This is a genomic window from Sutterella wadsworthensis (genome assembly GCF_003315195.1).
Lineage (GTDB): Bacteria > Pseudomonadota > Gammaproteobacteria > Burkholderiales > Burkholderiaceae_F > Sutterella > Sutterella wadsworthensis.
The window spans coordinates 1-57,671 of the sequence record NZ_QNRV01000001.1 but is presented as its reverse complement, the minus strand read 5'-3'; the positions used below and the strand labels follow the sequence as shown (position 1 = coordinate 57,671).

Here is a 57,671-nt window from a genome sequence, read left to right as displayed (position 1 = left end):
AGAGCTGTCGAGTTTGGCGCCAATCCAAAAAACGGCAAAAACACACGAGAGAACCGGCGTGAAATAGGAGGCCGCTGCCAGCACCGTGATGTTCCCTTTGGTCATGCCCTGCGTCCATGCAGCATATGCGCCGCCCATCGCAATGCCGCCCAGGATGACGCTGATCCAGCCGTGTGCCGAAGGTTCGCCCACCATTTGGGTGCCGAAGCCGCAAAGCCACAGCACACCGTAGATGCTGGCGTTGATGCAGAAAATCAGGCAGGCCAGATTGGTTGAGCCGCCCCACGCACGAGTCATGCTGGAAAAAGCCGCCCAAGTGACGGCAGCGCCGACCGCGAGAATGTAGCTCAGCGGATGCTCAAGCAGCCGCGAAATAAAACCCTCGAGTGAAAAGCCTTGCCCGCCGGCGAGAATTTCAACAATCCCGCAGAAAGCAAGCACCATACCGGGCGCAATCCACCAGCGTGACCGCACGCCGTTAAAGACCACGGCAAAAAGGAGTGTCAGAGCGGGCCAAAGGTAGTTCACCATGGCCGCCTCCATCGTCTGCGTTCCGCCAGCAGAAAAAAAGATAGAGAGCGTGAAGCAAAGCGAGCTCGCGTTGGCTGTCGGCAGACCAAAAATGAGGTATCGCCTGTCGACGGTCCGCAGATCCGGAATGCCGATGACGAAAAAGAGGCATACCGCAGCGGTGGTGTACAGAAGCGTCTGTCCCTGGGCCAGTCCAAAGCCTTCGGCAATGCCGCGCACAAGTGAAACGCCCATCCCCCAGCAAAGCGGAGCCAAAAGTCCGATCAATGTTGCGCGCTGCGTCGTCATCGCCGAGCTCATGAAAACCTCAAGTGATTTTTATCCTGCGGCTTCAAAGACCGCTTCCGTCCGTTGAGACGGTTCGTTATCCCAGAGCATGAGAGGGATAGCGAAGCCGCCTAAAGGGTGAAAGGGAAGTTTAGCGCCGGCCATAGCGAAAAAAAGCTCCGTCCGAAGAAATACCAACCTCGGGCGGAGCAGATCATCCTCTCGGGCAGTTTTGCCGCCGGATTCGGATGGATTCTCGTTAAAGCTCAGAACGAAACGTTAGTTGTCGGTGAACGCCTTCTTCACGCTGAAGGGCCATGCCTGATAGCCCATGGTGTTGTGGAGCTGAATTTCGACGGCCGGTTCTTTTTCGCCCCAGCGGAACTCGTCAATGTACGGGTTGGGAAGACCCTTCATAGCGCCGGTGGTAAGGTCGAAGTCGGCGCCGGCCGTGGCGGAGTAGACAAAGACTGAGTTCTTGTCCGGCTGGTACTCGGTGAGCGACGTCACCGGGCTGTACCAATTGTGGCCGCGTTCTTTGCCGTATTCCCAAACCTGCTCTACGGTGCGCTTGACCTGATCGATCTTGTAGATGACAGCGCGCGAATACTTCATTTCCGGAAGCGCAGGCTGTTCCATGCCGCGGGCGTCGCCGTTGTCGAAGACCGAAACCCAAATCACGTTCTTGTCGGACTTGGAATCAATACGCCAAGCCGTGTGCTGCGTCCACGTCCAGTCGAATGCGTCGCCGCACTCAGCATCGCCGCACTTCAGGGGCTTGCCCTGGGCATCGACCGGCGTGAGCAGCGCTTCCTTCCAGGGAGAACGCCAGCCGCGCGGCGCCCCGAGAATCCACTTCACCTTCTTGTCGCGGCCGATCTTGATGATCGCGGACTGGTGACGCGAGGAAATGATGATCGAATCATCGGTCGGGTCGTAGTCAACGGAATTGACGTGCGCCCAGTTGCGGCCTGGGCCGGTGCCGGCAAAGTCGCCGAAGTTGGCCGAGGTTTCCTGCTTGGCGAGGTCTTCTGCCGTGAGCGTATGACCGGCCTTGCTCGGATCGATGTTCAGGCAGACAGCACCCTGGTCGAGCGCCTTGATGACGTTGCTGCGGTACGGATCGAGAATATCAAAGAGACGCCATTCATCGACCACACGGCCGCCGGCATCCACTTCAATAATCATGTCGCGGACCGTGCGGACGCGCTTCTGATCGAGACGGCGGAGGTCAGCCGATGCAACGCGAAGCAGATAGTGACCGTTGGGCATCGGATCGAGCGAATGCGAGAAGTCGCTGTAGCCCGCAGGCAGCCGACGGTTGAAAGCCTTGCGGCCCATGATGTCGTACTTCACATAAGTCGAACCGTAGCCCCAAGAAACAGCACCGTCGTCGTTCTGCTTGAAGCCCATCATGACGCCCTTGGTGTAGATCGATTCGGGATCCCAAATCGTCGAAGCGTCGAGGTACCAGCGAATGGCGCCCGTCGTGTCAATGATGGCAATCTTCGGAATGAAGCTCCACGTGAGAGCGCCGCCTTCCGGATTGTTCCAGACTGCGCGCGTATCAGCGCCGTGGGCATTGCCGAAGTTGTTGACAAAGTAGAGACGATCTTTAAATTCAGGATCGACCTTCTTCACCTCTACGTCAAACATCAGGTTCTTTTCGCCGGCAGCCCCTGATTCGATGCCGCGCAGCGGACCGCAATAGATCGTATAGGTGTGTTCACCCTTGACCTCTTTGCCGTCAAAGCGGTACGAATACTTGACTTCAACCTTGTTGGAATAGTCGGCATAAAGACCGAACACCGGAATGCCGGCATGCGTAAGCAGCTGCGCCTTCGAAACATCGTATGCGATTTCCTGGCCGCCGTCCTTAGGCACCACACGGACATGAGCCGTGAGCAGTTCGTAGCCGCCGTTCTTAATGACGGCTGTGAGCGGCGAAATCTTATACGGGTTGACGATCACTTCGCCGAGATCACCCTGCTTGGCAAAACCGACGACAGCGAAACCGCTCGGCGTCCCCATGGCAAAGGCTCCTCTTGCGGCGGAGACGGCAAGCGCCGCACCGGACAGAAGAAAGGCGCGCTTAGTAAGCTGCATGATGTATTCCTCTTTTGTATCGTTTCGCGGGGGAGGATGCTCTCACCCGCAGTCCTTAGGAAATACTGCGCTTAGGCTCAATTCCCCGCTATTCCTGTATTCGCGGATTCTTTCGCAAAAAATGGAAAATCATTTTCAGCGTTCGCGGCCGCATCATGATGATCCATCTCAGATATTGCGCCTAAGGAAAAACTCCCTTTGATATTGTTTAGACGCATTTGACATGCGCCGACAGAGCGAAGATGCACCGAACGCGTCCCTGAAGCATTCCCAAACCGCACTCGGCCGTGGCATGATTGAAGACAGTTCTTCGGCGGAAATATAAATTTCGCAGAGAACATGCAGCGCCTTTTCGCTGTAAACCAAATTCCCATTTGTCGGAGCATTGTCGTGTACGGCTTCACCTTCCGCCGCCATCACCACCACCATCCTTAAAGCATCCCTCGGGCGCACAAGCTGTTCGGGAGGATCGATGCATGCTTCCGGCGGCTCAGGATGAAGCTCCACAAAACAGCAAAGCCTTCGGAAGTCATCGGACTCCGGAGGCTTTTTTCATCACTGCGCCGGATCTTTGGATGTCCGATGATGGTGCGGCGCAGAAGACGACCGCTCCCCAAGCCCGTTCCCCGTCACCCCATTTCACGAAAGAAGAGAAGAAAATGACTGAAAACAACCGCCTGAGGCTTGCAATGCAAAAGTCCGGGCGACTTTCCGACGACTCGCAGGACCTTCTTGAACGCTGCGGTCTCAAGGTACGCTTCCACTCCCAGCGCCTTCTGGCCGTAGCGGAAAATATGCCCGTTGAGATCCTGCGCGTGCGCGACGACGACATTCCCGGTCTCGTCATGGACGGCGTGGTCGACCTCGGCATCATCGGCGAAAACGTGCTCGAAGAAACCGTACTCGCCCGCAGAAGTCAGGGAGAAGAACCGAAATTCCGCATGCTCAAGCGGTTTGATTTCGGCGGCTGCCGGTTGTCGGTGGCGATTCCGACGGATGAGACTTGGGGCGGTCTGAAAAGCCTCAACGGCCGCCGCATCGCGACGAGCTATCCGCAGCTCCTTAAGCGCTGCTTTGATGAACGCGGCCTCACCTTCAAGCCCTGTCTGCTGACGGGTTCGGTTGAAGTGGCTCCTCGAGCCGGCCTTGCCGACGCCATCTGTGATCTCGTCTCAACGGGTGCAACCCTTGAAGCCAACGGTCTGAAGGAAGTGGAGGTCGTGTACCGCTCCAAAGCCTGTCTCATTGCCAAGGCCGAGCCTTTTGACAATGAAAAGGCCGCCCTTGTCGAACGGCTGCTCGTACGCATGCAGGGTGTTGCCCGTGCGCGCGAATGCAAATACATCATGCTTCACGCCCCCAAAGCCAAGCTCGCGGAAATTACGAAGCTGCTGCCGGGCGCTGAACATCCGACCATTCTTCCGCTTGCCGGATCAGCCGATCATGTCGCGCTCCACATGGTGAGCCGCGAAAGTCTTTTCTGGGAAACGATGGAGGGGCTCAAAGCGCTCGGCGCAAGCTCGATCCTCGTTCTGCCGATTGAAAAAATGATGGAGTAACTCAAATGACGAATTTCAATTTCAGCGACATCATTGAATGGGATGCGCTTTCGGAAGCCGAACGCACCGACATTCTTCGCCGCCCCGCCGTCATGGCCGGCGACAAAATCACGGCCGTCGTGTCGGGCATTCTCGACGAAGTCGAGTCCCGCGGCGACGCAGCGCTGCGTGACTTCAGCGCAAAATTCGACCGCACGGAAGTGAAGAACTTCAAGGTGAGCAAGGCAGAGGTCGACGCTGCCATTTCGCGCCTTTCGCCTGAATTCATCAAAGCACTTCAAACCGCGGCCAAAAATATCGAAAAATTTCACTCCGCTGAAGTGCTCGAGACGGTCACTGTCGAAACCATGCCCGGCGTCGTTTGTCAGCAGGTTACTCGCCCGATCGGCGCCGTCGGCCTTTATATTCCGGGCGGCACGGCACCGCTCTTTTCCACAGTGCTGATGCTTGGCATTCCGGCCAAGATCGCCGGCTGCAGCCGCGTCATTCTCTGCTCGCCGCCTCCGATTGCCGATCCGATTCTCGCAACGGCTCGTCTGTGCGGCATTGATGAGATTTATCAGGTGGGCGGCGCTCAGGCGATTGCGGCCATGGCTTTCGGCACCGAAACGATCCCCTCCGTCTCGAAGATCTTCGGACCGGGCAACGCCTACGTCACCGAAGCCAAGCGCCAGGTCAGCCGCCGTCCGGACGGTGCGGCCATTGATATGCCCGCAGGTCCCTCGGAGGTTCTCGTTATTGCAGATGCTGAAGCCGATCCGCGCTTTGTTGCTGCTGATCTGCTCTCTCAGGCCGAACACGGGCCGGACAGTCAGGTCGTGCTGCTCACGCCCTCCAAGACCCTTGCCAAGGCGGTTGCTCAAGCCGCCGCTAAGGAACTCGAAACGCTTCCGCGCCGCGCCATTGCAGAAAAGTCCCTTTCTGCCAGCCGTCTGATTGTGGTGAAGGATCTCAAGGAGTGCGTCGAAGTGTCTAACCGCTACGCACCCGAACACCTCATCCTGCAGACCCGCAATGCGCGGGAGCTCGTGCCGTTCGTCCAGAATGCCGGTTCGGTATTCGTGGGGGACTGGTCACCCGAATCGGGCGGTGACTATGCCACCGGCACCAATCACGTTCTGCCCACCTACGGGTGCGCGGCAGCTTACTCCAGTCTGGGGCTCGCCGACTTCACCAAGCGCATGACTGTGCAGGAAATGACGCCGCAGGGGTTCTCGGAATTGGGCGAAGCGATTGCCATTCTTGCCCACGCCGAACAGCTCGACGCCCACCGCAACGCCGTACTCGTTCGTCTCGAAAAACTCTCTAAAAAGATCGGAGGGTAAATTGGCTGACTATTGCGCAGAAATTGCTGAAGCCCCGGAGCGTCTTGCGCGCCCCGAAGTGCAAAAACTCACGCCTTACCAGTCTGCCAGACGCATTGTCGCCGCGGCGGGCGGGCGCGGAGACATTTGGCTCAATGCCAACGAGTCGGCCGAATCTGTGCCGATGGCGCTTCAGAACGAACGCTTCAACCGCTATCCGGAGCCTCAGCCTGAAGCCGTCGTAGAGGCTTATGCGTCTTACGCCGGCGTCTCGCCCGAACAGATTCTTGTCACCCGCGGCGGCGACGAAGGCATCGAGCTTTTGGTTCGTACCTTCTGCCGTCCGGGCGAAGACGCTGTACTGCAGTTCCCGCCCACTTACGGCATGTACGCGGTATCGGCCGAAACCAACGGCGCGAAAGTGATCAATCTGATCACCGCCCCGGATCGCGGCTGGGTACCTGATGCCGCTGAGGCCTCGCATACGCTCGACACCCGTCCTGAGGTGAAGCTCGTTTTTGCCTGCTCTCCAGGCAATCCCACGGGAACACTCATCCCCATGGGAGTTCTTCGCAAGCTCGCGCAGGTTGCTGCCGGACGGGCGCTGCTCGTCATTGACGAAGCTTATATTGAGTTTTCGCCCGCCGACACGGCTGTGGATCTCCTTAAAGAATTCCCGCACGTGGTCATCATCCGTACGCTCTCGAAAGCGTTTGCACTTGCGGGACTGCGGTGCGGCTTCCTCTTGTCCTCTCCGGGCGTGATCGGAATGCTCAAGAAGGTCATCGCTCCCTACCCCATTCCGTCACCGGTCGCTGATCTGGCCGCTCAAGCGCTCACCCCCGCTGCGGTGAGCGCCATGCGCCAGCGTGCCGCGGCAGCAGTCATGCGCCGCTGCGAACTCGAGGTTGCGCTCGAAGATCTCCCCGGCGTCGAAGCGGTTTTTCCGAGTGCCTCAAATTTCCTTTTGGCGGAATTCTCCGACGGCCCTCAAGTCTTCAAGGCCATGTGGGATCGAGGGATCATTCTGCGCGACCAAAACCGCCAGCCGACGCTCGCCAACTGCATCCGCATCACTGTGGGTACGCAAGATGAGAACGATGAGCTCCTCGCCGCGCTTCGTGAAGTACTCGGCGCCTGCGCTTCACTGGGAGAAGCCAAATGAGCGAACGCATCCTCTTTGTTGACCGCGACGGCACGATTCTTGAGGAGCCTCATGATTTTCAGGTAGACAGCTTTGAAAAGATGCGTTTTGTCGAGGGCGTTTTGCCCGCACTCAAAGCGCTTCGCGAAGCAGGCTGGAAACTCGTGATGGTTTCCAATCAGGATGGGTTGGGCACGGCGTCATTTCCCACTGAAACCTTCAAGGGTCCGCATGAGCTGATGATGCAGATCCTTGAGAGTCAGGGGGCGCATTTTGACGAAGTGCTCATCTGCCCACACATGCCCGGCGAGGGCTGCTCCTGCAGGAAACCGAATACCGGTCTCGTCAAGCAGTATCTCAGGCGCGGGGTGCTCGACAAGCACAATTCCTACGTGATCGGCGACCGCGAAACGGACCTGACACTCGCTAAAAATATGGGACTCACCGGTCTGCGCGTGGGGCCCGACGGCCAATCCTGGGCTGCCATTGAAAAGCGTCTGCTCGAATCCCTTCCTGCTGCTCCCGCCCAGCCAATCCGCGATCGGCACAGCGCTGTTGAACGCGTCACCAAAGAGACGCAGATTTCGGTGGAAGTCTGGCTGGACCGTTCTGGTGAAAACGACATTTCCACGGGCATCGGCTTTTTCGACCACATGCTCGACCAGATCGCCGTGCACGGCGGTATTCGTCTGCATCTTCATGCCAAGGGAGACCTTCAGATCGACGATCACCACACGGTCGAAGACGTCGGACTCGCGCTCGGTGAAGCGCTGCGGCTGGCCTTGGGCGACAAGCGCGGCATCCGCCGCTTCGGCTTCCTGCTTCCGATGGATGAAGCGCTTGCACGTTGTGCACTCGACATTTCCGGTCGTCCGTACCTCACGTTCAAAGCCAAGTTCAAGCACCGCCATGTCGGAGACCTGTCGACTGAAATGATCGAACACTTCTTCCGTTCGCTCTCTCAGACCATGGGCATTACTTTGAATCTCAAGGCCAAGGGCGGCAATGACCATCATGTTGCCGAAAGCCTCTTCAAGGCCTTCGGCAGAACGCTTCGTGATGCAGTTCGTGTTGAGGGGACCGAGCTCCCGTCTTCCAAGGGGGTACTGTGAAAGCTGTCATTCTCGACACCGGCTGCGCCAATCTTGCTTCACTCGCCTTTGCGGTGAAACGTCTCGGAGTGGAGCCTCTGATTACACGTGAAGCTGCCGATATCCGTTCGGCCGACCGCATTTTCCTCCCGGGCGTCGGCACCGCCAAAGCGGCTATGACGGCATTGACGGAACGCGGACTTCCCGAGCTGATCCGCGAGGCCCATCAGCCGCTTTTGGGTATCTGTCTTGGAGAGCAGCTCCTTGGCCGCCGCAGTGAAGAAACGGGCGGAGTGGATCTGCTTGGCCTCATTGATGCGGATGTCCGCCAACTCAATGCGTCCGGACTGCCGCTTCCGCACATGGGGTGGAACCGAGTCTTTCCCAAGTTCGAATCCCCGCAGGCCAAACTGCTTTTTAAGAACATCGAACCTGGAGAATGGTTCTATTTTGTCCACAGCTTTGCAATGCCTGACGGCCCTGCCGCCATTGCTTCCTGCACATACGGAGAGCCGTTTGCCGCCGCCGCTGCCAGCGAAAACTTCATGGGCGTGCAGTTTCACCCAGAGCGCTCGGGCAAAGCGGGCGCTCATCTTCTCGCTAATTTTCTTGGAGCCGCCGCATGATTATTCCCGCCATTGATCTAATCGACGGCTGCGTCGTGCGTCTTCATCAGGGGGACTACGGCCTCCGCCGCGACTACGGCGAGGACCCGCTTGCCCGTCTTCAGCGTTATCAGGCGAGCGGCGCTCAGCTGCTCCACATCGTTGACCTTACCGGCGCCAAGGATCCGAAAGCGAGACAAATTCCCCTTCTGCGCGAACTGCTCGGAAGTCTCTCTATCCCTGTGCAAACGGGCGGCGGCATTCGCTCAGCTGACGATGTGCGCTCGCTCCTTAATGCCGGCGCAGCCCGCGTCGTAGTGGGCTCTGCCGCCGTGAAGCGCACGGATGAAGTGGCCGGCTGGATGAAAACTTTCGGCGCCGACAAGCTCGTTCTCGCACTTGACGTACGCATCAACCAGGCCGGAAACGCCGAGGTTGCCGTGAGCGGCTGGCAGGAAAATTCCGGGGTGTTAATGGACGACCTGATCCGAGCCTTCGAACCCGCCGGCCTCCGGTACGTACTGACTACTGATATTTCCAAGGACGGTACATTGGCCGGCCCCAACACGGCGCTCTACGCCAAACTTGCTCAAACGTTCCCGAACATCGACTTTCAGGCCTCCGGCGGCATTGGAAGTCTCGACGATATCCGCGCGGTATCGCATACGGGCGCTGCCGGCGTCATCGTCGGCCGGGCACTTCTGGAAGGTAAATTCACCCTCGAAGAGGCTATTGAATGCTGGCCAAACGAATAATTCCTTGTCTTGACGTGAAGGACGGCGTTGTCGTCAAGGGCGTTAAGTTCCGCGGGCATGAGGTGATGGGCGAAATCGTCCCGCTCGCCCGCCGATATGCCGAAGAAGGCGCCGACGAACTGGTCTTTTACGACATCACCGCATCGTCGGACGGCCGCGTAGTCGACAAGAGCTGGATTTCACGCGTCGCCGAAGCCATTGATATTCCTTTCTGCGTAGCGGGCGGCATCCGCTCTATCGAGGACGCCGGGCGGCTTCTCGCTTTCGGTGCAGACAAGATCTCCGTCAACTCTCCTGCGCTCGCGGATCCAACCCTCATTTCACGTCTTGCCGAGCGTTTCGGCGTGCAGTGCGTCGTGGTCGGCATCGACTCCTGGCATGACGAAAAGAGCGGAGAATACTGGGTCAATCAATACACTGGAGATGAAAAGAAAACGCGTGTAACTCAGTGGCGCACACTCGACTGGGTTGAAGAAGTCCAGCGCCGGGGCGCGGGGGAAATCGTCCTCAACATGATGAATCAGGACGGCGTACGTCAAGGCTACGACCTCACGCAGCTGAGCGCAGTGCGTGCTGTCTGCAAAGTCCCGCTTATTGCAAGCGGCGGCGCCGGAACAATGGAGCACTTTCTTGACGCGTTCGAGACCGCCCATGCCGATGGTGCCTTGGCAGCCTCCGTCTTTCATAAGAAAATAATCAATATCGGGGAGTTGAAAACCTATCTCCGCGAGCACAACATTGAGGTGAGAACATGCTGAAGAAAGAAGATATTAATGCCCTCAACTGGGCCAAGGCAGGTGATTTAATGCCCGCCATCGTTCAGGATGCCTGCTCAGGGCAGGTCCTCATGCTCGGCTTTATGAACCGTGAAGCCGTTGACAAGACACTCGAAAGCGGCAAAGTCACCTTCTGGTCTCGTACGAAACGCCGTCTTTGGACCAAAGGCGAAACGTCCGAACATTGGCTCCATCTGGTTGACATCGGCACAGACTGCGACCGGGATTCGCTGCTCATCCTCGCCAATCCGAACGGTCCGACTTGTCACCGCGGCACGACGAGCTGCTTCTCGCCGATCGAGCACCGCTGGAACTTCCTGCGTGAACTCGAGGTGCTCCTCGAAAGCCGCCGCGGCGCATCACCGGAAGAATCCTACACGGCCCGTCTTTATGCCGCGGGCACCAAGCGCATTGCGCAGAAAGTCGGCGAAGAAGGCGTAGAAACCGCACTTGCCGCCACAGTGCACGATAAGGAAGAGCTGAAGAATGAAGCGGCCGATCTGGTTTACCACCTCCTCGTTCTGCTCGCCGATGCGGATCTTGAACTCGCCGACGTCATCGATGTTTTGAAGGCCCGTCACAAGGATCGTCAGCGCGAACACCTGCTCAAGTGCTAAAACTCACCTCCGCCCATCTGCGCCCATCTTCTTGTTAAAGACTGAGCGTCAGCATTGACGGCTTCTCGGCGCGGCAATGCTCTTCAAGCCGAAGAGCTTCCGCGCCTTTTTGCGCGCTGTTCATCCGGAATATTCATAATGCGGGACTTTTTGTCCTCCCTCATCCTTACCCGCGAAAAAAGCTTCCCATTGAAGCCATCGCCACTGGAAGACAGAAAAAACGTCGAAACTGTCGCTGAACGGGGAATTTCACAGGCAGAGTTAGGTAGTTTCTCTTCGGTCGAAATCAAACCGATAGTGATATCTTTATCAGATGCGTCCTTGCAGAACCTTGAACCACTCAGGACCCAGCCTAAAATGAAGCAAATTAAAAAATCCTCCAAGCTTGACAACGTTCTTTACGACATCCGCGGTCCGATCATGGACAAGGCCAAGCAGATGGAAGCAGAAGGGCGCCGTCTCATCAAACTCAATATCGGCAATCTTGCCGTGTTCGGCTTTGACCCGCCCGAAGAGGTCATGCGCGACATGATCTATAACCTGCCCAACTCGGCAGGGTATTCGGACAGCAAGGGGATGTTCGCCGCCCGCAAGGCGGTCATGCACTACACGCAGGACAAGCAGATCGAAGGCGTCACACTCGAAGACATCTATCTCGGCAACGGCGCATCGGATTTAATCACGATGGCCACGAACGCTCTGCTCGATGAGGGCGACGAACTGCTGGTGCCGACACCCGACTATCCGCTTTGGACAGCCGTGACATCACTCGCAGGCGCCAAACCCGTGCATTACCTCTGCGATGAGGAAAAAGGCTGGATTCCCAATATCGACGACATCCGTGCCAAAGTGGGTCCGCGCACCAAAGGCATCGTCGTCATCAACCCAAACAACCCCACAGGCGTTCTCTATCCCAATTCCGTGCTCCTTGACATCATTCAGGTTGCACGAGAAAACGGTCTTGTGATTCTTGCCGACGAGGTCTACGACAAGATTCTCTACGACGGCATCAAGCACACCTCCATGGCGGCACTGTCGCACGATGTACTGACGCTCACTTTTAATTCACTCTCGAAAGCCTACCGTGCCTGCGGCTACCGCGCCGGCTGGATGGTCATTTCGGGCGACAAGAGCAATGCAAAAGACTTCATCGAAGGTCTCAACATGCTCGCCAATATGAAGCTCTGCGCCAACGTTCCGGGACAATACGCGATCCAGACTGCGCTCGGCGGCTACCAATCGATCAACGACCTTATTTGTGAGGGCGGGCGGCTGCGTCGTCAGCGCGACATTGCCTACGAAATGCTCTCGGCCATCCCTGGCGTTTCTGTGGTCCATCCGTGTGCGTCGCTTTATATGTTCCCGCGTTTGGATCCAGATGTTTATCCAATTGAAGATGACCGTGAATTCTTTAAAGAGCTCCTTGAAGCAACGAATGTTGTGTTAGTTCAGGGGACCGGCTTCAACTGGCCGAAACCCGATCACTTCCGCATGGTATTCCTGCCTTACGAATGGGAGCTGCGCGACGCCATCAACCGCATTGCCAAGTTCCTCGCTGACTATCGTAAGCGCCATCCTGGAAAGAAAACCTTTCCGGAAGACAGCGTGCAGCCTAAAAGCAAAGAAGAAATCGCCCGTCAAGCGGCCTTGGCGGAAGCCAAAGATCCGGCATAAGGTTTGATTTCTGCTGCAATTTGCAGCTGCGAGCGGCTCCTCTATTTTTACAGGAGCCGTTTTTTTTGGGCGGTGAAATTGTTTAAGCACTGCGCTTGGCCGCTCGTGCGGTCTTGGCAGAGAACTATGCTTTCATTACCTTCATCAGAATCGAAGCACTTTCATGCCCAATCTCTACCAGCTTTCGACACTTTCCGCACTGCTTCTCGGCGACTTTGAACCCTCGCTCTCCATCGGTGAGCTCAAGCGGCACGGCACACTCGGCATCGGCACTTTTGAAGGACTCGGCGGTGAGCTCATTATGCTCGACGGCGTCGTCTGGAACGGCACGCATACGGGCGAAGCCGTGCCGGCAGCCGACATCGAAAAAACGCCCTTTGCCTGCGTCATTGACTGGCAGCCTACCGCCTCTGCCGTCAAACTGCCCGCTGTCGGCAGTTTGGATAATCTTCGAACGGTTTTGGACGAAGCTGCAAAAGGCGCAGAAAATCGTGTGCTTGCTGTGCGGCTGCAAGTTTTTCACGCCGATGTGACCTTCCGCAGTTTTGCGCCGGCACCGAAACCGTGGAAGCCGATGAAGGACATGCTCTTTTCACAGAAAATCACCGCCGAGCGAAACATTCAGGCAGAGATCATTGGATTTCGCTTTCCCGGCTATCTCGAAAGCATCAACATGCCCGGCTGGCACCTGCACGTGTTAACCGCTCCCAACGATTCGGGAAAACGCTTCGGCGGACACCTCCTCAATATCACTGCGGATGCCGGCATCGAAGCGCAATGGATGGCGGCCGACGGTCTGGAATTAACTTTTCCCACCGGTGAAGCCGGGCGCATTTATGATGCACTGCCGCTTGACCAAGACCTCCGCGAGATCACTAAAGCCGCAGAAGGTTAAACGCGAAAGCCGCCGTGTCCATGAAGCATACGGCGGCTTTGCGCAGAGATTTTCAGTTCAGTGTCAACACACCGTCAAACTTCCGGCAACAGACGGCGAATATTCCCTCGAACCCAGCTGCCAAACGCAACATTGACGACAATGGCCGGTCCTGCCACATAAAAGAAAATGAGAGCGGCCGGAAAGTCATAGAGATATTCACCCATTCCAAAGCCGCGCAGCGCCTCGGCGGTGATGTCGGAGGTCACGGAAAAGAAAAAGGTGGAGAACCACGACACGGCAAAAGTTGAAAATACCCAGAGAACAAGGCGGGTATCTGAAAGGCTCTGCGCCTCCTGATGCTCACGCTTTCGATGAATCAAGCCGGGCAGCTGCAGCAGAACTGCCCCCAGACTCAAAAAGAGCGCAAGGAAAAGCACCAAAAGCACCAGCGAAATCGAAGTCCAGCTCTCCGCAGCAAGCATGAGAAGTTTGCCTTTGAGCACCATACCGCTGAAAAAAGCGACAAAAGCGCCGATGAGCGACGACATTTTGACAATGTCCCAAACAGCACCGGCGAAGCCGGTCCGGATGTCATCGGGATCGCCGGTCTTGATGATCTTTCTAAAGGCCATGTCTGAATGCTCCCTTTTGTATGGACGTTTGAACGTTCTTTGCATGCGCCGCCCCCTATTCAATCTTCAGAAAGGAGCGCTCGATGAATAGGGCGATATGGTAGCGGCAATCGTCCCATCATGTTTGCAGAAATATTGGCTCTCCAAGGCGGATCGAGGAGCCAAACCTTTCGCTTTGCAGCTCTATTCCAAAACGACCGAATCGAGCGTGGACAAAGGGGCGCTGGATGGAACACTGCCCGCCGCTCTGCTATCGGCATCACAAAAGAGCCGCGAGAAGTCCGAAATGGGACTAAGGAGTGCGGGCTCCGGCGTTTTCGGAGCCGGATCTGACCGCAGACTGGCTGCATCAGAAAATGACGTATAGCAGCAACGGCCGCCGCCCTGCCTTGGAGCAGTCCAAGGCGGAGCGGCAAAGCGACAGCCTGACAGAGTCAAAACCCCGTCACTTCAGTGATCGGACTGCTTAGGCTTCCAAATATGCAACAACAGCAAGGATGAAAAAGACTGCAGCCGCAATCTGGCGCATCAGCTTCATCGAAATCTTTTCGGCGAGTTTGTTGCCGATGAAAACTGCCGGGGCATCGGCAATCATGAGGCCGAGCGTCGTGCCGCAGACCACCCAGAAAGCTTCTGCCGGATAACGCGCAGCAAGCGCAACGGTGGCTACCTGCGTTTTGTCGCCGACTTCAGCGATGAAAAAGAGTATCACCGTCGTGCCGAAAACACCGAATCGCCGCAAGCGATCATCATTGCCGCCTTCATCGATCTTGTCCGGAATAAGAATCCAGATGCCCATGGCAATGAAGGAAACAATCAGAATCCAGCGCAGCAAGTCTGCACTGATAAAGTTCGCGAGCGTAGCACCCAAAGCGCCGGCAATCACATGGTTTAGGAAGGTGGCAACAAAAATCCCAAGGATGATTGTCCAGGGTTTGCGGAAGCGCGCAGCCAGAAAAACGGCAAGCAGCATCGTCTTGTCGCCGATCTCTGCAGCGGCAACGACGCCCGTGGAAAGGAGCGTGGTCTGAAAAATTTCAAACATGAGGGGGGTCTGAACGGCGTCGCGGCGGTCGGAAAAACCTGCTCGGCGCGTACCTTCCTGCCGCACGCCGTCACAACACAGACTCATGCAGAAGGTCGCGCCGCAGGTCTTGCCGATGCTCAACGGCCCGCTTGACGTTTGCCGCAATTATTTCTTGGAGGAAGCGGTCAAAACTGGCTCAAACGGTCGTTCATGCACCCCGCCGCCATGAGAAGCGGGGAAAAGCTCCTCAAGTATGTTGACGACGGGCGGAGACCGGACGACTGCCGGACTCCCTGGCTACTCCCCTGTGGGAGAGAGTTCGCATTTTAGCGTCGCAGACGTGGTTTTGCCACTCTTGGACCTATTTCACGATGCGGTGTTAAAACTGTGTTTCACAATATCAACAGCGGCATACAGCTGTACGATAAATTTGTCTTTTCTGTCGAGCCTGCGTCCATTAGGAATAAACTTAAAGACTTTTTTAGCTTTCAACGAAACAATGGCATTTTCCCTGTCGGACTGCCATTTATAGGACGCTTCCGTGTCGTCATCGAGTTCTGATACGCTTTTCCAGCTTCGCCAGTCGGCGATTCTGCTTCTTACGGCCATGATTTGGGGGGCAACCTTTGTTGCTCAGTCCCTTGGCATGGATTCCGTCGGACCCTTCACCTTCACTACAACCCGCATGCTCCTCGGGGCGTTCTTTCTGCTCCCGATAGTGCTGCTGCGGCGGAAACGCTTGGCGGCAGAAAAGCCTGCTGAAGCCGCAAGGCGCTCGGCTCCGCAATACCGCCGTACGCTGTTAATGGGCGGGATTCTCTGCGGGCTCTGTCTCTTCGGCGGGGAATCGCTGCAGCAGTTTGGCTTTGTGCACGATACGGAAGTAGGCAAGTCTGGCTTCATCACAGCGCTTTATATCGTCTTCGTCCCTATCATCAGTCTCTTCCTTGGGCGCCGCGGCAGTCCGCTCCTTTGGGCTGCTGTCGCGCTTTCACTGGTCGGCTTGTGGTTTCTCTGCATTCCGCCGGAAGGCTTCACGATTGCAGCGGGAGACCTCTTTGTACTTGCCTGTGCGGTGGTCTTTTCGCTCCACATTCTCGTCATTGGACGATACGTTTTGCTTGTCGACGCAGTCGAACTCTCAATGATGCAGTTTTTCTGCGGTTCGATCCTCGCTTTCTTCGCCATGCTGGCACTGGAGTCACCCACTTGGATCGGCTGGCAGACTGCACTTCCCGCCATGCTTTGGGCCGGCATCATGAGCAACGGCATCGCCTATACGCTGCAGATCGTTGGCCAGCGCGGCATGAACGACACCACGTCGAGCCTGATTCTGAGTCTGGAAAGTGTTTTCTCAGTCATTTCCGGCTGGCTCATCCTCAATGAAGTCCTCTCTATGCGGGAAGGTCTGGGCTGCGTGCTGATGGCCGCAGCTGTAGTACTCGCTCAACTGCCCGGCAACAAAAGGTGACACAAGAGCACGCTGCATACAAGAGCCCAGCTCCTATACTTTTCGACATCGAATGAATTTCGCTGATGGAGCCTCATCATGAATTTTCTCATCGTTAATGCCGGCTGCCGCATCAATGGTCAGGGCGGCACGCTTTCGGCCGCAATGGTTGAGCTTGCCGAGCGTACGCTCAAGCATCACGGCCACTGCGTTGTTGTCACCGATCTCAACGAACCTTATGTCGTTGCCGACGAAGTCAAGAAGATTCTGGAAGCTGATGTTTTGATCTTCCAAACGCCGGGCTGGTGGATGACCACGCCCTGGCAGCTCATCAAGTATGAAGACGATGTCTTTGTCTCACCGGAACTTTGCGGCGGAGACGGCCGTACGCGCAGCGATCCGGAGAAGAAATACGGTTCGGGCGGCTTCCTTACCAATAAACGTTATGTGCTTTCCACCACCTGGAATGCACCGTTGGAAGCCTTCACTGATCCCCAGCAGTTCTTCGAAGGCAAGGGGCTTGACGGGCTCTTCATGCCTTTCCACAAAACCATGCAGTTCCTCGGCCTCAAAGCCTATCCGAGCTTCATGGTGAATGACGTTTTTAAACACCCGACCATTGAAGCTGATTTCAAGCGCTGGGAAGCCTACCTCACCGAGCATTTCGGTCAAAACGCCTGAAATATTCAGCTTGCTTCACCCGCCGACCCGCATGCATGGACGCCAGCCCGCATGCGGGTTTCTTTTTGCATATAAGGCAATTACATAAGGCGCTCAGCGAATAGCTGCGCTAACCTCTGCCAATATGTTTTGCGGCTTTGACGCCCGTGCATTCAACCTTCATCAGCAAAATATAATATGCAATACAATTTCGACTGTATTATCGACCGCACCCAGATTGACAGCGTCAAATGGACGGCTTATCCAAAAGATGTTCTTCCGCTTTGGGTGGCAGACTCTGACTTCCAGTCACCTGAACCTGTTGTCGCTGCCGTACAGAAAATTGTCGACACGAAGGTTTTTGGCTATCCCAATGGCCACTCTGGTGTTCTCGAACGTGCCGCTGTTTCCTGGTGCCAGCGCAAGTACAACTTCACCTTCAGTGAATCCGAAATCCACTATTGCCCCTCCATGAGTTTTGGCCTTGCCATTGCCATCCGCGCCTTTACTCAGCCGGGCGGCAAGGTACTCATGCAGACCCCCATCTACCCGCCCTTCACAGAGCTCACCAAAGCCAACGGACGCGTGTGCTCAATGAATCCGCTCAAATTCGTCAACGGCCGTTATGAAGTGGATTTTGAAGACTTTAAGCGTCGCGCCGCTGATCCTGACTGTTCCCTCTTCCTGCTCTGCAGTCCGCACAACCCTACCGGCCGTGTATTTTCAGCGGATGAACTGAACCGTTTCGTTGAAATCTGTGCTGCCCATGACGTTGTGATCCTCTCCGACGAAGTCCATTCCGGTTTTGTTTTTAAGGGCGAACACGCTTTCCTGCCGGGGCTGTCGGAGACTGCCGCACGCATCTCCGTCTGGGGTTCAAGTCCTTCCAAAACCTTCAATACTGCAGGTCTGCGCGCTGCGTCTTTGGGATCCAAGAACCCGGAACTCAATGCCAAGCTCAAGGCTGAACTCACTGCGAGCCAGCCCGATCGTTCCATCTTCAGTCAAACCGCCTTTGCCGCCGCCTGGACTGAATGCGACGATTACGGTGAACAAGTCGCTGCCTATGTGAAAAAGAATCTCGAATTTGCTGTCGAATTCTTCCGCACCCGTATTCCTTCCATTAAGACCTACCTGCCTGATGCCACCTATCTCATGTGGCTTGACTGCAGCGCACTTGGTTTTAAAACCCAGACTGAACTCAGTGAATTTTTCGTCAAGGAAGCCAAAGTCGCGCTCAACCCCGGCGAAAGCTTCGGTCCGGGCGGTGAACAGCACATGCGTCTGAATACCGCCTGTCCGAGAAGCACGCTCGAAACGGCACTCCAGCGTATTGAAGCCGCCGCAGCTCGCCGCTGCGCCCTGCTCGGCTGATTCTTCTCACGCCGCCCATTAAAACGGGCAGCCTTGCGGCTGCCCGTTTATTGCTTATTCAACTGCTCCTTAATGAACAGTCAAACGCAACGTGGATTAAGGCTTATTTCAAGGCTGCCACACGCTGACCGATGATGTATCCCTGCGTGATGCAGCGCCCGAGGCCGTGCTGCGAAGAACCGCCGGCGGATTCGCCGCCGCACCAGAGACCCGCAATGGGCTTCCCAGAGAGGTCAACCACACGGCAGTCCTTATCGATGCGCAGACCCGCGTAAGAATCATGGACGGCGAAAGTAGCCCAAGCTGCATAGAAGGGCCCCGTTTCAATTGCATACTGCGGCGCGGGCTTATCGAAATCCTCGTCTTTGCCTGCCTTCACAAAGGTGTTGTAGCGAGCAACACTTTCGGCAAGCACCTTGCCGTCCATCTTCCACTTCTGCCAAGGCGACGTATTGATCTTGGCGGCCAAGGCTTCAAGCGTATCCGCTTCAAAGAAAAGTTCCGGATCACAGATTCCCGGCGTCAGCGTAATGTTTTCGCGTTCAAGCGCTTTTGCGTCGAAGATCGCCCACTGCGGACCCGCGGAGAAATCGGGTTCAGCGGAACCCTCATTGAGGGCTAGCGCAGCATCAATGTAGTTGCGCGGACGGAATGGTTTACGCGTGGTGTTGCGCCAATCGCCGTGCACATACGGTTTCCCGTCCTTAAAGAAGCCTTCATGGGAACCATTCGGATAGCCGCTCTCGAGTTCGTTGTAAAAGCGCTTGCCGACCTGGTTGACAATAATCGCATCCTGCCAGTCACGAATGTTGAGCCCTGAGTGCTTAATAAGCGGATAGAGCGGAGACTTTGGGGTCCAGCGAATATAGTTGGTGCGGACACCCACCAGCGGGCGTTTTCTGAGTGAGCCGTTGCGATCCATCGCCTGATTTGCAGTTCCCCAAAGCGATGCGCCGATGGCCATTGCCGCCAATTCGCCCGAAGCATCCTGCGGCGAATATTCTTCCGCGGCATTGGCATATTCGGCCGTCAGACGCGGATCAAAAATACGCCGGAACTCGACGTTGCCGGCATTGCCGCCCGTCGCGATGACAAGCGCTTTCTTAGCGTGAACGACGATAGTTTCAGAGGTTTCCGAAATATTCCCTTCACTCTTAAAGCTCGAGAGCGGCTTTCCGGTTTCCGGATTGACTTTAGGTGAATAATGCGCCTTCAGTCCAACCACTCGGCGGTCCCCCTCAGCCTCTCTGTAGAGTTCATCCATGTGATAGTTGAGCAGAAACTGAACTCCCTTCTTTCTTGCCGAAGCCTCAAGACTGCGCATAAGGAGTGTTCCGCCGGCGCCGGCAGGGCTTTCCGCGGACTGACCTTTGAACCAGAGCGTATGGTGCTCGCGCCGAGCGCTGAGCCCAACGGCATGTGCACCGCTGTTGTCGGGCGCTTGATCCACAAAAGGCACGCCGTTGGCAAGCAGGAATTCGAACGCCGGGGCCATATTAAAAGCGAGCGCGTGCTGCACAGCACGGTCGTTGTAGCGATAGTCCGGCATGCCGCCCGACTCAACGATCGACCAGTCTGTCAAATCCTTAAAAACCAATTCCGGCGAATCTTTAATACCGTACTTTTTCTGGAAAGAAGTGCCTCCGCCCAACGGCACATTGCCGCCAGACGTAATGGCATGACCGCCGATATCGTAATTAGCGTCAACAACGAGCACCGAAAGGCCTGCATCACGTGCGCCGATTGCAGCAGGAAGTCCTACAGCCCCCGCCCCGATGATTACAACGTCGGCTTCGTAATTCCATTTCTTCGGCATCGCAGCACTGCACGGAGCAGCCGCTGCGGAAGCGGTGCCGGACAATCCTGTCATTCCGGCAAAAGCCGTGCTAATCAATACGTTGCGGCGTGAAATATTGACCATAATGAATCCTCCTAAAAGCTCGGCGATACTCATGATCACCTTTGAGCTTGATTTCAGAATACTCCTGAAATCAGTAAAGTGGACATGCGAACGAATCCCAATATCAATCACGCAGTGAAAAAGCGCCGCAGCGATATAACCCGCTGCGGCGCGTGTGGAAAAACTTAAATGATTGTTTTCATTTGTACGTTTTAAAAAGCTTTATTCCACCCATTCCGCTTCGTAAAACTCCATCCCTGTATCGGGCAGCGCATTGAAATTTTTCAGGTGCACATTGGAGGCCGTTGTGCTGTCTTCGAAAACCAAGAACGCTACAGGCACCTCATCCCACAAGATTTCCTGAACTTCACGGTAAATAGCGTCACGCTTCTTCTGATCGGACTCGTTGACAGCCTTGTCGAAAAGTTCATCGACCTTAGGATTGTTGTAGTAGCCCTCGTTGGAAAGCTTGGGCGGCATTTCGCGAGAGTCAAAAATCGGACGCATCCCCCAATCCGGTTCTACCGTAGAGTTCGACCAGCCAATGTAATAGAGACGATTAGGCGACTCCGACGGCACCTTGTTCGCCTCTACCAGCGACACACGCTGCCCTGCCTCGAGAATACGGGTTTCCGTCTTGATGCCGACCTGTGCGAGCTGCTGCTGGATGAACTGGATCACCTTGCTGGAGGTGGAGTTGTTGTAGCCCGACCAAAGCTTCGTCGAGAAGCCGTTGGGGAACCCCGCCTCAGCCAAGAGACGCTTAGCTTCCTGCGGATCATATTTCGGCACGCCGAGGTCAACCGCAGACGGAATGGGGAGAGGCAGAACCCCCGTAGCCGGCCGAGCATAGCCTGAGAAGGCCACTTTGCAGAGTGCTTCGCGATTGATGGCCAGACTGATGGCCTTTCGCACACGCACATCGTCAAAGGGCTTATGAGCATTATTGATTGAGAGATACCTCATCATGATCGACGGGACCACATTGAGCTTGAGCTCGGGATCATTCTCAATGTCTTTGACCTGTTCGACAGGCATCGGCTGAATGAAAGCCGCCTCCTTTGTGCGCAGCATCGCAGCGCGGGAAGCGTTTTCAGCGACAGGGAGCCAAGTGATGGAATCCAGTTTAGGGAGCCCTTTTACTCGATAATTCGGATTCTTGACCACCACCAAGCGCTCACTCGGGTTGTAATCCTTGAGAAGATAAGGCCCGGTGCCGCAGGGATTAAAAGCGATCCCGCGGCCATCCATGGTTTTGATTGTGTTCGGGCAAATCATCTGTCCGGAGCCGTTGGCCAAACGCTGCAAAAATCCGGGCGTACGGCGGCTGAGGACAAACTTCACATGAAGACGATCAACAACTTCGATCCGTCCGATGAAATTAAAGAACGATCGGCGTGAAAGGTGATTGTCCGGATTGAGCACTCGCTCGAAATTGAGCTTCACCGCTTCCGCCGTAAAGTCCGTACCGTCATGAAACTTCACGCCGTCACGAAGTTTGAAAGTATAAACCAGCCCATCCTCGCTCACTTCATACGATTCGGCAAGCTGAGGAACTGGTTTGAGATTTTTGTCGAAACTATAAAGCCCTTCGTAGAACGACTTTGCGACAGTGCGCGACAACAGGTCGGTCGCTTGATAAGGATCTAGCGTCGTGAATGACGAACCAACCGCCACCGTAATGCCGCGGGCTTGACTGCCGGAAGGAAGTATGGCAGCGGCAGCGAGGGAAACGGCGCAGACGGCTGAGAGAAGACTTTTGCGCATGGCGTGCGGATTCCTTCAAGGAAAACTGGCCGCACGGCCGTTCAACCGTCCATACGGCGAGATTTGCTGCAGTTTTGACTACAGCTCCTGAGACGTACCGAACTGCATAAGGAGCGTTTGTTATAGAAACAGGAGCCGATTAAAGCCTAGCGCTCCTTATATCCGCCTCGCCTCGGCGCTATGTCTTATCCCTTTGAATCGATCCGCAAGCATTTTGGGTTGACCAATTGTCAACACGCAAACGTTCGCACTAATGCCCGTAATGTACCCGCTTCCGTCGAAGCTTTTGGAGTATTCAAGCGTCCAGAACGAGCTTTGACGCAAAAAAGAGGAACAGACTTCCCAGTGCCGTATTGCCGAGCTTTCTCAGGCTCGGTACACGTGCGAGGCTGCGAAGCAGCGCTGCTCCCAGCGTAATGAGCACCGCAAACCACATCACACTGAAGCTCTCAAGAATCATCGCGAGAATAAAGTATGAAATCCCCGGATGAGCATATGAACTGTCGATGAATTGAACGAAAAAGGAAACGTAAAAAAGAATCGACTTGGGATTGGTAAGTGACAAGCCGAGCGCTGTGCGGAAAGCACGCAGTGCTGCACCCTTGGCCGGTTTCGTCTGTTCGGAGACACTGAGCTCGGCAGCAGTTCCTGCGGGCTTTGCTCGCTTAACGAAGAAGGTGTTCCAAATCACCTTTGCCCCAATCCACGCAAGGTAAATGCCCCCGCCGATTTTCACCATTGAGAACGCGAGCGGATGGCTCTTAATCATTGCCGCTACGCCCAGATAGGCGAGGAAGATCAGAACCGCATCGCCAATCAGTACGGCAAGAAGACCCGCGCAGCCGGCACGCCGGCCATCCAAAACACTCGTCTTCAAAACATAGAGTGAATTAGGACCCGGCGCGATCACGATCATGAAAGCGCCGGCGATGTAGATCCACGGATTAATGATGCCGAACTGCTCGAACATAGCAAAGCTCAAATCTGCGCACTGACAACGGATTCGTCAGAAGCCTCAACAAAAAAGGTTCGCGATTTTAGCGCTGAATAAAGTCAGCTTCAACCCAGTCTTGAAGTGTGTATTCTTATTTAGTTCGCCTCAGCAGTCATTCCAGCTCCTTCTTCAGAGGTGGGGTATGGATGCCTCGTGAAATAAACGTTCAGCAGAATTGGAATTAAAAAAATTGTAAAAAGCGTCGATGCGGTCGTTCCAAATATGAAAGTGATGGCCAAACCGCCGAATACGGGGTCGGGAATCAAAATCACGCTTCCCAAAATAATCGCCAAAGTGGTGAGCAAAATGGGACGCAGACGAACAGCTCCGGCATCAATGAGCGCATCCTTGAGCGGCAGTCCAGCCTTCAAGTAATCAAGCACAAAATCAATGATGAGGAGCGAACTTCTTACCACAACGCCAGCCAAAGCCGTCACACCGACCAAAGAGGACGCAGAGAACTGTGTGCCGAAGAGCCAATGGCCCGGGATCAGTCCAATAAAGCAGAGCGGGACAGCCGAGAGCGCAATCAAAGCGAGCGCAAAAGAGCGGTAGTACGCGACAAAAATGAGAAAAATAGAGCCCAGCGACAGACAGAGTGACACAGCGAGATCACGGTAGCTGTCGAGCATCATGCGCATTTCGCCTTGCCACAGGAGAACGGCCGGCGACTGGGTTAGATCGGGGCGTTCATCGCTCCAGGTCAGATTGCCGGTAGCAAGTTTGCCGCCTTCGGGCAGCGCCATGCCCCTTAAACGATTATTCAGATCCAGCACGGCATAGGTCGGTGTCGTCGAGCCCATTTCGCCGCCCACCGCCGCCATACGAACGCCGTCCTTCTTTTCAATGCGTCTTGCGGCTGTCGTTTTTTCGACCTTGATGATGGACGAGAGCGGCACACGCACACCAGCAGCGCCGGCAATGGTGATGCCCGAGAGCAAAGTCGGATCGAACTCCTCAGCGTACGGAATTTCAAGACGAATGGGCTGCGGCGAACGTTCACCGTCCGCATGCGCCCAGCCGATGATGCTGCCCGACGCAAGATTTTTCAATTCAAATGCGGCGGCAGCCGGGAGCACGCCGGCGGCAGCCGCCTTCTCCCGATCAATGCTGAGCCGCCATTCGGTCTGATCCGCTTTCTGAGTATTAGTAACCTCTACCACATCATAAGTTTTCCGAAACTCTTTCTGGGTACGGTCAGCTAGCCAACGAAGTTCCTCCGGGTCATTGGCATATATTTCTGCGTAGATGGTTCCGCGAAGCGGCGGTCCCGGCGGATCTTCCACCACCTGAATCGTGCTGCCTGGATAAGCATCGGACACGCTTCGGAGTGCAGTCCGCAGTTCTCGTGCAATCTCGATGGACGAACGCCGACCGGAATTTTTATCCGTGAGATTGACTCGTACGGCGCCGATTTCACTGCCCTTGGCAGGCGTCATACGCATCATGGAATTGAAATCTGCAACTCCCGACAGTCCGGCCCAGCTTTGCCAATTGACAACTTCGGGAATTTTGGCGACTTCAGCCGCCGTATCGCGGACAGCACGATCCAGCGCCTCCACAGGGGTGCCCACGGGCAGCTCAATGGTGACGTTGAAAGTGTTTTTATTGTCCTTGGGCAGGAATCCCATCTCGACGCCCCATGCGGGCGTTGGGCTGTTCAATCCGCCGGGAATGAGACATTGCCCGAAAGGCATGATGAAAACTGCTATACAGAGAAAAGCAGTTGCACACACAAAGACAATTTCTCGTCTGGGATGACCGATCAACAAGCGTGCCGGTATGCTGTAAAGCTTGCCGAAACGACCTCCGGGAAGCGTTCGGCCGCCGGCCGATGAGCTGTCAATCGGCGGCTGCGGGATCCACCGTCTTGCCGCCCAGGGAGCGACGGTATAAGCGATCAGAAAGCTTGCCGCCAGAGCCACCGGCACAGTGAAACCCACCGGGTAAAAATACTGTTTAGGCATGCCCGTCAAAGCCGGAATCAACGAAGCAAAAACCACCATCACGGTGATCGTAGCCAACAGCGTTGCACTGCCGATTTCTCCCGCTGCTTCAATGGCCCGGTTTGAACGGTCCTGCCGTCCCGACAATTTTGAGAGCCCGTAATGACGCACAATGTTCTCAATCACCACGATCGAATCGTCAACCAAAAGGCCGAGCGCAATGATGAGTGCATAAAGTGTCAGGCGATTGATCGTGAAGCCCGAAAGGCCCACAACACCTAAAGTAATAGCCAGAATGAGCGGTACCGTGACGGCGACGATGACTGCAGCCCGCCATCCCAGAAAGACAAGCGTCACCGTCACTACGGCGATAACAGCAATTGCCAGATGCTCAATCAAAGTATTGACGGCATCGTTGGCCTTCGCGCCGTCGTCGCGTGTGACGACAACATCAACATCGGCCGGAATGACGGTGCCCTTCATTCGCTCAATACGGGCGATCGCCTCGTCGGCCACAACAACAGCGTTGGCATTTTTGCGTTTGGCAATGGCAAGCGAAACGCTTGGATGCTCGACAATGCCGCCGGCAGCAGATTCATGCTGCGATGAAGCTCGTCCCCAGCCGAAACGACTGGAGGCAGCCGCCTGCTGAGTAGCGCCGTCGCGGATTTTTGCAACATCTTCCAGATGCACCGGATTTCCTGCCGGTGAAAAACCAACCACCAAGCGCCTGAGATCAGCAGCAGACTTGATCGCATTGGCCAGGCGCACTCGGGCTTCAGTGCCCTTTGTCACCGTTGTTCCTAAAGGTCCGGCAGAGCCTGCAGCGCGCACGGCAGCGGTCACGCTCGCAAACGAAAGACCAAAACTCTCGAGCCTTGCCGGATCGATTTCAACAATCAGTTCGCGATCACGTCCGCCGATAACGTCAACGGTAGAGATGTCTTCGAGTCCCATCAGTCGATCGAGAACGTCCCAGGCAATCCGCCTCAGCCCTTCATCGCCGTATTTTTCTGAAACGAGAGAAACTGCCAAAATGGGTACATCATCGACATCGGCGCTCTTCACCCACGGCCCAAGCATATCGGCCGGCAGTTCGGCACGCCCGCCGACGATACGGTCGGCAAGCTTGACCAGAGACTCTTCTTTGTTCTCTCCGACTTTGAACTGCACCACCACGACAGCAGCAGAATCCACAGCGGTTGACCAATAGTGGTCAACGCCGGGAATCTGGTTGATGATGGCTTCCAAAGGCCTGATGACCTTAGCCTCCATCTCGTCGGGCTCTGCGCCTGGCAGCACAGCCTGCACTGCCGCCGCAGGCATGGAAATCTGCGGATTTTCCTCGCGCGGCGTCGAAAGAACCGCCCAAATACCAAAAATCAAAGCCGCAATCATCAGAACAAGCGTGAGCTTGCTCTCAATAAACCCGCCCGCCAATTGCCCAGTCAGCGTGTGCCGCGGATTCATTGCTGATCTCCAGTTTGTGCTCTTGAATCCGCCTCTGTCACACAATCGCCGTCAGTGAGCTGATGTTTCGGTCGATCAACAAAGCGAACGGGTGAATTACCAAGGTCTTCCAAACCTGCAAGTACTTCTGCAAGACCGTTTTCACGAGTGCCGAGACGCAGCCAATGAAAATAGGCGCATTGATTTTGGCCTGCGTCCGCATGGCGACAAGTTTGCAAAACAAATGCCCCCTCCAATCCGCCCAGCCGCGTAAGCGCCGATTCAGGCACAAAACGTCTTGACGCCTTACCGGCAGTGATCTCAATACGGCCGAACATGCCTGGCCGAACGGAAGCTGCTTCGCGGGATGCAAGCGCCTTAAAGCCGGCTCGAACAAAATAGGTTCGCGCCAGCGGATCCGCAGAAGCCGAAGCGTTCTCAATGACGACTTCAAGGGGTTCATTAATGCCGTCGAGCTTCACTCGGCCGATCACACCCGGTTTTGCATATTGAGCGGCACTCTGGGGTACGCGAAACTCAAATTTAGGAGCCTCCTCGGAATCGAGCACCACTATCGGCAGCCCGGGAACAGCCATGTCGCCGGCACGGCGCAGCACCCGCACAACACGGCCCTCACGGGGCGACTTCCCAATAATGTATTCAAGCTCTCCATGCGCAGCGCTGGCAAATCCTTGGGCCTGCGCTAAATCTGCCCGTGCCCCATCACGCTTAAGCGTTGCTTTGCGCCAATCGTTGTTAGACACCAGTCCCTCACGATAAAGCGCATCTATCTTCTCACGGTCAAGCTCCGCATCCTTTAGGGCTGCTTGGGCCGCCTTTAACTTGCCGTCTGCGGCGTGAATCGCAGCAAGCACATCTTTGGAGTCAAGCTTAAAAAGCACGTCGCCTTTTTGGAGTAAATCCCCTTCTTTTACCGGAATTTCTTCAATATAAGCAGCAAGGCGGCTGGCCGCTTCAATGCGCGCAGATGCCGCCACGGAGCCCGCTGCCTGAATAAGCTGAGGCTGATAGGCCGGCTCAAGGATCACTGACACCGTTATCGGTGCCTGACGCTCGTTATTGGCTGCAGACGTTGTTTGTGATTCGCTGCAGCCTGACAGAATCAAAACCGCCGCAGCTGTCCAAGCAGCAAAGACATATTCTCGCGACAAGATCTTCATCGGCCAAGCCGCAATCAATGCTGCAAGCTGCATAGTTCTTTTCCCAAAAAATCTGCATGGAACACTTCGGTTCCTGAAGCTTATGCTGATTTTTTTAATTTTAGACAATAGTTCTCATTTAAAGCTTCAAACTGCTCTGCCTACAGCTGTATTCAAAAAATCCACAGAGCAGCAGCATCCCTGCTGATGCCTCAGTCACTTTATTAACAATTTTTTACTATTATCGACTACTTTCACATGCGAATGATTCGCTTTAAAACTCCCATCCCGAATTCTCCGATATGCATTGATTTTTCTAAACATATTCTGAAGCGTCCGCGCATGCAATACGATTGATTTGCATCTCACCCCACGACAGTTCACTTAGGGGACAACCCGAATTGCGAATTATTTTTAATAATGAATATCTAAGAAATTCAAAAGCATTTTGAAGGTGTAATATTCAAGCGTCGCCGGAACACGAGTACACGGAAACGTTGAAACAGTAGCGCTCCGAGCACCCGGACTCTTGAAGCATCAAGGGGCGCGGCACAAAGACTTCCGGCGAAAGGATTGAGCCTTTCGACGCATGGTCAGAGGAATCCAATAAGATCCCTCAGGATCTAAACAAAAAAACTCAAATTGAATAAAAGAGGAACAAAAAATGGCACTCAATCAGGCTACTAAATACGGTCTTTTCTTTGTTGGCGGCATCGCTGTCGGTGCTCTCGGTATGGCGCTCGTTTCTCGCGGCAAGCTCAACATTAAGCCGCTCGCCACAGATCTCCTCGCCTCCGGCATTGACCTTCGCGACAAGGCGCTTGCTGCCGTAGACGGTGTCAAAGAAGACCTCGCCGACGTGGTTGCCGAAGCTCAGGTGAAGCAGCAGGAAAAGAAAGAAGCTCAGGAAAAGAAGGAAGCTGTTCCGGCTGCCGCCGACTGCTGATTTTCTCTGCGGCCGCACTCCACTTTGGCCTGATCGGGCTATAAATAAGTGCGGCGGCGCGGAAGCAAACATTCCGAAGCGGCCCGGAGGGAAACTCCGGGCCATCATTTTGCGGCGCACGCCGTACGGGTCTCGACCTTTTGGGAAACGTCGAAGACTCGACAAAAAGGAATAAGAGAAGAGAGGCTTTCCTCATGCATTTCTATTTGAAGCATGCCGTCGGCAACCGTGAACGCTGGAAGACAGACGACACGCTCTCGCACGCAAGTGCGGTCATCATTGCCAATGAAGTGGCTGCTATTCCAGGCGTTACCGGTCTTGTCGTCAATCCGCGTATCGGCAGCGTAACGCTGACCGTCGCCGACGCCGCTGCCAAGGCTCGAACCCTCGCCTATTTTGAAAGCCTTGCAGTCAATCCGCCGATTCTGCGCCCTGACCGTGCAGTCATTGCAGCTGAAGATCTTGAAGCCGCAAAACGGTGCGGTGAAATGGCGCTTCAGCCGCTGCGCCGGGAAGATCTGCCGCCGGGCATCGTACCGCGCACCATTTATGAAATTGAGCGCGGCTTCACAACAATGCCGTTGCTCAATGTCTTCTCACGGTTGCGGGACCTTCTCGGGAAGATTTTCCCGGGACTCTTTATGATCGGCCGCACTGCCGCCAAAGCCGCGCAGGTTGGTCAGGCAATGGGCAAAGCCGCACTCACCCGCCGTACGGGAGAGGCACCGGCGCCGATCGAAGATGATGCTGAACTCGACTTCTCGAGCCTCGCACGCTACATCTTCCTGCGTCCCTTCCTGCCGATGGTCGTGAATATCGGCAACGCAGTGCTCGATTCCATTCCCTACCTCATTGAAGGCGTGAAAAATGCCTTCCGCGGGAAACTCAACGTTTCGGTACTCGATGCCTCAGCGATCTTTGTGTCGCTCCTGCGTCTTGATTTCGGAACCGTGGGTCTGCTCACGCTGCTTCTCGGCTTGGGCGATATGCTCGAACGCTATACCCGCAAGAAGTCACTGGCGTCGCTTGCCGATCAGCTGGCTATTAAGGTTGATCAGGTCTGGGTTCGCCTTCCTGACGGCCAACTTGCGCAAAAGCAGCTCAAAGACCTTTCGAAGAAAGATCTGGTCGTCGTGCGCTCGGGCTCGGTGATCCCTGTTGACGGCGTGGTTGTTTCCGGTGATGCGGCAGTCAATCAGGCGACGATGACGGGTGAACCTCTTCCCGTACACCGTACCGTGGGCGGCAGCGTCTTTGCCGGCACTGTCGTTGAGGACGGTGAAATCGACATTCGTCCGACAGCATTGGGCGACGCCTCACGCCTTTCACAGATTGTGAGCTTCATTCAGAACAGCGAAGCGGCCAAGGCCGGCATTCAGGGCAAAGCTGAACGCCTCGCCGACGCCATCGTCCCCTACAACTTCCTGCTCGCCGGTCTCGTCTTCTTCTTTACGCGTGATCTCACCCGTACGGCTTCCGTACTGATGGTTGACTACTCGTGCGCCTTGCGTCTGGCAACGCCGCTTGCCATTCTCACTGCAATGCGAAACGGCACCGAAAAAGGTGTACTGGTGAAAGGCGGCCGTTATCTGGAAGCGCTCTCCGAAGTTGACACCGTTGTCTTCGATAAGACGGGCACACTGACGCAGTCCACTCCGGTGCTCTCCGACGTCATCCCTGTCGACGGCGTTACGAGTGAAGAAGAACTGCTGCGCTTAGCTTCCTGCCTTGAAGAACATTTCCCGCACCCGGTTTCGCGTGCGATCGTTCGTCAGGCGCAAGAACGCGGCGTCATTCACGAAAACGAAGTACACGACACCGAAGTCCGCTACATCGTTGCGCACGGCATCTGTTCTTCTGTAGCCGGCCGCAAGTGCTTCCTCGGCAGCCGCCACTTTGTGCAGGACGACGAAGGCATTGATATTTCCCCGGCCAAGGATGCGATTGCACGTCTTTCTTCCGAAGGCAAATCAATCCTCTACCTTGCTGTGGGTGATCAGCTTGCCGGTGTCCTCGGCATCGAAGATCCGCTGCGTCCGGAAGCCAAAGAAGCCATTGCTGCTCTGCGTGAACGCGGCATCACCAAGATCATGATGCTCACGGGCGACGACACTCGCACGGCCGCTCACGTAGCCGCCAAGCTCGGCCTCGACGGGTTCCATGCTCAGGTGCTCCCGCAGGACAAAGCTAAGCATGTGCTCGAACTCAAAGCACAGGGCCGTAAGGTTCTGATGGTGGGCGACGGCATTAATGACTCCCCGGCGCTCTCAGCAGCTCATGTTGGCGCAACGCTTCGCGACGGCACCGATATTGCTCAGGAAGTAGCCGATGTGGTTCTGACGCGCAACAATCTCGCGGACCTTCCGACTGCAATCGAACTGGGCCGCGCGACGATGGGCCGCATTCATGAAAACTTCGCCGTTTCAGTTTCGCTCAACACCTGCTTCCTCGCAGGCGGCTTGACGGGCATGCTCATGCCGGCAATTGGCGCGCTTTTGCATAACGCCACCACCATCGGCGTCTGCCTGAATGCTATGCGTCCGACGCTTGGCAAGTCGAAGAGCTTTACCGAAGCCGTGAGCGAAATCCAGGCGAATCTTCATGGTACGCTATCGAAGATTGAAAACAGCGCTCCGGAAAGTGAAAAGCCGATCAACCTGCCTTTCACGCAGGCCTGATGCCTAACGTATAAGAGAACAATAATGCTAGATCCCAAAGAATTCGTGCGCTCCATCTGTCACGGGCGCGCCCGTATCCGCCACGCCTCTCTGCGCGGACTTTCACCTGAAGAGGTTGAAAGTCTGACGACGATGATTGCTGGATTCGACGGCATCACTTCTGTGAAGCTCAATCCGCGTGTCGGCAGTCTTCTCGTCACATGGGATGAGACCAAGACTAATGCGGAATCGCTGCTTGCCGCTGCTCAGTTCTTCCTCCCCGACGAACCCGCAGCGGAAGAAGCCGCCGAAGTCTTTGAAGGTGCGCAAGACCAAGATGCACAGCCTGAAGCAGCAAAGACCCCCTGCTGCGCAGGCGCCTGCCTTGCCGAGCACCCCGCCAAACTCGTTCGAGAAGCCGGCAGCCTCGTCAAAAGCGGGGCTCATCGGGCGCTCGACCTTCTCGCTCCGGTCGTCGCCCCTGACGTTAAGGCGGGCGGTCGTACCCGCCGCGTTACGCAGAATCGTCTGATGGCAGCGGGCTACGCACTCTCCCTTGCGGGTCTCGCATTCCGCGGCGCTAAAGCCCATTTGCTTTTCGGTGCACTCTTCACGGTGCTCCTCGGTGTTCACCTTTATCAACACCGCCGCGTTCTTTAATTTAGGCGTTCAGTAAAAGAGCAATTTCGAAATCGCTCTTGAACGCATTAGAATGCCCTTTGAAAGCGGGCATCCGGGTTCTCTGCCTGCAGGCAGTCGCACCCGGATGCCCGTTTTTTTATTTCCCGACGTGCGGCAGCCCTTCAGCGGCCTCTATTTCACGAGCCGTACGACTTTATAACGCTCCAAAGAATCTCCTAACTGTTATGAAGCTCTGGCTCAAGATCTCGCAGGGATTGGCTGCGCTGCTTCTCTCGGCTGCCGCACTGTCGCTGCTCCTATTTGCCGGAGCACTTATCCTCGGACTGGCAGCAGCGGCCCTCATTGCGGCTGCCGGACTCTTTCTGGCGGCTCCCGACGAAGCTAAAACGGGACTGAAAAATGTCGCCGCAGCACTCGAAAAACTCGCTGACCGATTTGCCAAATCAGTCAATGACATGGGGCAGGTAGTGCTTGCCTGCTTTGGCGCCCAGCAGGCCGCCCCTAACACGCCTCATGAAAGCAGCTCCGGCGAAAACATGTCGTCGCCTGACAACACCTGTAATTCAACCCGCACAGCAACGGATGATCCGTCCGGCCCGCATGCCGCTCAGTGAGTCTACCAACATCTGTTTCAACATCGATTTTGCAGACATTCCTACTTCTGGCCGCCTTATCCAATTTGTTTTTTCCGGATATTTCATTTTGTTGTTCGCAAACTGAAACGTGATACGCATTTCATTTCGTTTGCATGCACGGAGATTTGACCATAGGCAACGTTTGTGCTTACAGCCAAGCGCAAAGATTTGAAAATAAGAAAGGTTCTCGTTACTATTCCCCCTGTCACATTTGGCTACAAGGACAAATACCTATGACAGAACCCCGACAGATCCGCACGCTCGCGACGCTCGATCTTAATGAACCGGCCACGGTCGCGCGGATGAAGCTGCCTGAGGCTGAAGTTTCACGCCTTTCCGATCTCGGCATGAGAATCGGCAGCACTGTGCGTGTTCTTCAGGCTTCCGAGGGTGAACCCCTGCTTGTTGCCGTCGGAGACGGCCGCATCGGCGTCAATTTCGCCGTTGCGCAAAAAATCTATGTCTACTAAGAGGCTCCTTAAATGTTTCTAAAAGAACTGCCCGTTGGCTCCAAGGGCAAGATCATCGGCTTTGGTAAGGAACATCCTGAATACCGCCGCCGTCTCGTGATGCTCGGAGCAACTCCCGGCACCACTTTCGAAGTGGTCCGCATCGCCCCTCTGGGCGACCCAATCGAAATCCGTGTACGCGGCAGCTTCATCAGCGTTCGACGCGACGAAGCGATGCTGATGGAAGTCGAAAAGCTATAAGTCGGCGCTGACCCTCAAGCGTCTACTACACACACAAAAAGGTTATAAACGATGAGTCAACATATCGTCTGCGTGGTCGGCAATCCGAACTGCGGCAAGACCACGTTTTTCAATGCCCTGACTGGTTCGCGCCAACGCGTGGGCAACTGGCCCGGCGTCACGGTCGACAAGAAGACCGGTAATTTCGAATACCGCAACGAAAAGATCGAGCTCGTCGACCTTCCCGGCATCTATTCGATTACGCCGGCAGCCTCCTCCGGTGAAGATGAACGCGTCGCCCGTGACTACATCCTGTCGGGTGAAGCTGAAGCGGTCATCAACATTGTTGATGCCTCGAACCTCGAGCGCAACCTCTACCTCACGGCCCAGCTGATCGAAATGCGTGTGCCGATGATCGTCGTGGTCAACATGCTCGACATCGCCAAGCAGCATCGTCTTGAAATCCGTTTGGAAAAGCTTCAGGAAGCGCTCGGCTGCCCGGTTGTCGGCATCGTTGCCAGCCGTGAAACCGGCCTCAACGACGTCAAGGATACCCTTGTCAACTTCCTCGAACATCCGACCATCCCGCCGATGGCCGTTGAATTCGACGAAAAGATCACCAAGGCGATCGCTGCGGTTTCTGAAGATCTCAAGAAGCAGGGCGTTGAACGTGCCCCCTGGTTCGCCAGCCAATTCATGGAACGCGCTCCGGGTCTTGAAGAAAAACTTCCGAACGTCAATGCCGCCAACGTCGAAAAGATCGTTGCCGACCTCGACAAGGAATACGACGGCGACCTCGATATCGCCATCGCCAACGCTCGCTACAACCTCGTGGCCAACATCGCCGAGAAAGCGATTGTCCGCGTCGGCGAAGCTTCCGCGACGCTCACCGACAAGATCGACCGCGTTGTCCTTAACCGCTGGCTCGGCCTGCCGATCTTCCTTTTCATCATGTACGTGATGTTCCTGTTCACGCAGAACTTGGGCGGCGCGTTCATTGACTTCTTCGACATTCTGGTCGGCGGCGTGATGGTCGACGGGTTCTCTGAACTCCTGACGAACATCGGCAGCCCCGAATGGCTCACGGTCTTCCTGGCCAACGGCATCGGCGGCGGCCTCCAGACGGTCTCGACCTTCATTCCGGTCGTCTTCTTCCTCTTCCTCTTCCTCGCGCTGCTTGAGGACTCGGGCTACATGGCTCGCGCGGCGTTCGTTATGGACCGCCTGATGCGCGCTCTCGGCCTTCCGGGCAAGGCTTTCGTGCCGCTGCTCGTCGGCTTCGGCTGCGGCGTTCCTGCCGTGATGGCTACCCGTACGATGGATCGTGCTTCCGACCGCATTATTACGGTCCTGATGGCTCCGTTTATGTCCTGCGGTGCTCGCCTGCCGGTCTACGTTCTGTTCGCCACGGCTTTCTGGCCTGAAAATGGTCAGAACCTCGTGTTCCTGCTCTATATCATCGGTATTCTCGCTGCCATTCTGACGGGCTTCTTGCTCAAGCATGCTGCGCTGCCTGGTGCCGCGAGCGCCTTCGTGATGGAAATTCCGCCGTACCACATCCCGACTTTCAAGGGCGTGATGCTTCGTACGTGGGACCGCGTGAAGACCTTCCTCTTCCGCGCCGGTAAGGTGATTGTTTCGATCGTTGCAGTGCTCGCCTTCTTGAACTCCCTCGGTACTGACGGCACGTTCGGCAATGAAGACTCCGATAAGTCTGTGCTTTCGGAAATCGGCCGCGACATCGTTCCGATCTTCGCTCCGATGGGTGTTCAGGAACAGAACTGGCCTGCCGCTGTGGGCGTCTTCACCGGCATCTTTGCGAAGGAAGCAGTGGTTGGTACGTTGAACTCCCTCTACGACACTATCACGCTTGCAAAGGCTGAAGAAGAAAAGGCTGCCGACGGCGCTGCTCCTGCTGAAGAAGCTGCTCCGGAAGAAGAAGAAGGCGGCTGGTCCTTCACCGACACCTTCAACGAAGCTGTTTCGACCACTTGGGAAAACCTGAAGGGTCTCGGCGACGCTCTGGCTGACCCGATGGGCATCAAGGTTGAAAGCGACCTTTCTGATACGGCTGCTGAAGCTGAAGCTCAGGAAGTTTCTGCCGGTACGTTCGACACGATTAAGATCCTCTTCGGTTCTCAGTCTGCTGCGTTCGCCTACCTGCTGATGGTTCTGCTTTACATGCCCTGCTGCGCTGCTATTGCTGCCATTTACCGTGAGGTCGGTGCTGCCTGGACGCTCTTCTCTGCCTCCTGGTGCACGGTGCTCGGCTACACCTCCGCTGTTATCTTCTACCGCGCCGTGAACTTCAGCTCTGCGCCGGTCTACGCGACTGTTGCCATCCTTCTGTCGCTTGCCGCCATCGTCGGCATGTACTTCTGGATGAAGACCTTCGCCAAGAAGGAAGACGACAATACGCCGAAGGTGATCCCGATCCATTCGGCCCATTAATCTCGTCCAAAAATCATCAGAGCCGTCCGCCGCATCCTGCGGCGGACAACCTTATATAAGCCTCGCAGGCATACTGTCTGCGAGGTCTTTTTTTTTCATACAGCTGAAGCCCGCTCTGCCGTTCCTTGCGACATAGAATTACCCGCATGCACACTGCATTTTGCGAAATGGCCTCAGTCCATGGTTCGTGAAATGCAGCATTTAAGGAGGCATGACATGTTTAAGCCAATTAAATCTTGCATTTTTGCCGGAGCACTCGCTTGCGCTCTCACGGGTACGGTGCTCGCTGCCGGTCCGTTGAAACCCGTCGACAATCCCGCTCCCATCGCGGCCAAGGGGATTGGACAGACTCAAGCACTCAATGCCGTAAAGAACGCAGCTCAATTGCGTAAATTCCGTGTTGTCAGTACGCATGGCAACGTCGTTAAGCTCGCCTATCCGAGCGGACCTCGCGCTCAGAAATTCGAAGCTCAGTTTGATGTCGTATACGAAGGCTCCAAAATTGCCGTGAAGTACGCATCGAGCCGCGGCTTAGATGCCGGCCCCTGCCAAAATGACGCCAAGCAGATCTGTCTGCACCGCAATGTGAATAAATGGATGGCCAATCTTGCCTCCGACATCACCAAAGAGCTTGGCCGCGCTCACTGACGCAGCTTCAAAAACAACCTAACTGCGGCTCAATGAGCCATATTCCCCGTCTGAAGTTCGTGCGGCTGCCATCCAGCCGCACGCAGACGGCACTGACGAGTGCTGTCTGGATCCTCTGTTTTCTCTAATAACTCACCTCCATGAATTCGATTTTTCCCTGGCTCGGCATCGCCGTACTCATTCTTTGCGGATGGGCGATTGTCAAAAAGTACCAAGTCAACATGGTGCTGCTCCTTGGCGGTCTGATTCTCAATCTGCTTGCCTTTTGGGGCGGCGCAGAGATCTTTCCGAAGAAATTCTCAGCCACCGGCATCGTTGGCTTTGACCTCATTGAACTCCTGCGTACGATCAGCGTCTCACAGGTGAGCGGCGTCGGCTTCCTGATCTTAATCTCCGGCGGTTTTGCAGCCTATATGCAGGCAATCGGCGCCTCCGACCGCTTCGTCACCGTCTGCGCTAAACCGCTTTCGCTGATCAAGAATCCCTATTTGATTCTCGCCGCCGTTTTTACCGTTGGACACTGCCTCGGTCTGGTCATCACTTCAGCGGCCGGCTTAGCCATGCTGATGGTTGTAACGGTTTATCCGCTCATCATCCGAGTCGGCTGTTCACCGCTCGCCGCGGCTGCGGTCGTTGCAAGCGTACTGGCCATCGGTTACGCACCGGCCTCCGGAACCGCCAATTTTGCTTCGGAATTGGTGCACCTGGATCCGATTGAGTACCTTGTCCGTTATCAGCTGCCAATGGCCGTTCCAACCATTCTTGCAATGGCTGCCGCCCATGTCGTCACGCAGTACTGGTTTGATAAACGCGAGGGACGAGGCATCGTTGCGGACCTTTCGGAACTTGAACAAAAACGTGAAAAGCTCGAACAAACCCCTGCTTTTTATGCCTGCCTGCCGCTCCTGCCCATCGCGCTCCTTTTGGTCTTCAATAAATTCGTCTGGGGCGTTTCGATGAATGTGGCTACGGCTATGTTCATTGCCTGGATTGCATCCTTCTTTATCGATCTCATCACACGTCGAAATATCAAGGAATCCTTTGATTTGTCATTCGCCATGTTCAAAGGAATGGGTTCCATCCTCACATCAACCGTCGGCTTGATCTTCGTTGCGGCTTTCTTTGCCAAAGGTCTGCAGAACATCGGCATCGTTGCACTTCTGATGCACGGCGCAGATTCAATTGGTCTCGGCTACACCGGCTCCAGCGTGGTGCTTTCGGCTATTGTCGGTGTCGTCACGGTTCTCACGGGCTCCGGCGTTGCCGCCTTCACCAGTTTGGGACAGCTTGTTCCGGCTGCGGCACAAAGTTTTGGCGAAAACGGCATCTCCATGATGCTGATGATGCATACCGCTTCCGAAATGCTTCGCGCCATGAGTCCAGTCGCCGGCGTCATTATTATCGTGGCCGGCTTTGCCAAAGTTAACCCGCTCACCATGGTGAAGCGCACGATTGTGCCTTGCCTCACCGGCTATGTGGTGATGCTCATCACGGTTTCAGTGCTCTTCTGAAGCACTTTGCCGTCGATGACCGACTGCTGAGCATCCTCGGCAGTCAGCCCAACGGGACGCCTCCAGCGATGGAAGGCGTCCCGGTTATTTTGACCGGCAGGCTTAAAGTTCCAAAACCCGCTCAAGAAAGCCTTCCACGGCGGACTGCGTTTGAGGAAGTGCAAAGAGCGTGTGGGGTGCTCCCGGAATGAGCACAATGGACGCGTCGGAGTGGTTCGCCAAAGTTCTGCCGGCATGGCCGAGCGCTGAAGGATTGTCCAGCCAGCTGTTGGCCTGAGAGAAGAACTTATCGGCGGCGCTCATCACATTGAGAACGGGCATGTCCTGCGGAATCGCCGTGCGGTGAGCGGCAACATGATAATTGTCCTCACAGGACCAGGAAAAGATCATGCGTGCGCATTCGGCTTGGCCCTTGGGAGCCTGAAACCGTGCGGCAGCAACACCGCCTTCGCTCGTGCCGGCTACGACATAGCGCCCGTCAAACCCGGGCACTTCGGTTAAGCGTGCTGCCGCATTGGCCAGTTCAGCCGAGCGCATGACATGAATGCGCTCATAGTCATCGCGCGAAACGGGCGAAGTGTAGGTTATGCGATCCTTGAGCACGAAGGAGTTCGGGCAGAGAAACCCGATGCCGAAGGAGGCCAGCCATCGGCCGAAGGCTTTGAGGGGCTCCCCGATGCCGGAGCTGCCGTGTGCAAACAAAACAAGCGGTTCGGCCTCCAGACGAATCTTTTTCTTTGGAAAGTCTTTTAGAGGCCCTTCATAAATATCCCACGGCGCAGTGAAATAGGCATTTTCAAAAGATTCCGCAAGCGACGACTCGGTATGCCGATCTGCATGGCCCGCCATCGAACCTGTGATTTCAATAGTCATTGCATTCCTCCAGTTTTGTTCTGCACCGCTCTCACGGATGCCGATCCGCAGTCATTATGCGTCCGCAGACGCTCTGATGAATTGCAAAGCAAAGCGGACAGAACGACACATCGTCGAACTGTCCGCTCAAAGCGTACTGCTCAGCATTTCAGACCGAAGGCTGAAATGCACCGTTCGCCATTAATGCTTTTCGAGGGCTTCTTCGTGTTCAGCCTGATCAGCGGCGTAGTACTTCGCTTTTTGACTTGGCGTGGAGAGGTACATATGCAGCGCTTCGTTCTTAACTTCGCCGCACCAGTGGCCGACCACCACGCAGGCAATGCCGTTGCCGATCATATTAGTAAGCGCTCGCGCCTCACTCATAAAACGGTCAATGCCGAGAATCAAAGCCAGCCCCGCCACCGGTACGTGGCCCACAGCGGAAAGGGTTGCTGCCAGCACAATGAAGCCGGATCCCGTCACGCCTGCCGCCCCCTTGGAGGTGAGGAGCAGCACGGCGAGCAGCGTCACCTGCTGCATGATCGTCATATTGACGTCACAGGCCTGAGCGATAAAGACAGCCGCCATCGTCAGATAAATTGCCGTTCCGTCAAGGTTGAAGGAATAGCCCGTCGGAATCACCAGCCCCACGACCGAACGCGAAACGCCGGCTCTTTCCATCTTGGTCATCATGCGGGGAAGCACCGATTCCGATGACGATGTGCCCAATACGATCAGGAGCTCCTCCTTGATGTAGGCGATGTAGCGCATGACGGAGAAACCGTGAATGCGGCAGATGGCGCCGAGCACAATGAAAATGAAGAGCAGACACGTGGCGTAAAAGGTGCCCATGAGCTTTGCAAGCGGCAGCAAAGATGCGATGCCGTACTTACCAATGGTGAACGCCATTGCGCCGAATGCACCGATCGGCGCAACGCGCATGATCATGCCGACGATCTGGAAAAGAATTTGGGAGCTCTTTTCGATGAGATCGAAGACGAGCGTACCGCGGCCGCCGAACTTATGCAGCGCAAAACCGAAAAGGATTGAGAAGAAGAGCACCTGCAGAATATCGCCCTGAGCAAAGGCGCCGACTACGGTGCTCGGAATCACGTTCATCAGAAACTGAGTCGTAGTCTGCATCTTGCCTGGTCCGGTATAGGCAGAGACAGCTGACTGGTCGAGTGTTGCCGGATCGACATGCATGCCTGAACCCGGCTCAACCACGTTGACGATCACCAGACCGATGATCAGAGCGATTGTCGAAACGACTTCAAAATAAAGAAGTGCCAGGCCGCCCGTTTTCCCGACCTTCTTCATATTCTCCATGCCGGCAATGCCTGTCACAACCGTACAGAAAATGACCGGCGCAATGATCATCTTAATTAAACGAATGAAGCCATCGCCGAAAGGCTTCATTTTCTCGCCCACTTCAGGCCAGACAGCACCTAAGACGATGCCAATTACGATAGCGCAGATGACTTGAAAGTAGAGGACTTTGTAGATCGGAGTTTTTTTATTGGTTGCGGCTTCAGACATCACTTAAGCGTCCTTGTTGGGAATGCGGCAATGGGGCTTCAATTGAGCATGCGCGGCCGCATCCCTCCGATCAGTCCGCGGCAAGTTTCTTTCAAGCCGCACACTCCCATTGGGTTTCCACCATTCTCATTTCAAGCCCCTCCGGGGACCAACAGCCTTACGGCTGTCTTTTGATCCTAAGAAGCTCTGGAACAACCAAACCGCGGTTTAGTGCATAGGCGACTACTTCCAGGTCAAAGATCTCACGATTTGTAAAGGATTTTAGGCTTCCATGCATCACGTATAAACGGGATGACACAGTCCTTTTCGCACGCAGGATAAAAAAAAGCACGCTCCCTGCTTTTCAGATGCAGGTGCGTGCTTACGCTTGCGATTAAGCAATGATCAGCCGGCGACAGCCTTCTTCAGCGCAGAGCCTGCGGTGAACTTCGGACGCTTGCCAGCCGGGATTTCGAGCACTGCGCCCGTCTGGGGATTGCGGCCGGTACGAGCCTTGTAGTCGGCCACTTCGAAGTTGCCGAAGCCGATGATCTGAACAGCCTGCCCCTTGCTGAGTTCTTCAGAGACAGTTTCGAAGAAGGCGCCGAGGACTTTGGCGGCGTCGGACTTGGACAAACCAGCCTTCTGAGCAACAGCGGCGGTCAGTTCGGTCTTATTCATGGATGCTCTCCTTGATATGGATTCCCGTGCGGGAACAATTCCCGTCGCGGCGACCTTAGGATAAATATGCCTTTCCACAGAGGCCAGAATCAACCACTGCGACAGGTGAGGCACACTATAGCCAAGAAAAAACGATTTGCGGAGGGCCCTACAGGAAAATATTCATTCGCTCGATAGCCGACAAAACGCATCATCATGCTGTTTGCTTGAATAAACCAACGGGCAAAATCGGCTGCCAGCAAACAAATGCGACAGGATTTGTCTCAAAACTCAACACGGTTTCGATTGGACGGATGTAAGAAAATCAACGAAGTAGAAGTACCCTGCTTTTTGCTCAGCCGGCCTCATTCAAACTTCGCATCAGCCGCTGTGACGGACGAAAAACAGGAGCGCCGTCGATGAAAACAATTAGATGAAAGAATGTAAAAATTCATCGTCTGCAGGTTAACGATGCCTGTTGACGGACGTTGTGCGCAGCCAACGCTTCGCCTCAGCCGCATCAGAACCCATCGGCCGCTGCGCTGCGAAAGCCCGCTGCTCGAGCCCGACGCCAAACCACTGTCACCCCCAGCCAAAGCGTCAGACCGTACACTATATCCGCCGTCCAATAGACTGCCGTCGGCGGCGTGAACAAATTCAGGACGGCGATATAGACGCCGTAAGCCGCAACCGCCGTGACCGTCATCCTGAAACTCTCCTTGGCAAAGCCGAGCGCACCAATCACAAAGAAATAAAGATAGGCGGGGGTTGTCAATGCATAAGCGAGCACCATCACATAAAAGGATGGCTTAGCATCGGAAATCACTTCTGGAAGATCGGTGAGGATACCGAGTACCAGCGAGGGGAAAAGCGCAAAACACAAAAAGAACGGCAGCAGCACTAAAGCACAAAGCCGCAGCGCCAATGACGCCATTGGACGAATCCATTCAGGCTTTCCTGCCCCGGCATAGTTAGCAGCGATCGTTCCAGCCGCGGAGCCGAATGCGTGCACAAAGAGAAAAAGAACTGCACCGAGCTGCCGCACAATATTGGAAAGCGCCAATGCGCGCTCGCCGCCGGCATTTTCCACCACAATGAAAAAATAGAGCCAAACGCCGAAGGCCATCGCTTCTTGGAGCATCAGCCAGCGGCTTAACATAAAAATTCGGTGCTGAAGGAGCCAGTCAAGGCGCCAAAGGTGCTTGCTCACCTCCAAGAGCTTCGAAGAGGCGCTGTGCCGCAGGAATTCCAGAAAATACACTGCCAGTGCCGCCAGTTCACTGACTGCAGAGGCGATCGCTGCGCCGGCGATGCCAAGTTCGGGGAAAGGACCCAGCCCAAAGATAAGCAGCGAATTTAAGCCGCAGTTGACGAGCACCATCACAATAGATGCCGACGTAATCACCCGGGTGTGCATCACGGCAACGAAGTACGCTCGCGCCAGCAGTCCGACATAAGCAAACGGCAGCCCGGCCAAACGCCAGAAAACATAATCGTCTGCTGCCTTGCGAACGGCATCAGCGGCAATGAAACGCTCGAACATCGGGCCGATCAGGAACCAGCTCGCAAGCATGATGACAAAACCGCAGGCCGTCATGAAAATCGCACTCTGGCGAAAAATCGCCCCCACCTCCTCAGCGCGGCCGGCGCCGTTTGCGCGCGACATCAGCGACTGCGAACCCACCGTATAACCTAACCCCAGCATCATCACGAGCATCACATAGATGCCCGCTACGCCGGCGGCAGCAAGCTCCGCTTCGCCGTAACGTCCGAGAAAAAGCACGTCTGTCATGCCGATCAGCTGCTCGAGCGCCAGCCCCATCATGAGCGGAAGCGCAATAGACATAAGCTGCCGCGACTCGTTTCTCTTGTTTGAATCCGCTACTGCTTCAGATATCTTCATAAATACTTTTTAATGTGCAAACTGCAGCGTGCCGTGAGGGATCTAGTCACAAATACCTAAACTCAGCCATCGTACCGGGATGCGGACCCGGAAGCAACTGCCCCAGACGATCTTGAATGGGTAATGTTCGGCAGCGTGAGAATGATGTAAGGATTAGCGCAGGCTCTCTGCCCCATCCCGTTGTCCGAATGTATTCGGCGCCTTGTGTAGAATGCCTGCGTTTGTGCCCGCAAGAACGCCCGAATAAGGCCTAAGGCCCTGCGCACGGGAGTTGCTGCAACGGAGAATGTCGTCATGCCGCGCCTGCTTTCCCTTCCGCTCTCCGAACTTTTTACGGAATCATCCGGCGCCGCCTCAGCTGAGTACTTTCCTTCTCCATGGCACGGCGCGCCTCTGCCAATTGCTTTGAAAGCCCGTCAGCTCGCCGAAGACGCAGCGCTTTTCAGCGACGCTCCCGGCCGTCGGAATGTACTGGTCTGCCGAGCAGAAAATGACGACCCGGCTCAGCAGTCAATCCTCCTCATCGCTTCTCAGTCTCCGGCCGATTTTGTATTGCCGCTCCCAAACGAAGCGCTGCCGATGGCCGACCGCATTGCCGGAAAAACATCCTGCGGCGCCTTTGAAGAAGCTGCCCGCTCTGTGGAAATCCTGACGATGGCGGGAACCCGTACCTCTCTTTTGGCGTTTGCCGAGAGCGACCGGGCCAGACGGCCGCCCAAAATCGCCCGCGGCGGCGCTGCCGGGCTCAACCTCACATTCGAACACTGGAACCGCGCGCTCCTCGATGCCGTCGAGTCGCCGTTGGCGGCCAACCTGCTCGCCGCAGCTCAGGCGCGAGCTGCCGGCAAAAAACTCACTGCGCTCGCCAGCATGGAATGGTGGCGCGGCAGCGCCCCCATATACGACGTCAAATGGGACGGCATGGCGCTCTCCCCCAAAACAACGACCAAGCCCTTGGTGGAATTCCTTTTGGAAGGCATCCCCTTTGCAAGCGATCCAAGAGTCAACTCACTCGTCACGCAGTCCCTTCGGCCGCGCATCCTGCTCGAACACCGCGACTTTATCGCGGTATTCAAACCTTCCGGGCTGCTCTCCGTTCCGGGCACCGGCGGACTTCCGAATGCCTTAACCATAGCTTCCGAAATGACGGGCACGTCCCTCACAGCCGTCCATCGTCTCGATATGGACACCTCCGGAATCCTGCTGTACGGCAAAACACCCGAAGGCATTCGATCACTGATGGCTGCCTTTCGTGAAGGGCGCGTCGAAAAACGCTATCGAGCCGTGCTGGAGGGAAGGCTTCCTGCCGAATGCGGCCTGATTGACTTTCCCATCACCACACATCCGCTCGACCGGCTGCGGCAGATTGCCGCTCTGGGCGGGCGCGAGGCGCGCACGCAGTGGCGGCGGCTGAGTGAAAAAAACGGACGTACGCTGGTCGACTTTCTGCCGCTCACAGGCCGCACGCATCAGCTTCGGCTCCATGCCGCCCATCCGACGCTCGGCCTCAATGCCCCCATTGCCGGCGATCCTTACTACAGCCGGCCGGGGCTCTTGGTCGATCGGCCGGAAACTCCGCTTTTGCTGCATGCCGCCGAAATCATCTTTCCGGATCCGCAAAACGGAAATCCCATCCGCCTGGCGGAACCTGAGCCATTCAGCCTCTGAAACTGCCGCCTCCGCTCAGCAGGGTAAAGATGCCGCCCGCCCATAATGGATGATGCGCTGCCCTTCTAAAGTATTAAGTCAGAAGCTGCTTCAAGGTTTAGCATACGAACCAATCATCACTTGGAGTCGCGAACCACCGTACTGACGTGCAGAGTTCGTACCTCCCGCATCCATTTGGACATTGTCAATGACCACCCAAGACGCAAATCCCGTCTGCCGCATGCACTTCAACGTCACCGGCATGAGCTGTGCTGCATGTCAGGCCAGAGTTGAGAAAGTCGTATCCGGGCTCGACGGTGTAGAAAATGTTGCCGTCAACCTGCTCAAAAACACCATGGAGGTGACGCCCAAAGACGCATCGCAGGCCAACGAGCTCACGCAGGCCATCGAGGCAGCCGTTTCTGAAGCCGGCTACGGCGCTCAGCGCACGGATCCAGGCGCTAAAAATGCTTCCGCTGTCCCGAGCCGTGCGGAAACAGTTGCCGCCGAGGCTGCTGAGGTGAAAACTCGCCTCATTTACTCCATTATGTTCCTCGTGCTCCTCATGTACGTCAGCATGGGCAGCATGATGGGACTGCCCATGCCGGACTGGCTCGGCAGCCATGAATCCGGGCTCCTGCGCGGCGTTTTGCAGCTCGTCCTCTCGCTGCCGCCCCTCTTTCTCAACCGCGTCTTCTTCGTGCGCGGCTTCCGTGCGCTCTGCCACCGTGCCCCGTCAATGGACTCGCTCATTGCAGTAGGCGCAGGCGCCGCCTTCATATACGGCGTCTGGGTGCTTGCTGAAGCGTCCTATTGGGCCGGAGCCGGTCAGATCGATCATGCGCTTCATCTTGCCCACGGCCTTTATTTTGAAGGCGCAGCCATGATCGTCACGCTCATCACCGTGGGCAAGTGGCTTGAAGCACGCGCCAAGGGCCGTACGACGGATGCGATTGAAAAACTTGCTGCTCTTGCCCCCAAAACAGCCGTGGTGCTTCGCGACGGCAAGGAAGTGACCGTCGCCCGCGAGGCGGTTGCGGCGGGCGACCTGGTCGTGCTCAAAACCGGCGCATCCATTCCGGTCGACGGCATCGTAACGGAAGGTACTGGTTCGGTTGACGAATCCGCCATGACGGGCGAGAGCATTCCCGTTGAAAAGAAGCCCGGCGATGCGCTCACCGGCGCCACCTTGGTTTCGAGCGGCCGATTTGTCATGAAAGCGCTCCGCGTGGGCGACGATACAGCACTCGCGCAAATCATCAAGCTCGTTGATGAAGCCACATCGTCAAAGGCCCCGATTGCACGCCTCGCTGACCGCGTGAGCGGCGTTTTCGTTCCCGTAGTGATCGGCATTGCCCTCCTCACGCTTGTCGTGTGGCTCTTCCTTGGACGCGACTTCTCCTTCGCGCTCACGTGCGCCATCTCCGTCCTCGTCATTTCCTGCCCCTGCGCGCTCGGCCTCGCCACGCCGACTGCCATCATGGTGGGCACTGGCCGCGGCGCTCGCCGAGGCATTCTCTTTAAGAGTGCTGAAGCGCTTGAACTGCTCGGCAAGATCGACTGTGCGGTCCTCGATAAAACAGGCACTGTCACGGCCGGAAAGCCTCAGGTCGTCCGTATTGCACCGGCTGCGGCCGGACTGGAGACGCCGCTCCTCATGATTGCCGCTTCGCTCGAAAGCGCTTCCGAACATCCGCTCGCCTCTGCCGTAGTAGCCGCCGCGAAAGAAAAGAACCTTCCGACGCAGCCCATCAGCGAGTTCGAGCAAACTGCCGGCCAAGGCATTGCCGCCAAAATCGGCAAGAAACTTTACTTTGCCGGCAACGCCCGAATGGTCGAGGCTTTTGGCCTGACGCCGCCGCCGGCAATCGCCGCAGCGGCACAACAGTCAGCCGAATCGGGCGAAACACCGCTTTTCATCGGACAGGCGCCGCAGGAAGATGCCCCTGGGATGCTGCTCGGTCTCCTTGGGCTGGCCGACCCCATCAAACCGGATTCAGCTGCAGCCATTGCTGCGCTGAAAAAACTCGGCATCGAAGTCACGCTTCTCACCGGCGACAATCAAACGACAGCGAATGCCGTCGCAAAGCGTGCCGGGATTGACCGCGTCATCGCCGGCGTTCTGCCTTCGGGGAAGGCCAATGAGATTGCTCGTCTGCAGGCAATGGACAAGCGCGTTCTAATGGTCGGAGACGGCGTCAACGACGCACCGGCACTGGCCCGCGCGGATGTCGGCGCAGCCATCGGCGCAGGCACTGACGTCGCTATTGCCTCGGCTGATCTGGTTCTCATGCGCAGCCGCCTCGGTGACGTGCCCGCAGCCGTTGAGCTCTCACGCGCCGTTATGCGCAATATTCGCGAAAATCTCTTCTGGGCATTCATCTACAACCTGATCGGCATCCCGATTGCCGCCGGCGTCTTTGCTTCGCAGGGCCTCACGCTCTCGCCGATGATCGCTGCGGCGGCCATGAGCCTTTCATCCTTCTCCGTTGTCTCCAATGCGCTGCGTCTGCGCTTTTTTAAGCCTAAGCTTGAAACAGATGCCGATGCGGCTCCTTTAGCAGCAGCCCAACCAGCTGAACCCTCTCACAAGGAAAAACAAATGGCTCAAAAAATCATTCATATCGAAGGCATGCACTGCGGACACTGCACTCAGTCCGTCGAAAAAGCCCTCAAGGCACTGCCCGGCATTGATGCCGTTGAAGTGAGCCTTAAAAAGCAGGAGGCCCGAGTCGACGCCGATCTTTTCGTAACCGACGACATGCTCCGAGCAACCGTTGAAGGAGCGGGCTTCAAAGTCACGGGCATTGAATAACGCCTCCCGCAGCTCAATTGAAGGGCGTGCCTATCATGCACTGCATGACAGACACGCCCTTTTGACTGCAAGAGCTCTGCCGCTCGAGAATCTCAGAGCGTTTATGGAGGAAAACCGGTCAGCAGGTCATTTCATCATGGGAACTACGCAGATGTTTTGTTTAAATGACTATCTTCGCGATCTTCAGGAAGTCGTCGATCTTGACTGCGGCAGCAGCAACTGCACCGGCGTCACTAGAGCCGCAGAAATCATGAAACGCCGCTTCGATGCGATTGGTTTTGCTGCTGAGCTTGTTGATCTTGGCAGCCAAGCCGGCCGAGGACTCTTTGCCGTCAATCAGCCCAATGCCGACCATTATGACGTTCTCTTCAATGCGCACCTCGACACGGTCTATCCGGACGGCACTGCCGCCCTGCGGCCTTTCACCGTTGACAAAGAACGCATCTCCGGCGCGGGGTGCGCTGACTGCAAGGCTGGCGTCGTTGCCATTTTTCATGCGCTCAAAAATGCCCGGCCCCAAGACCTCAATCGACTCTCTATTGCCGTGGCCTACAATCCCGATGAGGAAATAAGCTCGGTATCCTCTGGCGCTTGGCTCTCGTCGCTTGCCCAAAAGAGCCGGCTCGCCGTGGTATGCGAACCGGGGCGGCCGAACGGGGCCTTTGTGCGTTCGCGCAAAGGCCGTGCTGTTTGGGAAGTCGTCTTCCGCGGCGTCGCTGCTCATGCCGGCAATAATCCGCAGGACGGACGTTCGGCCATATTGGCCGCCGCTCGCTTCACGCTCGAAGTCAATCAGCTTCAGGATTACAGCGGCAAAGGCACCTCGGTCAATGTCGGCGTCATTCACGGCGGCACGGTATGCAACACCGTGCCGGACCTCTGTAAGCTCACGATTGACCGCCGATGCTACCGGGATGAAGACGGTCAAGCGATTGATGACGCCATCCAAGCCCTTGCACGAAGGAGCTGCGTCGACGGCATTCACGTCGAAGCCAAACGGCTGTCGCTTACACCGGCAATGCCTTATTCCGAAAAGAACCGCCCGCTCATTGAGCTCGTGAATGAAGCTGCACGTTTGGAAGGCTTTGAAGCCCAATGGGCGGACGCAGGCGGCGGTTCGGACGCCAACCGCATAGCTGCTGCCGGTACGCCGGTGATTGACGGCGCAGGTCCTGCGGGCGGGGGCTTTCACTCCGCCAATGAATACCTGCTCATCCTGACTATTGAGCCGCGCGTGCGCGTGCTTTCGCGGCTCCTCACGCTCTTGTGAGCCATTCACACCGCTTCCCAAAAAACAGTCCGGCTGCTGCGGACGCAGCAAACCGGACTGCCAGGAGCGAAGAGAGACCATCTTCACATTATTTTTCGTGGCAGCCTGCATCGCTGCACTTTTGGAAATTCTCCATATGATGGCACCCGTAGCACATCGACAGTGAGGCGGGTTCGGGTTTGAAGTCCTTGGGAACCGGAATCGGGTGAGCCTGATGGCAGCCCGTGCACTCCGGCACAACCTTTGCGCCGGCATGCGGATTAGCGGCATTAGGGTCAAGGTACTGATGGGGCTGGACAGGTGATCCAAATTCATCCTTCCAGTTCTTTGTCTGCTCTCTCAGGGCGTCAAAGCTGCCGCCGTGACACATGAGGCATTGTTCGGGCTTCATGGTCTCAGCGGCCTGAACCTCGGGCGCCGGAGAGAGCATCATGAGCACTGCAGCCGCAGCTGCGAGCGTAATGATGGAGGTCGTTCTCATGATGCTCTAGGTCTCCAGGAAGTGGGTTCGGTTTATTTACTTCTTGAGCGACGCAAAGGTATCGCCAAGCACATAGGCCTGAATAAGACCGCGAGAGAGACCGTGCATGGAGGAGCCGCCCGTCACTTCGCCCGCAGCATAGAGACCCGGGATCTTTTCGCCTTCCCAGTCAAGCACTTCACAGGCATTGTTCACATGCAGACCGCAGTAGCAGTCGTGAAGCGTGACGGAAGTCCACGCCGCATAGAACGGCCCTTTCTCAATCTTGTACTGGGGCTTGGGTTTGTCAAAGTCCGGATCCGCACCGGCGTCGACGTAGCTGTTGTACTTCGCAACGGTTTCAGCCAGGATCTTCGGATCCATCTTGTGCGACATGTACGGATTCGTGTTGATCTTCTCTGCGAGCTCTTCAATCGTATCGGCCTTGAAGAAGTATTCCGGATCAACACTCTTTTCATCCGTGCGAATACGTTCGCGCTTGATGGCTTCACTGTCGAAAATAGCCCACTGAGGACCAGCCGACCAATCCGGGGCATGCGACCCTTCATTGATCTGCAGCGCTGCGGCGATGAAGTTAATCGGGTTGTACTTCGTACGGTCGATGTTGCGCCAATTACCCTGAACGTACGGGTTCTTGTCAAGTTCCTTGAAGAAGGCGCCGTTCGTGCCGTTCATCAGGCCGCGGGTGCTGTTGGCCGTGCCGTAGCTCGTCAGTTTGCCGGAATCAGCCGTCAAGCCGGCAGACGAAGTTTCTTCAAAGAAGCGTTTGCCGACCCAGTTGACAACGATGGCGTTCTGCCAGTTGCGAAGCGCTACGCCGGAATGCTTCACGAGCGGGAAGATCGGTGATTCGGGCGCCCAGCGCAGATACGTGTCGCGCACGCCGACCACTGCACCGCGGGTAAGTGAAATCGGGCGTTCCGTATAAGCATTCGTCAGACCCCAAAGGCCAGCGCCAACCTTAATAGCGGCAAGCGTGCCGGAGCCGTCCTGCGGCGAATATTCGCAGGCAGCCGAAGCAAATTCCTTCGTGAGACGCGGGTCGATCATGCGGCGGAAGGTCACATTGTCGGTATAGCCGGCGGTGGCAAGCACGACGGCCTTCTTGGCTCCGACGACGATCTTGTCCTTCTTGGACTCCACATTGCCGTCACTGCGGAAACTCTTGAGTTCCGTACCGTCCGGGAGAACCTTCGGCGTACGATGGGCCTTCAAACCCACAACGCGGCCCTTTTCGTCGACGATTAGTTCGTCCATGTAGAAGTTAAGCAGGAACTTCACGCCGACCTTGCGGGCTGCGTCTTCGAGCGAGCGCATCAGCACGGTGCCGCTCGTGCCGGCAGGCGCTTCGAGATTGGCGCCCTTCGTCCATGAGAAGTGGAGTTCACGCGGGGCGCTGCAGCCTGCGCCGTAAGCACCGGCATTGTCAGGCTTCTTGTCGAGGAACGGAACGCCGATTTTGACGAGCCAGTCATAAGTTGGCACGGATTCTTTGGCGATCATCGCCTGCATGTCACGGTCATTGAAGCGGTAGTCGGCAAAGCCGTTCGGGAGCGTCACGGACCAGTCCGTCAGATCTTTGAAGACCGTCTCAGGGGAGTCCTTAATGCCGTACTTTTGCTGCATGGCATTGCCGCCGCCCAAAAGCGTATTGCCCTGAGAAATGATGGCGTGACCGCCGATATCGTAGTTGGCATCAACCACGAGAACCGAAAGACCCTGTTCGACTGCGCGAATAGCAGCCGGAATGCCTGCGGCGCCGGCACCGACGACAATCACGTCGGCCTTGAAGTCCCACTTCGAAGGAACTTTGGCTTCAGCGGAGCTCGATACACCCAGCATCATGCCGCCCATAGCGGCTGAACCAGCGATGAAGGAGCGACGAGATAGATTCGCAGACATGGTTTTCTCCTTTTCTTCGTGCGTACGGCATTGACCGCACACTTTTAGTTTTTTCGGAAAGCTGCGTTTGAATAACGGCCGAGGGCTGCACTCATTACGCTTTCTTCCGATGAAAACAATTTCCCAAACGAGGTACTCGAGTAGCCTGACAAGCGTCAACAAATCTATGCGTTCAGCAAAAGCGCGCAATCAGTCCTCTGCCTAGAATGGGAGAACAGAAGCACCGATCGGCAGCTCAAAAACCATGTCCGTACTTTTCCCTTCATGTATTCGCCAGCGCTCACGGCTCTTGCCGACTTTATGTCGGCGAACGGCACTGCTTCTGCTTGTCCTTGCCTTCACGCCAAGCCTTGCTGCACTGCAGAACTCAACCGGCACGGGTCAGACGCGGCTCGCCTTTCCCGTGCCCACGGCGCAGCCTGATACACCCACCAATCTGGCACATCAGGGGCACCAGGAACCGCAGCCCGCTCAAGAACCGATGAGCGCGTCCGACATATCAGAGAGCGCTCACCGAGCCGATCAGACGGATGCCCTTTCATCGGCCACCGCGCAGATTTTCCAAAATCGACCGCTTCGCGTCGGGATCATTTCACTTTGGGAACAGCCCGTTACCACCGAAGCGCTGATGAATACGCTTGAAACCATTGAGAAGGCATTTGCCCCCTATCCGGTTGAGATCTATCCCAGAATTCCTTCCCCGAAGCTTGAACATTTGATCGAAACGGGCAATATCGACGTTTTCATTGCCAGTTCGGGCTTTTCCATGCGCATGTCGCCGCACGGCGTTCTCCCTGTAGCCACGCTCATCACGGATCTGCAGCCCAATCCCAATACGGGTGTAGCCACCACTTTCCTCGTGCGTGCCGATGAAGAAAACATCAAAACCATCGCGGACCTCAAAGACAAACGCCTCTCGGCAAGCTACGCCTCAGCCTTCATGAGCTATCGCACAGGGCTCGGCGAAATTGCCGTCCGCGGATATGATCCGGAGCATTTTTTCAGCGATATCCACTTTACCGGCGACAGCGAAAACGCGGCCATCGCTTCCCGCCTCGATACACATGAAGCCGACGTTGCCATGGTTCGCGCCTGCTGGCTCGAGCACCAGCCGCCCGAAGTCCGTGCACGCTACCGCGTCCTCGAACCCCGCGAAGATCCGACACTGCACTGCATTCACACCTCGCGCACCTACCCCAACATCATGGTGTCTGTACTCGAAGGCTCCGCGCCGGGTGCGGCGCATGTGATCGCCCGCACACTCCTCTCAATCAAGGAAATTGCACCCGGTCACCATTGGGGTGTAGCCACCGACCTTCGTCCTGTTAATCGGCTCTACCGCGAACTCAAAATCGAAAACTACGCTTATCTGCGCGACATTTCCTTCAAAGATTGGCTGACGAAAAACCTCGCCTGGTGCGTATTGGCTGCAGCGATGATTCTTGGGCTTGCTTTTCACAGCTGGCGTGTCGGCTACCTTGTGCGGGTGCGCACGGCTGAACTTGAAGCCAGTATTGAAGAGGAGCGTAAATCGCAGTTTCGGCTCGAAGAAATGCGCGGGCGCATGGAACGCATGCAAAAAGCGACCATCGTGGGACAGCTCTCCAACCTGATTGCTCATGAACTTGCTCAGCCGCTCGCAGCCGTTCAGTATTACCTTGACGGCATGAAAACACTGCTTTCACGCCAGCCGGTTAATACCGCCATGCTGGAAAAAAGCCGCGTTGGCATTGAGCAGGGACTTGAACGCACCAAAGCGATCGTTGCCAAAGTCCGCGGCTATTCGCGCAACCAAACCCGCCGCGACAGAACGGTGTCCTTAAAGACCACCATTGACAATGTACTGACCGCCATTTCTCCGGATCTGCAGCGCACTGTTGCCTTCAAGTGTGAGTCCGTTGAGGGCATTGAGGGCATTGAGGTGTTGGGAGACGCGCTCGAACTCGAACTGCTCATGAGAAACCTCATCAAAAATGCTTTTGAAGCCGCCGCTTCCGCTGCTAGTGACAGCACTTCGGGCGCTCAAGAGGTTCCGACCGTATCCGTGCGTACCCAGCCCGATCCGACGGACAAAACGGATCGTTCAGTGCTCATCACCATCGAGAACACTGGCCTGCAGATGACGAATGCCGCCTTCAACGAGCTCACCACGCCTCTCATCACGACCAAAGCCGCAGGGCATGGACTTGGTGTTCCCATTGCAATTGCCATCGCCGAGGCCTCCGGCGGGCGACTGACCTTCTTTGAGCGCCCGCAGGGCGGCGTCATCGCGCAAGTTCGACTCCTGCGCGCCGGCTCGTATCCCTCGAAGAACACAGCTGGCACCGAATCCTCCTCTTCTTCGCATTACGACATTCCGCCTCAAGCATCATGACCGACCAGAAGCAAACTGACGGCTCCGGCCTCAAAACACTCGAAGATCTCCAGCGAACGGTGCTCATCCGAATCGTTGATGACGATGCCGAAGTACGCGATGCACTCTCCTTCATGCTCTCATGCCGCGGCTGGCAAACTGCAGCCTGGGGATCCGCCGAAGAATTTCTTAAAGCATGGCGCTCAACGCCTCCCGGGTGTCTGCTCCTAGACATCCGCATGCCCGGCATGTCCGGACTGGAACTCCAGGAGCGCATGAAGGCTCAGAATCTGTCGCTTCCCATCATCTTCGTCACCGGCCACGGCGATGTACCCACCGCAGTCCGAACGCTCAAACTCGGTGCTTTCGACTTCCTTGAAAAACCCGTTGATGCCGAGGCGCTCGCTGACGCTATTGAGGCGGCAAGCCGCGTGAGTGTTGAGGCGTCGCAGGGCGCACTGCCCAAACAGGCCGTCGAGCAGATTCTCGCGGAAATGAGTCCGCGAGAACACGAAATCACTGAGCTTCTTAAGCAGGGTCTTGCCAATCATGACATTGCCGAGCGTCTCGACCTTTCGGATCGTACAGTGCAGGGACACCGCAACAACATCTATAAGAAGCTCCGGGTGCACAACTTAAAGCAATTCCTAACGGTGCTCGAAGGCGGCTAAGTCACGCTGCTGAAATCACTCCTTCACGCCGCGGCTGAACGGGAGCTCGTCAGCCGAGAGCCCAAGTTCCAACGCAAGAAGATGACGCTTGGCGGCATATCCGCCGCCATAGCCCGTGATGGAGAACCATTCGCGCCGACGACGCGGTGACACGGGATGATGATGGAAAACAGATTGGCGCCCACAGCACCGCCCACCGCCCGCACAGCTTTCGGCGAGTTCACCTCCCGGGCAATTTCCCCATAGGAAATCGTCTTGCCGTATGGAATTTTGGTGAGTGCGTGCCAAACACGCGCTTGAAACTCGCTGCCAATCATCCTTAACGGGACGGAGAACACCTGTCGCCGCTAATCAAAGTACTCCGCAAGCTGCACCTGTGCGAGGTCAATAACCGATGAGGCATCTTCGACCATAGGAAGCTTGGTCAGTCGGGTCAGCCGATAGAGCGCTGCCGCTCGATGCCAGCCTTCCGCCCAGTCGCACATGACAAGCTCTTCGCCAATAGAAGCGAGGTCCAAAATGCCGCAAGGCGATGTCCAGTAATGATGAATGATCTGAGCGTTCTTCATGATGACTCCTCAAGCCGGAGCAGCGTCGGAAAGCTCTGCGAAAAGATCAGCGAGCTTCACCGCATCTGGAATTCCAAGCCGCAGGCGCTCGACAATCAGCTCCGCTTCGTTGTCCGCATAAGGTTTCATCCACTTTATGCCCGGCACCAGTACGACGCGGCCGGCTGCCGTCCAAGCTGCAAGCGAAGCAGCTTCGAGCCAGAGCGACTCGATCGTTTCATCCCTTGCTGCGTCTTGCGCCCTGTCGAGAAGACACTCTGCAGCCGTGAAAAGTCCTTCCTCAGCATCCGCCCAACGCTGTTCGGCCACAGCCATTCGAACGTGCCAGAGCGACTCGATCGTTTCATCCCTTGCTGCGTCTTGCGCCCTGTCGAGAAGACACTCTGCAGCCGTGAAAAGTCCTTCCTCAGCATCCGCCCAACGCTGTTCGGCCACAGCCATTCGAACGTGCCAGAGCAATTGGTGAAGATCATCTCCGAAATATTCCGGACATTTGATCAGCAGCGGTTTGAAAAGCCGGACATCGGCTGATTTGGGCTTCGCCCGGCGGCCCGCTTCCACAACAAGACGCAAAAAGTCCTCGGGCATCTTGAAGGGGCTGGCTTCTCGGCGCCAGAGTTCGAGGAGCTTTTCTGCGCGATATTCGCCCGGAGACAGAGGACCAACGGATTCCTGCAGGATGAAAGTCTCATCATTCATGACCGATCTTGGTGCGAAATAAAGCGCCAGCATGGCGCCTCGGCCAAGACTCACAATCGGTCCTTCGGCATCTTCGAAAAGACATCGAACAAATTCAACGCCAAGCTGCCGAGCGGCTCTCTCAAGGGCTTCCTTCATTGCGGCGGTCCCCTTCGAGGGCTTTTGCGCCGCAGCGGTTCCATTAACCGCCTTGCCGCCGGCATTCTGCCCAAGCAAATTGCTGGATAGCCGAGCGAGCACTTCCGCCTCTATCACCTTAACGACGAGCGAAAGCACCGCAGCCGTTTCTGCGTTCGACGGTACGGCAAGATGCCCCTTCAGCCGATATTGACTCTCTGCAAGCGCATCATGATCCCGCTGAGATGCTTTCGCCGCGCATCGCACATCGAGCACACGAAAGAGCAGCTCTTCAAAGAACGTCCGATCGATAAAACGCGCATAGGCCAGACGTTTTTTCAAATCCAGCACATTCCCTTCCATGAAAAGGGAACGCAGGAGCCAAAACCGATCCGCTTCTGCCCGACAGGCTTCAGCGCTCTCTGTGAGCACTTCGGCCGGATGCGGCCGGATGTCAGCCTCGGCCTTCTTTCGTGCAGGCAGCACTGCTGCGCGGCGCCTGTCCATGGCGCAAGAAAGCCAAGCCAAACAGTACGCCGGCACTTCAAAAGCCTCCCCCGCAAACACGACCGTCATCAGGGCAAGCACTTCTAAAACTTCCTCAGCCGGGCGCAAAAGCGATGTGAGCGAAATCAGTTCGTTCAACCCGTTTTCGACATCACGTTCATCTTGGGAGAAATAGAGAAACGCCGCGGCACGCCATAAGCGCTGATGAAAACTCAATGCACTGCTGCACTGCGTCATCAAGGTGCAGTTTTGGCCGACGCTCAGTATGGTTCGGCGCCATTGGGCTGCCTCCTGCGCATCCGATCCTTTGCCAGCGTTCTCTTCAGGCTGCAGAAAACTCAAAAGAGCAGAAAAAACAGCCGGCCAAGCGCGAGCAATAAGGTGCTCGGCCTTTTGAGTCTCCCCCAAGACGAAAAGCTCATCCACGAGCGTCGGCACCAGAATGTCGTCCTCCATTCCCGCCGCTGTTCGGGCATAAGCCCACTCGGCACGCAGACGGCGAACGGGACTGCTGAAATCCGCCGGCATCCGATCTGCCGAACCCGATGGGGGCAGAGCATATCCTTCGAGCTCATTGATGAGCCGCTTCGCCTCATCCCAGCGCTCAAGTCCAATGGCTGTCCGAATACACCATTCGAGACGCTCCTGGGGATCAGGAAAAAGTTCCTCACCATAAGACTTGAGCGCTTCATCCAGCAAGAAAAAGTCAAACCGGTCGCCAGCCTTCAGCACCGCATCAAAAAGTGTATGCCATGCTCGGGCTGGCCGGCCGGCCGTTCCTGCGTCCCAATCGCGCCACTTAGCAATGAAATCCGATGCCGCATAGATTCCGGGAATCGGACCATTTTCGGTGGTTGGCGTAAATATCACCTGGTCGGGCTGAAGCACATACGCAATAACAGGAAGCGACATAAAGGACAAATCAAAGAGACACCATCAGCAGAGCGGCAGCCTCGTTATAGGCCGCTGCCCCCGCTGTTAGGCAAAGTCTACCGATCCTGCAGAGCTTCATCGACGCGCTGTTCCGTGCCGCAAAATACTGCTTTGTCCGAAGAAAATCTTCGTTCTTGTTTATGAAGTTTTCGGGCTCAGCGAAACCTTCAACAGGGCCAACAAATTTCCAGCCGAATTTTAGATCCAAAGTGCTGGGAATCAACTATTAAGCCGTTCAGTCTCCTTAAGTACCTTATGCATGCCATGAATTATTTGTTGGTTTTTTCTGTTTCGAGAACCATACAAACGCGCATTGAAAATGCGTGATGATCTCGAGCATGTCTTGGGCGAGATCTTCGTCAAAGGATGCATCACTTCCTTTGTTGATAATGACCACTTCCACATTCTTGGCTTCACATACGGCAAATACAAGTTCTGCGCCGAATCTGAGCAATCGATCCTTCTGCGTAATAACGAGACGCTCCACGTCCTCGTCGACTAATATATTCAGAAGTTGAAGAAGCCCTTTTTTGTGGTAGTTCATCCCAGATCCAAGATCTGAAATCATCTCAAAGCGCCAACCGCGTCCCGTACAAAAAAGCTCCAAGATTTGCTTTTGTTTTTCCAAATCTGCTTTTTGATCACTGCTCGATACTCTGGCATAAGCAATGGTTCGGCCGTCCGTTTTTTCTTGTGAGTGTGCTCCATACAAACTTTCAACAGGACCGCCGCAGGAGTCCCCTTCCTAATGACATGGACCACCCACCTACCCAGTGCGTCACAACGAAGCGCTGCGCGATAATGGGTGTATATCAACCCAGTAGGAGGTCCATGTCATGTCAAAGAAGAATACACGCAATGCGCTGGATACGTCGCTCTCGTACGCCGTCATCGGCCTCGATCTTGCTAAGGCAGACTGCGCCGTTGCAG

46 protein-coding genes and 2 pseudogenes (1 of these 48 running past the window's edge) are annotated in these 57,671 nt (G+C 55.9%); 27 read left to right on the top strand and 21 right to left on the bottom strand.

Features of this window, described 5'->3' with window-relative positions:
* The 3 genes from yddG to DES29_RS00230 form a co-directional block, all read right to left on the bottom strand.
* A protein-coding gene (yddG, locus tag DES29_RS00240; RefSeq protein ID WP_046446014.1) for an aromatic amino acid DMT transporter YddG crosses the window boundary here: on the bottom strand, nucleotides 1-819 show its 5' portion. The gene continues 159 nt to the left of window position 1, outside the view; the window shows 819 of its 978 coding nt (coding positions 1-819); the start codon lies at nucleotides 817-819; the stop codon falls past the left edge of the window.
* A 258-nt stretch (nucleotides 820-1,077) separates the two neighbouring features.
* Nucleotides 1,078-2,904: an aryl-sulfate sulfotransferase gene (locus DES29_RS00235; RefSeq protein WP_046446013.1), complete on the bottom strand. Its 1,827-nt coding sequence runs from the start codon at nucleotides 2,902-2,904 to the stop codon at nucleotides 1,078-1,080.
* Between the two features lie 168 nt (nucleotides 2,905-3,072).
* Nucleotides 3,073-3,411, bottom strand: coding sequence for a hypothetical protein (locus DES29_RS00230; protein ID WP_147145829.1), 339 nt, complete (start codon nucleotides 3,409-3,411; stop codon nucleotides 3,073-3,075).
* 152 nt (nucleotides 3,412-3,563) lie between these two features.
* On the opposite strand from DES29_RS00230, the gene hisG reads away from it, so the two are divergent.
* The 10 genes from hisG to DES29_RS00180 all read left to right on the top strand — a co-directional run bounded on the left by hisG (nucleotide 3,564) and on the right by DES29_RS00180 (nucleotide 13,324).
* Nucleotides 3,564-4,463, top strand: a complete 900-nt coding sequence (gene hisG, locus DES29_RS00225) for an ATP phosphoribosyltransferase (protein ID WP_113854325.1) — start codon at nucleotides 3,564-3,566, stop codon at nucleotides 4,461-4,463.
* Between the two features lie 5 nt (nucleotides 4,464-4,468).
* Nucleotides 4,469-5,788, top strand: coding sequence for a histidinol dehydrogenase (gene hisD, locus DES29_RS00220; RefSeq protein WP_021995977.1), 1,320 nt, complete (start codon nucleotides 4,469-4,471; stop codon nucleotides 5,786-5,788).
* Nucleotide 5,789: 1 nt separating this feature from the next.
* A complete protein-coding gene (hisC, locus tag DES29_RS00215) occupies nucleotides 5,790-6,932 on the top strand; it encodes a histidinol-phosphate transaminase (protein ID WP_021995976.1) in 1,143 nt (380 codons plus the stop codon).
* A complete protein-coding gene (gene hisB, locus DES29_RS00210; protein WP_021995975.1) occupies nucleotides 6,929-8,023 on the top strand; it encodes a bifunctional histidinol-phosphatase/imidazoleglycerol-phosphate dehydratase HisB in 1,095 nt (364 codons plus the stop codon). The genes hisC and hisB overlap by 4 nt, the downstream gene beginning before the upstream one ends.
* Nucleotides 8,020-8,628, top strand: a complete 609-nt coding sequence (hisH, locus tag DES29_RS00205) for an imidazole glycerol phosphate synthase subunit HisH (RefSeq protein WP_021995974.1) — start codon at nucleotides 8,020-8,022, stop codon at nucleotides 8,626-8,628. The genes hisB and hisH overlap by 4 nt, the downstream gene beginning before the upstream one ends.
* Nucleotides 8,625-9,362 carry a 1-(5-phosphoribosyl)-5-[(5-phosphoribosylamino)methylideneamino]imidazole-4-carboxamide isomerase gene (gene hisA / locus DES29_RS00200; protein ID WP_021995973.1) on the top strand — a complete coding sequence of 246 codons (738 nt, stop codon included), beginning with the start codon at nucleotides 8,625-8,627 and terminating at the stop codon, nucleotides 9,360-9,362. The genes hisH and hisA overlap by 4 nt, the downstream gene beginning before the upstream one ends.
* A complete protein-coding gene (hisF, locus tag DES29_RS00195; protein WP_005430175.1) occupies nucleotides 9,344-10,120 on the top strand; it encodes an imidazole glycerol phosphate synthase subunit HisF in 777 nt (258 codons plus the stop codon). The genes hisA and hisF overlap by 19 nt, the downstream gene beginning before the upstream one ends.
* Complete coding sequence (gene hisIE, locus DES29_RS00190) at nucleotides 10,114-10,755, top strand: bifunctional phosphoribosyl-AMP cyclohydrolase/phosphoribosyl-ATP diphosphatase HisIE (protein ID WP_005430174.1); 642 nt, start codon at nucleotides 10,114-10,116, stop codon at nucleotides 10,753-10,755. Before hisF ends, hisIE begins: the two co-directional genes overlap by 7 nt.
* Nucleotides 10,756-11,112: 357 nt before the next feature.
* A complete protein-coding gene (locus tag DES29_RS00185) occupies nucleotides 11,113-12,429 on the top strand; it encodes a pyridoxal phosphate-dependent aminotransferase (RefSeq protein ID WP_005430173.1) in 1,317 nt (438 codons plus the stop codon).
* A 163-nt stretch (nucleotides 12,430-12,592) separates the two neighbouring features.
* Nucleotides 12,593-13,324, top strand: a complete 732-nt coding sequence (locus DES29_RS00180; protein WP_113854256.1) for an acetolactate decarboxylase — start codon at nucleotides 12,593-12,595, stop codon at nucleotides 13,322-13,324.
* A gap of 74 nt (nucleotides 13,325-13,398) precedes the next feature.
* On the opposite strand, the gene DES29_RS00175 is transcribed toward DES29_RS00180, so the two are convergent.
* On the bottom strand, nucleotides 13,399-13,938 hold the full coding sequence (locus DES29_RS00175) for a hypothetical protein (protein WP_021994740.1): 540 nt from the start codon (nucleotides 13,936-13,938) through the stop codon (nucleotides 13,399-13,401).
* Nucleotides 13,939-14,404: 466 nt separating this feature from the next.
* Entirely contained in the window at nucleotides 14,405-14,983 is a 579-nt protein-coding gene (locus DES29_RS00165) for a TMEM165/GDT1 family protein (RefSeq protein WP_005430168.1), read from the bottom strand.
* Nucleotides 14,984-15,506: 523 nt separating this feature from the next.
* Between DES29_RS00165 and DES29_RS00160 the strand changes: the two genes are divergently transcribed.
* From DES29_RS00160 to DES29_RS00150, 3 genes are all read left to right on the top strand, one after another.
* Nucleotides 15,507-16,436 carry a DMT family transporter gene (locus DES29_RS00160; protein WP_016474136.1) on the top strand — a complete coding sequence of 310 codons (930 nt, stop codon included), beginning with the start codon at nucleotides 15,507-15,509 and terminating at the stop codon, nucleotides 16,434-16,436.
* A gap of 78 nt (nucleotides 16,437-16,514) precedes the next feature.
* On the top strand, nucleotides 16,515-17,096 hold the full coding sequence (locus DES29_RS00155; protein ID WP_021994786.1) for an NAD(P)H-dependent oxidoreductase: 582 nt from the start codon (nucleotides 16,515-16,517) through the stop codon (nucleotides 17,094-17,096).
* A 177-nt stretch (nucleotides 17,097-17,273) separates the two neighbouring features.
* Complete coding sequence (locus DES29_RS00150; protein ID WP_113854254.1) at nucleotides 17,274-18,449, top strand: MalY/PatB family protein; 1,176 nt, start codon at nucleotides 17,274-17,276, stop codon at nucleotides 18,447-18,449.
* Nucleotides 18,450-18,552: 103 nt separating this feature from the next.
* Here the strand turns inward: DES29_RS00150 and DES29_RS00145 are convergent, their stop codons facing one another.
* The 5 genes from DES29_RS00145 to DES29_RS00125 form a co-directional block, all read right to left on the bottom strand.
* Entirely contained in the window at nucleotides 18,553-20,370 is a 1,818-nt protein-coding gene (locus tag DES29_RS00145; RefSeq protein WP_005430163.1) for an FAD-dependent oxidoreductase, read from the bottom strand.
* Between the two features lie 201 nt (nucleotides 20,371-20,571).
* Nucleotides 20,572-22,116 carry an ABC transporter substrate-binding protein gene (locus DES29_RS00140; protein ID WP_113854252.1) on the bottom strand — a complete coding sequence of 515 codons (1,545 nt, stop codon included), beginning with the start codon at nucleotides 22,114-22,116 and terminating at the stop codon, nucleotides 20,572-20,574.
* 295 nt (nucleotides 22,117-22,411) lie between these two features.
* Nucleotides 22,412-23,086, bottom strand: a complete 675-nt coding sequence (leuE, locus tag DES29_RS00135) for a leucine efflux protein LeuE (protein ID WP_016474132.1) — start codon at nucleotides 23,084-23,086, stop codon at nucleotides 22,412-22,414.
* 119 nt (nucleotides 23,087-23,205) lie between these two features.
* Nucleotides 23,206-26,526: an efflux RND transporter permease subunit gene (locus tag DES29_RS00130; RefSeq protein WP_021994784.1), complete on the bottom strand. Its 3,321-nt coding sequence runs from the start codon at nucleotides 26,524-26,526 to the stop codon at nucleotides 23,206-23,208.
* Nucleotides 26,523-27,719, bottom strand: coding sequence for an efflux RND transporter periplasmic adaptor subunit (locus DES29_RS00125; RefSeq protein ID WP_113854251.1), 1,197 nt, complete (start codon nucleotides 27,717-27,719; stop codon nucleotides 26,523-26,525). Before DES29_RS00125 ends, DES29_RS00130 begins: the two co-directional genes overlap by 4 nt.
* Before the next feature lie 610 nt (nucleotides 27,720-28,329).
* On the opposite strand from DES29_RS00125, the gene DES29_RS00120 reads away from it, so the two are divergent.
* From DES29_RS00120 to dcuC, 9 genes are all read left to right on the top strand, one after another.
* The gene (locus DES29_RS00120) at nucleotides 28,330-28,611 is read left to right on the top strand and encodes a hypothetical protein (RefSeq protein WP_005430153.1); all 282 of its coding nucleotides are present in this window, start codon (nucleotides 28,330-28,332) and stop codon (nucleotides 28,609-28,611) included.
* Between the two features lie 194 nt (nucleotides 28,612-28,805).
* A complete protein-coding gene (locus tag DES29_RS00115) occupies nucleotides 28,806-31,289 on the top strand; it encodes a heavy metal translocating P-type ATPase (RefSeq protein WP_021994648.1) in 2,484 nt (827 codons plus the stop codon).
* Between the two features lie 24 nt (nucleotides 31,290-31,313).
* Entirely contained in the window at nucleotides 31,314-31,928 is a 615-nt protein-coding gene (locus DES29_RS00110) for an HMA2 domain-containing protein (protein ID WP_016474128.1), read from the top strand.
* Nucleotides 31,929-32,134: 206 nt separating this feature from the next.
* Nucleotides 32,135-32,524, top strand: a complete 390-nt coding sequence (locus tag DES29_RS00105) for a hypothetical protein (protein ID WP_016474127.1) — start codon at nucleotides 32,135-32,137, stop codon at nucleotides 32,522-32,524.
* Nucleotides 32,525-32,778: 254 nt separating this feature from the next.
* Nucleotides 32,779-33,015 carry a FeoA family protein gene (locus tag DES29_RS00100; RefSeq protein ID WP_005430147.1) on the top strand — a complete coding sequence of 79 codons (237 nt, stop codon included), beginning with the start codon at nucleotides 32,779-32,781 and terminating at the stop codon, nucleotides 33,013-33,015.
* A gap of 12 nt (nucleotides 33,016-33,027) precedes the next feature.
* The gene (locus DES29_RS00095; protein WP_005430145.1) at nucleotides 33,028-33,255 is read left to right on the top strand and encodes a FeoA family protein; all 228 of its coding nucleotides are present in this window, start codon (nucleotides 33,028-33,030) and stop codon (nucleotides 33,253-33,255) included.
* A 51-nt stretch (nucleotides 33,256-33,306) separates the two neighbouring features.
* Nucleotides 33,307-35,685, top strand: coding sequence for a Fe(2+) transporter permease subunit FeoB (feoB, locus tag DES29_RS00090; protein ID WP_021994649.1), 2,379 nt, complete (start codon nucleotides 33,307-33,309; stop codon nucleotides 35,683-35,685).
* Nucleotides 35,686-35,901: 216 nt separating this feature from the next.
* Nucleotides 35,902-36,333 (top strand): hypothetical protein, encoded by a 432-nt coding sequence (locus DES29_RS00085; RefSeq protein ID WP_021994650.1) that lies wholly within the window; start codon nucleotides 35,902-35,904, stop codon nucleotides 36,331-36,333.
* Nucleotides 36,334-36,473: 140 nt separating this feature from the next.
* Nucleotides 36,474-37,844: a C4-dicarboxylate transporter DcuC gene (gene dcuC, locus DES29_RS00080; RefSeq protein WP_021994651.1), complete on the top strand. Its 1,371-nt coding sequence runs from the start codon at nucleotides 36,474-36,476 to the stop codon at nucleotides 37,842-37,844.
* A 102-nt stretch (nucleotides 37,845-37,946) separates the two neighbouring features.
* Here dcuC and DES29_RS00075 read toward each other — a convergent pair whose 3' ends face one another.
* The 4 genes from DES29_RS00075 to DES29_RS00060 all read right to left on the bottom strand — a co-directional run bounded on the left by DES29_RS00075 (nucleotide 37,947) and on the right by DES29_RS00060 (nucleotide 42,720).
* The gene (locus tag DES29_RS00075) at nucleotides 37,947-38,717 is read right to left on the bottom strand and encodes an alpha/beta fold hydrolase (RefSeq protein WP_016474121.1); all 771 of its coding nucleotides are present in this window, start codon (nucleotides 38,715-38,717) and stop codon (nucleotides 37,947-37,949) included.
* 180 nt (nucleotides 38,718-38,897) lie between these two features.
* Nucleotides 38,898-40,235: a dicarboxylate/amino acid:cation symporter gene (locus DES29_RS00070; RefSeq protein WP_005430139.1), complete on the bottom strand. Its 1,338-nt coding sequence runs from the start codon at nucleotides 40,233-40,235 to the stop codon at nucleotides 38,898-38,900.
* Nucleotides 40,236-40,619: 384 nt separating this feature from the next.
* A complete protein-coding gene (locus tag DES29_RS00065) occupies nucleotides 40,620-40,973 on the bottom strand; it encodes an HU family DNA-binding protein (protein ID WP_227058033.1) in 354 nt (117 codons plus the stop codon).
* Nucleotides 40,974-41,394: 421 nt separating this feature from the next.
* Nucleotides 41,395-42,720, bottom strand: coding sequence for an MATE family efflux transporter (locus tag DES29_RS00060; protein WP_016474119.1), 1,326 nt, complete (start codon nucleotides 42,718-42,720; stop codon nucleotides 41,395-41,397).
* A 351-nt stretch (nucleotides 42,721-43,071) separates the two neighbouring features.
* On the opposite strand from DES29_RS00060, the gene DES29_RS00055 reads away from it, so the two are divergent.
* The 3 genes from DES29_RS00055 (at nucleotide 43,072) to DES29_RS00045 (ending at nucleotide 48,509) form a co-directional block, all read left to right on the top strand.
* On the top strand, nucleotides 43,072-44,445 hold the full coding sequence (locus tag DES29_RS00055) for an RluA family pseudouridine synthase (protein WP_113854249.1): 1,374 nt from the start codon (nucleotides 43,072-43,074) through the stop codon (nucleotides 44,443-44,445).
* 187 nt (nucleotides 44,446-44,632) lie between these two features.
* Entirely contained in the window at nucleotides 44,633-47,239 is a 2,607-nt protein-coding gene (locus DES29_RS00050) for a heavy metal translocating P-type ATPase (protein ID WP_113854247.1), read from the top strand.
* A gap of 136 nt (nucleotides 47,240-47,375) precedes the next feature.
* A complete protein-coding gene (locus DES29_RS00045; RefSeq protein WP_021995319.1) occupies nucleotides 47,376-48,509 on the top strand; it encodes a M20 family metallopeptidase in 1,134 nt (377 codons plus the stop codon).
* 88 nt (nucleotides 48,510-48,597) lie between these two features.
* Here DES29_RS00045 and DES29_RS00040 read toward each other — a convergent pair whose 3' ends face one another.
* Nucleotides 48,598-48,990 carry a cytochrome c3 family protein gene (locus DES29_RS00040; protein ID WP_005430133.1) on the bottom strand — a complete coding sequence of 131 codons (393 nt, stop codon included), beginning with the start codon at nucleotides 48,988-48,990 and terminating at the stop codon, nucleotides 48,598-48,600.
* A 36-nt stretch (nucleotides 48,991-49,026) separates the two neighbouring features.
* Nucleotides 49,027-50,892 carry an FAD-dependent oxidoreductase gene (locus DES29_RS00035; protein ID WP_021995320.1) on the bottom strand — a complete coding sequence of 622 codons (1,866 nt, stop codon included), beginning with the start codon at nucleotides 50,890-50,892 and terminating at the stop codon, nucleotides 49,027-49,029.
* A 244-nt stretch (nucleotides 50,893-51,136) separates the two neighbouring features.
* On the opposite strand from DES29_RS00035, the gene DES29_RS00030 reads away from it, so the two are divergent.
* Both DES29_RS00030 and DES29_RS00025 read left to right on the top strand, forming a co-directional pair.
* Complete coding sequence (locus DES29_RS00030) at nucleotides 51,137-53,266, top strand: sensor histidine kinase (protein ID WP_021995321.1); 2,130 nt, start codon at nucleotides 51,137-51,139, stop codon at nucleotides 53,264-53,266.
* The gene (locus tag DES29_RS00025; protein WP_021995322.1) at nucleotides 53,263-53,916 is read left to right on the top strand and encodes a response regulator transcription factor; all 654 of its coding nucleotides are present in this window, start codon (nucleotides 53,263-53,265) and stop codon (nucleotides 53,914-53,916) included. Before DES29_RS00030 ends, DES29_RS00025 begins: the two co-directional genes overlap by 4 nt.
* A gap of 15 nt (nucleotides 53,917-53,931) precedes the next feature.
* On the opposite strand, the gene DES29_RS12575 is transcribed toward DES29_RS00025, so the two are convergent.
* The 5 genes and pseudogenes from DES29_RS12575 to DES29_RS00005 form a co-directional block, all read right to left on the bottom strand.
* A complete protein-coding gene (locus DES29_RS12575) occupies nucleotides 53,932-54,069 on the bottom strand; it encodes a hypothetical protein (protein ID WP_236578822.1) in 138 nt (45 codons plus the stop codon).
* A 20-nt stretch (nucleotides 54,070-54,089) separates the two neighbouring features.
* Nucleotides 54,090-54,233, bottom strand: a pseudogene (locus DES29_RS12690) (methylated-DNA--[protein]-cysteine S-methyltransferase); the annotation flags it as partial.
* A 30-nt stretch (nucleotides 54,234-54,263) separates the two neighbouring features.
* Entirely contained in the window at nucleotides 54,264-54,485 is a 222-nt protein-coding gene (locus tag DES29_RS12550; RefSeq protein ID WP_016474112.1) for a hypothetical protein, read from the bottom strand.
* Between the two features lie 9 nt (nucleotides 54,486-54,494).
* Nucleotides 54,495-56,720 carry a hypothetical protein gene (locus DES29_RS00015; RefSeq protein WP_236578823.1) on the bottom strand — a complete coding sequence of 742 codons (2,226 nt, stop codon included), beginning with the start codon at nucleotides 56,718-56,720 and terminating at the stop codon, nucleotides 54,495-54,497.
* Between the two features lie 240 nt (nucleotides 56,721-56,960).
* A pseudogene (locus DES29_RS00005) lies at nucleotides 56,961-57,417 on the bottom strand (IS607 family transposase); the annotation flags it as partial.
* Nucleotides 57,418-57,671 lie beyond the last annotated feature (254 nt).

Coding starts and splice junctions, on each gene's coding strand:
- DES29_RS00125 (WP_113854251.1), bottom strand. CDS start 27,719: ATGCAGCTTGCAGCATTGATTGCGGCTTGGCCGATGAAGATCTTGTCG.
- hisIE (WP_005430174.1), top strand. CDS start 10,114: ATGCTGAAGAAAGAAGATATTAATGCCCTCAACTGGGCCAAGGCAGGT.
- DES29_RS00100 (WP_005430147.1), top strand. CDS start 32,779: ATGACAGAACCCCGACAGATCCGCACGCTCGCGACGCTCGATCTTAAT.
- DES29_RS00030 (WP_021995321.1), top strand. CDS start 51,137: ATGTCCGTACTTTTCCCTTCATGTATTCGCCAGCGCTCACGGCTCTTG.
- leuE (WP_016474132.1), bottom strand. CDS start 23,086: ATGTTCGAGCAGTTCGGCATCATTAATCCGTGGATCTACATCGCCGGC.
- DES29_RS00070 (WP_005430139.1), bottom strand. CDS start 40,235: ATGTCTGAAGCCGCAACCAATAAAAAAACTCCGATCTACAAAGTCCTC.
- DES29_RS00015 (WP_236578823.1), bottom strand. CDS start 56,720: ATGTCGCTTCCTGTTATTGCGTATGTGCTTCAGCCCGACCAGGTGATA.
- hisA (WP_021995973.1), top strand. CDS start 8,625: ATGATTATTCCCGCCATTGATCTAATCGACGGCTGCGTCGTGCGTCTT.
- DES29_RS00045 (WP_021995319.1), top strand. CDS start 47,376: ATGGGAACTACGCAGATGTTTTGTTTAAATGACTATCTTCGCGATCTT.
- DES29_RS00025 (WP_021995322.1), top strand. CDS start 53,263: ATGACCGACCAGAAGCAAACTGACGGCTCCGGCCTCAAAACACTCGAA.
- DES29_RS00165 (WP_005430168.1), bottom strand. CDS start 14,983: ATGTTTGAAATTTTTCAGACCACGCTCCTTTCCACGGGCGTCGTTGCC.
- DES29_RS00095 (WP_005430145.1), top strand. CDS start 33,028: ATGTTTCTAAAAGAACTGCCCGTTGGCTCCAAGGGCAAGATCATCGGC.
- hisB (WP_021995975.1), top strand. CDS start 6,929: ATGAGCGAACGCATCCTCTTTGTTGACCGCGACGGCACGATTCTTGAG.
- DES29_RS12550 (WP_016474112.1), bottom strand. CDS start 54,485: ATGAAGAACGCTCAGATCATTCATCATTACTGGACATCGCCTTGCGGC.
- DES29_RS00075 (WP_016474121.1), bottom strand. CDS start 38,717: ATGACTATTGAAATCACAGGTTCGATGGCGGGCCATGCAGATCGGCAT.
- DES29_RS00185 (WP_005430173.1), top strand. CDS start 11,113: ATGAAGCAAATTAAAAAATCCTCCAAGCTTGACAACGTTCTTTACGAC.
- DES29_RS00175 (WP_021994740.1), bottom strand. CDS start 13,938: ATGGCCTTTAGAAAGATCATCAAGACCGGCGATCCCGATGACATCCGG.
- DES29_RS00055 (WP_113854249.1), top strand. CDS start 43,072: ATGCCGCGCCTGCTTTCCCTTCCGCTCTCCGAACTTTTTACGGAATCA.
- DES29_RS00105 (WP_016474127.1), top strand. CDS start 32,135: ATGAAGCTCTGGCTCAAGATCTCGCAGGGATTGGCTGCGCTGCTTCTC.
- DES29_RS00040 (WP_005430133.1), bottom strand. CDS start 48,990: ATGAGAACGACCTCCATCATTACGCTCGCAGCTGCGGCTGCAGTGCTC.
- DES29_RS00085 (WP_021994650.1), top strand. CDS start 35,902: ATGTTTAAGCCAATTAAATCTTGCATTTTTGCCGGAGCACTCGCTTGC.
- DES29_RS00120 (WP_005430153.1), top strand. CDS start 28,330: ATGGCACTCAATCAGGCTACTAAATACGGTCTTTTCTTTGTTGGCGGC.
- hisD (WP_021995977.1), top strand. CDS start 4,469: ATGACGAATTTCAATTTCAGCGACATCATTGAATGGGATGCGCTTTCG.
- DES29_RS00130 (WP_021994784.1), bottom strand. CDS start 26,526: ATGAATCCGCGGCACACGCTGACTGGGCAATTGGCGGGCGGGTTTATT.
- DES29_RS00150 (WP_113854254.1), top strand. CDS start 17,274: ATGCAATACAATTTCGACTGTATTATCGACCGCACCCAGATTGACAGC.
- dcuC (WP_021994651.1), top strand. CDS start 36,474: ATGAATTCGATTTTTCCCTGGCTCGGCATCGCCGTACTCATTCTTTGC.
- DES29_RS00145 (WP_005430163.1), bottom strand. CDS start 20,370: ATGGTCAATATTTCACGCCGCAACGTATTGATTAGCACGGCTTTTGCC.
- hisG (WP_113854325.1), top strand. CDS start 3,564: ATGACTGAAAACAACCGCCTGAGGCTTGCAATGCAAAAGTCCGGGCGA.
- feoB (WP_021994649.1), top strand. CDS start 33,307: ATGAGTCAACATATCGTCTGCGTGGTCGGCAATCCGAACTGCGGCAAG.
- DES29_RS00060 (WP_016474119.1), bottom strand. CDS start 42,720: ATGTCTATTGCGCTTCCGCTCATGATGGGGCTGGCGCTCGAGCAGCTG.
- DES29_RS00115 (WP_021994648.1), top strand. CDS start 28,806: ATGCATTTCTATTTGAAGCATGCCGTCGGCAACCGTGAACGCTGGAAG.
- DES29_RS00140 (WP_113854252.1), bottom strand. CDS start 22,116: ATGCGCAAAAGTCTTCTCTCAGCCGTCTGCGCCGTTTCCCTCGCTGCC.
- DES29_RS00050 (WP_113854247.1), top strand. CDS start 44,633: ATGACCACCCAAGACGCAAATCCCGTCTGCCGCATGCACTTCAACGTC.
- DES29_RS00235 (WP_046446013.1), bottom strand. CDS start 2,904: ATGCAGCTTACTAAGCGCGCCTTTCTTCTGTCCGGTGCGGCGCTTGCC.
- DES29_RS00180 (WP_113854256.1), top strand. CDS start 12,593: ATGCCCAATCTCTACCAGCTTTCGACACTTTCCGCACTGCTTCTCGGC.
- DES29_RS00035 (WP_021995320.1), bottom strand. CDS start 50,892: ATGTCTGCGAATCTATCTCGTCGCTCCTTCATCGCTGGTTCAGCCGCT.
- hisF (WP_005430175.1), top strand. CDS start 9,344: ATGCTGGCCAAACGAATAATTCCTTGTCTTGACGTGAAGGACGGCGTT.
- DES29_RS00155 (WP_021994786.1), top strand. CDS start 16,515: ATGAATTTTCTCATCGTTAATGCCGGCTGCCGCATCAATGGTCAGGGC.
- DES29_RS00110 (WP_016474128.1), top strand. CDS start 31,314: ATGCTAGATCCCAAAGAATTCGTGCGCTCCATCTGTCACGGGCGCGCC.